The 57,671-nt window shown below is 32.3% G+C and carries 46 protein-coding genes and 1 other annotated feature (1 of these 47 cut by a window edge); of the genes, 42 read left to right on the top strand and 4 right to left on the bottom strand.

Going from position 1 to position 57,671, the window contains the following annotated elements; translation table 11 throughout:
- From HMPREF2685_RS06560 to HMPREF2685_RS06485, 16 genes are all read left to right on the top strand, one after another.
- Positions 1-1,000: part of an LPXTG cell wall anchor domain-containing protein coding region (locus tag HMPREF2685_RS06560; RefSeq protein ID WP_261710341.1), annotated on the top strand (this coding region is incomplete at its 5' end). 1,797 nt of the annotated region lie to the left of the window's left edge; the window shows 1,000 of its 2,797 annotated nt.
- Between the two features lie 146 nt (positions 1,001-1,146).
- Positions 1,147-1,656, top strand: coding sequence for a dihydrofolate reductase (locus HMPREF2685_RS06555; protein WP_070465998.1), 510 nt, complete (start codon positions 1,147-1,149; stop codon positions 1,654-1,656).
- Between the two features lie 208 nt (positions 1,657-1,864).
- A complete protein-coding gene (clpX, locus tag HMPREF2685_RS06550; protein ID WP_003001797.1) occupies positions 1,865-3,097 on the top strand; it encodes an ATP-dependent Clp protease ATP-binding subunit ClpX in 1,233 nt (410 codons plus the stop codon).
- An 11-nt stretch (positions 3,098-3,108) separates the two neighbouring features.
- The gene (gene yihA, locus HMPREF2685_RS06545; protein WP_003016353.1) at positions 3,109-3,711 is read left to right on the top strand and encodes a ribosome biogenesis GTP-binding protein YihA/YsxC; all 603 of its coding nucleotides are present in this window, start codon (positions 3,109-3,111) and stop codon (positions 3,709-3,711) included.
- 149 nt (positions 3,712-3,860) lie between these two features.
- On the top strand, positions 3,861-4,565 hold the full coding sequence (locus HMPREF2685_RS06540) for a glucosaminidase domain-containing protein (RefSeq protein WP_021153281.1): 705 nt from the start codon (positions 3,861-3,863) through the stop codon (positions 4,563-4,565).
- A 167-nt stretch (positions 4,566-4,732) separates the two neighbouring features.
- Positions 4,733-5,530 (top strand): formate/nitrite transporter family protein, encoded by a 798-nt coding sequence (locus HMPREF2685_RS06535; RefSeq protein WP_070465995.1) that lies wholly within the window; start codon positions 4,733-4,735, stop codon positions 5,528-5,530.
- A gap of 61 nt (positions 5,531-5,591) precedes the next feature.
- Positions 5,592-5,726: a sequence feature (ribosomal protein L10 leader region), on the top strand.
- A 38-nt stretch (positions 5,727-5,764) separates the two neighbouring features.
- Positions 5,765-6,265, top strand: a complete 501-nt coding sequence (gene rplJ, locus HMPREF2685_RS06530; RefSeq protein WP_003001722.1) for a 50S ribosomal protein L10 — start codon at positions 5,765-5,767, stop codon at positions 6,263-6,265.
- Positions 6,266-6,340: 75 nt separating this feature from the next.
- Positions 6,341-6,709 (top strand): 50S ribosomal protein L7/L12, encoded by a 369-nt coding sequence (rplL, locus tag HMPREF2685_RS06525; RefSeq protein ID WP_045759484.1) that lies wholly within the window; start codon positions 6,341-6,343, stop codon positions 6,707-6,709.
- A gap of 159 nt (positions 6,710-6,868) precedes the next feature.
- A complete protein-coding gene (locus tag HMPREF2685_RS06520) occupies positions 6,869-7,912 on the top strand; it encodes a hypothetical protein (RefSeq protein ID WP_070465993.1) in 1,044 nt (347 codons plus the stop codon).
- 197 nt (positions 7,913-8,109) lie between these two features.
- Positions 8,110-11,718, top strand: a complete 3,609-nt coding sequence (locus HMPREF2685_RS06515; protein ID WP_070465991.1) for a type IIG restriction enzyme/methyltransferase — start codon at positions 8,110-8,112, stop codon at positions 11,716-11,718.
- A 14-nt stretch (positions 11,719-11,732) separates the two neighbouring features.
- Positions 11,733-12,779, top strand: coding sequence for a hypothetical protein (locus tag HMPREF2685_RS06510; RefSeq protein ID WP_070465989.1), 1,047 nt, complete (start codon positions 11,733-11,735; stop codon positions 12,777-12,779).
- Positions 12,780-13,259: 480 nt separating this feature from the next.
- Positions 13,260-13,616 carry a hypothetical protein gene (locus HMPREF2685_RS06505; RefSeq protein ID WP_070465988.1) on the top strand — a complete coding sequence of 119 codons (357 nt, stop codon included), beginning with the start codon at positions 13,260-13,262 and terminating at the stop codon, positions 13,614-13,616.
- The gene (locus HMPREF2685_RS06500) at positions 13,603-14,877 is read left to right on the top strand and encodes an FtsK/SpoIIIE domain-containing protein (protein WP_070465986.1); all 1,275 of its coding nucleotides are present in this window, start codon (positions 13,603-13,605) and stop codon (positions 14,875-14,877) included. Before HMPREF2685_RS06505 ends, HMPREF2685_RS06500 begins: the two co-directional genes overlap by 14 nt.
- Positions 14,878-15,202: 325 nt before the next feature.
- Positions 15,203-15,886 carry a rolling circle replication-associated protein gene (locus HMPREF2685_RS06495; RefSeq protein ID WP_186821442.1) on the top strand — a complete coding sequence of 228 codons (684 nt, stop codon included), beginning with the start codon at positions 15,203-15,205 and terminating at the stop codon, positions 15,884-15,886.
- Complete coding sequence (locus tag HMPREF2685_RS06490) at positions 15,870-16,097, top strand: DUF3173 family protein (RefSeq protein ID WP_186821452.1); 228 nt, start codon at positions 15,870-15,872, stop codon at positions 16,095-16,097. Before HMPREF2685_RS06495 ends, HMPREF2685_RS06490 begins: the two co-directional genes overlap by 17 nt.
- Before the next feature lie 18 nt (positions 16,098-16,115).
- The gene (locus HMPREF2685_RS06485; RefSeq protein ID WP_070465983.1) at positions 16,116-17,294 is read left to right on the top strand and encodes a tyrosine-type recombinase/integrase; all 1,179 of its coding nucleotides are present in this window, start codon (positions 16,116-16,118) and stop codon (positions 17,292-17,294) included.
- A 267-nt stretch (positions 17,295-17,561) separates the two neighbouring features.
- On the opposite strand, the gene HMPREF2685_RS06480 is transcribed toward HMPREF2685_RS06485, so the two are convergent.
- Together HMPREF2685_RS06480 and HMPREF2685_RS06475 are read right to left on the bottom strand one after the other, a co-directional pair.
- Positions 17,562-17,861, bottom strand: a complete 300-nt coding sequence (locus HMPREF2685_RS06480; RefSeq protein WP_070465982.1) for a tryptophanyl-tRNA synthetase — start codon at positions 17,859-17,861, stop codon at positions 17,562-17,564.
- Positions 17,862-18,012: 151 nt separating this feature from the next.
- Positions 18,013-18,978, bottom strand: coding sequence for a phage integrase N-terminal SAM-like domain-containing protein (locus tag HMPREF2685_RS06475; RefSeq protein WP_003004844.1), 966 nt, complete (start codon positions 18,976-18,978; stop codon positions 18,013-18,015).
- Between the two features lie 879 nt (positions 18,979-19,857).
- Here HMPREF2685_RS06475 and HMPREF2685_RS06470 point away from each other — a divergent pair.
- The 8 genes from HMPREF2685_RS06470 (at position 19,858) to HMPREF2685_RS06435 (ending at position 31,324) form a co-directional block, all read left to right on the top strand.
- Positions 19,858-21,165, top strand: coding sequence for a hypothetical protein (locus tag HMPREF2685_RS06470; RefSeq protein ID WP_070465980.1), 1,308 nt, complete (start codon positions 19,858-19,860; stop codon positions 21,163-21,165).
- A gap of 17 nt (positions 21,166-21,182) precedes the next feature.
- Positions 21,183-22,133 (top strand): helix-turn-helix transcriptional regulator, encoded by a 951-nt coding sequence (locus tag HMPREF2685_RS06465; RefSeq protein ID WP_070465978.1) that lies wholly within the window; start codon positions 21,183-21,185, stop codon positions 22,131-22,133.
- A 70-nt stretch (positions 22,134-22,203) separates the two neighbouring features.
- Positions 22,204-22,455, top strand: coding sequence for a hypothetical protein (locus HMPREF2685_RS06460; RefSeq protein WP_070465976.1), 252 nt, complete (start codon positions 22,204-22,206; stop codon positions 22,453-22,455).
- Entirely contained in the window at positions 22,449-25,082 is a 2,634-nt protein-coding gene (locus HMPREF2685_RS06455) for an AAA family ATPase (protein ID WP_070465974.1), read from the top strand. Before HMPREF2685_RS06460 ends, HMPREF2685_RS06455 begins: the two co-directional genes overlap by 7 nt.
- Positions 25,083-25,102: 20 nt before the next feature.
- Positions 25,103-25,636, top strand: coding sequence for a hypothetical protein (locus HMPREF2685_RS06450; RefSeq protein ID WP_070465972.1), 534 nt, complete (start codon positions 25,103-25,105; stop codon positions 25,634-25,636).
- Between the two features lie 87 nt (positions 25,637-25,723).
- Positions 25,724-29,707 (top strand): ATP-dependent helicase, encoded by a 3,984-nt coding sequence (locus HMPREF2685_RS06445; RefSeq protein ID WP_070465970.1) that lies wholly within the window; start codon positions 25,724-25,726, stop codon positions 29,705-29,707.
- 34 nt (positions 29,708-29,741) lie between these two features.
- Positions 29,742-30,434, top strand: a complete 693-nt coding sequence (locus HMPREF2685_RS06440; RefSeq protein ID WP_070465968.1) for an HAD family hydrolase — start codon at positions 29,742-29,744, stop codon at positions 30,432-30,434.
- 470 nt (positions 30,435-30,904) lie between these two features.
- The gene (locus tag HMPREF2685_RS06435) at positions 30,905-31,324 is read left to right on the top strand and encodes a hypothetical protein (RefSeq protein WP_070465966.1); all 420 of its coding nucleotides are present in this window, start codon (positions 30,905-30,907) and stop codon (positions 31,322-31,324) included.
- A gap of 69 nt (positions 31,325-31,393) precedes the next feature.
- Here the strand turns inward: HMPREF2685_RS06435 and HMPREF2685_RS06430 are convergent, their stop codons facing one another.
- The gene (locus HMPREF2685_RS06430; RefSeq protein WP_048779593.1) at positions 31,394-31,720 is read right to left on the bottom strand and encodes a helix-turn-helix domain-containing protein; all 327 of its coding nucleotides are present in this window, start codon (positions 31,718-31,720) and stop codon (positions 31,394-31,396) included.
- A gap of 160 nt (positions 31,721-31,880) precedes the next feature.
- Here HMPREF2685_RS06430 and HMPREF2685_RS06425 point away from each other — a divergent pair, with 160 nt between their 5' ends.
- From HMPREF2685_RS06425 to HMPREF2685_RS06390, 8 genes are all read left to right on the top strand, one after another.
- Positions 31,881-35,729, top strand: a complete 3,849-nt coding sequence (locus HMPREF2685_RS06425; protein ID WP_070465964.1) for an SEC10/PgrA surface exclusion domain-containing protein — start codon at positions 31,881-31,883, stop codon at positions 35,727-35,729.
- Positions 35,730-35,834: 105 nt separating this feature from the next.
- A complete protein-coding gene (locus HMPREF2685_RS06420; protein WP_070465962.1) occupies positions 35,835-37,040 on the top strand; it encodes a hypothetical protein in 1,206 nt (401 codons plus the stop codon).
- A 4-nt stretch (positions 37,041-37,044) separates the two neighbouring features.
- Positions 37,045-37,710, top strand: a complete 666-nt coding sequence (locus HMPREF2685_RS06415) for a hypothetical protein (RefSeq protein ID WP_070465960.1) — start codon at positions 37,045-37,047, stop codon at positions 37,708-37,710.
- Between the two features lie 14 nt (positions 37,711-37,724).
- Complete coding sequence (locus tag HMPREF2685_RS06410; protein ID WP_070465959.1) at positions 37,725-38,474, top strand: hypothetical protein; 750 nt, start codon at positions 37,725-37,727, stop codon at positions 38,472-38,474.
- A gap of 219 nt (positions 38,475-38,693) precedes the next feature.
- Positions 38,694-41,480, top strand: coding sequence for a DNA methyltransferase (locus tag HMPREF2685_RS06405; protein WP_070465957.1), 2,787 nt, complete (start codon positions 38,694-38,696; stop codon positions 41,478-41,480).
- Between the two features lie 77 nt (positions 41,481-41,557).
- Positions 41,558-42,169 (top strand): hypothetical protein, encoded by a 612-nt coding sequence (locus HMPREF2685_RS06400; RefSeq protein ID WP_070465955.1) that lies wholly within the window; start codon positions 41,558-41,560, stop codon positions 42,167-42,169.
- A 33-nt stretch (positions 42,170-42,202) separates the two neighbouring features.
- Complete coding sequence (locus HMPREF2685_RS06395; protein WP_070465953.1) at positions 42,203-43,111, top strand: hypothetical protein; 909 nt, start codon at positions 42,203-42,205, stop codon at positions 43,109-43,111.
- Between the two features lie 173 nt (positions 43,112-43,284).
- The gene (locus HMPREF2685_RS06390; protein WP_070465951.1) at positions 43,285-44,481 is read left to right on the top strand and encodes a protein kinase family protein; all 1,197 of its coding nucleotides are present in this window, start codon (positions 43,285-43,287) and stop codon (positions 44,479-44,481) included.
- Positions 44,482-44,823: 342 nt separating this feature from the next.
- Here the strand turns inward: HMPREF2685_RS06390 and HMPREF2685_RS06385 are convergent, their stop codons facing one another.
- On the bottom strand, positions 44,824-45,795 hold the full coding sequence (locus HMPREF2685_RS06385; protein WP_070465949.1) for a response regulator transcription factor: 972 nt from the start codon (positions 45,793-45,795) through the stop codon (positions 44,824-44,826).
- Between the two features lie 223 nt (positions 45,796-46,018).
- Here HMPREF2685_RS06385 and ptcA point away from each other — a divergent pair, with 223 nt between their 5' ends.
- From ptcA to HMPREF2685_RS06335, 10 genes are all read left to right on the top strand, one after another.
- Positions 46,019-47,032 (top strand): putrescine carbamoyltransferase, encoded by a 1,014-nt coding sequence (gene ptcA / locus HMPREF2685_RS06380; protein ID WP_070465947.1) that lies wholly within the window; start codon positions 46,019-46,021, stop codon positions 47,030-47,032.
- A 63-nt stretch (positions 47,033-47,095) separates the two neighbouring features.
- Complete coding sequence (locus HMPREF2685_RS06375; RefSeq protein WP_003011838.1) at positions 47,096-48,454, top strand: APC family permease; 1,359 nt, start codon at positions 47,096-47,098, stop codon at positions 48,452-48,454.
- 39 nt (positions 48,455-48,493) lie between these two features.
- Positions 48,494-49,606, top strand: coding sequence for an agmatine deiminase (gene aguA, locus HMPREF2685_RS06370; protein ID WP_070465945.1), 1,113 nt, complete (start codon positions 48,494-48,496; stop codon positions 49,604-49,606).
- Between the two features lie 102 nt (positions 49,607-49,708).
- Positions 49,709-50,512 carry a glycoside hydrolase family 2 protein gene (locus HMPREF2685_RS06365; RefSeq protein WP_070465944.1) on the top strand — a complete coding sequence of 268 codons (804 nt, stop codon included), beginning with the start codon at positions 49,709-49,711 and terminating at the stop codon, positions 50,510-50,512.
- A gap of 614 nt (positions 50,513-51,126) precedes the next feature.
- Complete coding sequence (locus tag HMPREF2685_RS10865; RefSeq protein ID WP_261710335.1) at positions 51,127-51,753, top strand: hypothetical protein; 627 nt, start codon at positions 51,127-51,129, stop codon at positions 51,751-51,753.
- 358 nt (positions 51,754-52,111) lie between these two features.
- Complete coding sequence (locus tag HMPREF2685_RS06355; RefSeq protein ID WP_070465943.1) at positions 52,112-53,035, top strand: hypothetical protein; 924 nt, start codon at positions 52,112-52,114, stop codon at positions 53,033-53,035.
- Positions 53,036-53,304: 269 nt separating this feature from the next.
- On the top strand, positions 53,305-55,236 hold the full coding sequence (locus HMPREF2685_RS06350; protein ID WP_070465942.1) for a DnaB-like helicase C-terminal domain-containing protein: 1,932 nt from the start codon (positions 53,305-53,307) through the stop codon (positions 55,234-55,236).
- Between the two features lie 93 nt (positions 55,237-55,329).
- On the top strand, positions 55,330-55,581 hold the full coding sequence (locus HMPREF2685_RS06345; protein WP_070465940.1) for a DUF3173 family protein: 252 nt from the start codon (positions 55,330-55,332) through the stop codon (positions 55,579-55,581).
- Positions 55,574-56,785, top strand: a complete 1,212-nt coding sequence (locus HMPREF2685_RS06340) for a tyrosine-type recombinase/integrase (protein ID WP_070465938.1) — start codon at positions 55,574-55,576, stop codon at positions 56,783-56,785. Before HMPREF2685_RS06345 ends, HMPREF2685_RS06340 begins: the two co-directional genes overlap by 8 nt.
- Before the next feature lie 214 nt (positions 56,786-56,999).
- Positions 57,000-57,443 carry a hypothetical protein gene (locus HMPREF2685_RS06335; RefSeq protein WP_045759483.1) on the top strand — a complete coding sequence of 148 codons (444 nt, stop codon included), beginning with the start codon at positions 57,000-57,002 and terminating at the stop codon, positions 57,441-57,443.
- Positions 57,444-57,671: the final 228 nt, after the last annotated feature.

Raw genomic sequence — 57,671 nt, 5'->3', positions numbered from 1 at the left:
CGTACCAGAGAAATCATTCACAGGAACTGGTACAGGCGTAACAGTGAAACGTGTTGATAAGAACGGTACACCAATTACAGCTACTTACACACCGACAGTAACACCAGTTGCTCCAACGGGTGAACCAGTTACTTCAATTGGTAAGAAGGGTGCTACTCAAACAGGTAAACCAAGCTTCACAGAAGGGGATAGCCGTGTACCAATGAATGATAAGGTTCCAGCAACCTTTGAAAATGGTTCAACTACGAAGACAATTCCAGGTGTTGGTACTTACACAGTGGCAGCAGATGGAACTGTAACCTTCACTCCAGAACCTGAATTTACTGGTACTGCGCCAGCAGTGACAGTGGTTCGTGAAGATGTGAACGGAACAAAAGCTTCTGCAACTTACACACCAACTGTTCTTCCAATCACTAAATTTGTTGATAAAGAAGGTAAGGAAATCCCAGGATACCCTACAGTTGATGGAGAAGAGCCAAAAGCTGAAATTCCAGGTTACCGCTTTGTGGAAACGAAGAAATTGCCTAATGGTGATACTGAACACGTCTATGAAAAAGTTACAACTTCATACGTAGACGAAAATGGTGATCCTATCCCAGGTAACCCAACAGAAGATGGGGAACAACCGAAGAAAGATATCCCAGGTTATGACTTCGTGAAGAATATTGTAGATAAAGATGGAAATACTCAACATATCTACAAGAAGACTGTGACACCAACTCCAACACCGGATCCAACTCCGACACCAGAGCCACAGCCACAGCCACAGCCTACTCCACAGCCGCAACCACAACCTACTCCACAACCAAAACCAGAAGAGCCAACGATTCCTGTCGTTCCAGAAACGAAAGAAGAAGTGAAGTATATCGATCCACAAAATCCTACTGCACAACTTCCAAATACAGGAACAAAAGAATCTTCTACTGCTGGTCTTGCAATCTTTAGTGCTTTAGCAGGTCTCTCATTGTTCGGATTTGCAAAACGCAAAAAAGAAGACTAAGCTAACTTGTGGCTAAGAAAAACCGCGAAAATCTCGCGGTTTTTTCTGTTTGTATTTGAAAAAATATCCTTCAAACTAGATAGTTGAAATCAGTCTTTTATAAGAAAATTTGATAAAATAGAAGTATCAGTGTAAAGGATGAGAGAATGAAAAAGATTATTGGTATCTGGGCTCAAACTGAAAACGGCATTATTGGAAAGGACCAAGTCATGCCTTGGCATCTGCCAGCTGAGCTTCAGCATTTCAAGGAAACGACCATGGGACAAGCAATTCTTATGGGAAGAGTGACCTTTGAGGGTATGAAAAAACGGGTTCTACCAGGTCGGACTAGCATTATCTTAACGCAAGATCAGGCTTATGATTCTGAAAATGATGCTGTACTCGTCATGCATAGCAAAGAAGAAGTCTTAGAGTGGTATCAGAACCAAGAGAAGAATCTTTACATTATTGGGGGCAGTCAGATTTTAAGGCTCTTTTCTGACCAGTTAGAAGAGTTGATCCAGACTATAATTCATGCAACGATTGATGGAGATACATTGGCACCAAAATTTGATGAGAACCGTTATGAAAAGGTCCATCAAGTTCCCCATCTGAAAGATGAGAAAAATCCATATGATTTTACGGTCAACTATTATAAGAGAAAGGATTTAGACTAATGGAGCGAAGTGTCTTTGGTTTTTTTACAGCTGTCCTGTGTGTTATCTGTTTGATTTGCGCCTTACAAACCTTTCGTAAAAAACGGTTCGGCCTCGCTATTTTATTCTTACTAAATGCTTTTACCAATCTTGTGAATTCTATTCACGCCTTTTACATGACCTTATTTTAAACTAAATACAAACAGAAAATGACAGAAAGAGGAAATACATGCCAACGAATCAAAACAATGATATGATGGTTTATTGCTCATTTTGCGGAAAGAGTCAAGATGAAGTCCAAAAAATCATTGCAGGAAACAATGCGTTTATCTGTAATGAATGTGTTGAGTTAGCACAAGAAATTATCCGTGAGGAGCTAGCAGAAGAAGTTCTTGCAGACCTTAGCGAAGTTCCAAAACCAATCGAATTGCTCAATATCTTGAACCACTATGTGATCGGTCAAGATCGTGCCAAACGTGCCCTTGCTGTAGCAGTATACAACCACTACAAACGCATCAACTTCCACGATACGCGCGAAGACGAGACAGATGTTGAATTGCAAAAATCAAACATCCTCATGATTGGCCCTACTGGTTCAGGTAAGACTTTCTTGGCCCAAACCTTAGCACGTAGTCTGAATGTCCCATTTGCCATTGCAGATGCAACAGCCTTGACAGAAGCTGGTTATGTGGGAGAAGACGTTGAAAACATTCTCTTAAAACTTCTTCAGGCAGCTGATTTCAATATTGAACGTGCTGAACGAGGCATTATCTACGTCGATGAAATCGATAAGATCGCTAAGAAAAGTGAAAATGTCTCTATCACACGTGACGTTTCTGGTGAAGGAGTGCAACAAGCTCTCTTGAAGATCATCGAAGGAACTGTCGCTAGTGTCCCACCTCAAGGTGGACGCAAACACCCACAACAAGAGATGATTCAAGTGGATACCAAGAATATTCTCTTCATCGTAGGTGGAGCTTTTGACGGGATCGAAGAAATTGTTAAGCAACGTCTCGGTGAAAAAGTCATCGGTTTTGGTAAGAACAATAAAGCCATTGATGAATCAAGCTCTTACATGCAAGAAATCGTTGCAGAAGATATTCAAAAATTCGGGATTATCCCAGAATTGATCGGACGTCTTCCAGTCTTTGCTGCTCTTGAGCAATTGACAGTTGACGACCTTGTCCGTATCTTGAAAGAGCCACGCAATGCCTTGGTAAAACAATACCAAACCTTGCTCTCTTATGATAACGTTGAATTGGAATTTGATGATGAGGCCCTTCAAGAGATTGCCAATAAAGCCATCGAAAGAAAAACAGGAGCTCGTGGACTCCGTTCGATTATCGAAGAAACTATGATGGATGTCATGTTTGAAATTCCAAGTCAAGAAGATGTCAAACTTGTCCGAATTACAAAAGAAGCTGTAGATGGAACTGAAAAACCAATTCTTGAAACAGCCTAGAAAGATAAAATATGGAAATTAACACACATAATGCGGATATCCTCTTAAGCGCTGCAAATAAGAGTCATTATCCTCAAGATGAGATTCCAGAAGTTGCACTTGCCGGTCGATCCAATGTCGGCAAGTCTTCTTTTATTAATACTCTCTTAAATCGAAAAAACCTGGCCAGAACATCTGGAAAACCAGGAAAAACTCAATTGCTCAATTTCTTCAATATCGATGATAAACTCCGTTTGGTAGACGTACCTGGTTATGGCTATGCACGTGTTTCAAAAAAAGAGCGCGAGAAGTGGGGGCGGATGATTGAAGAATACCTCACTAGTCGCGAAAACTTAAAAGCAGTCGTTAGCCTAGTCGATTTTCGCCACGAACCTTCAGCAGATGATGTTCAGATGTATGAGTTCTTAAAATATTATGAGATTCCTGTGATCTTAGTTGCTACCAAGGCAGATAAGATTCCACGTGGAAAATGGAACAAACATGAATCCATCATCAAGAAAAAACTAGATTTCGATCCTGCTGACACCTTTATTGTCTTTTCTTCTGTAACCAGGGAGGGACTAGAGAAGTCATGGGATGCTATTTTAGAAAATGCGTTTTACGAAATAAATTGAAATGACATGAAAATGTCATTTTTGTTTTGGATTTATCTCGCAATTGTAATACAAGTGTAATATAAGTGCCTTTGTTTTCTTCTATTTATATGGTATAATCTCTATAAAGATAAAAGATGATAAAAAATTAATTGGAGATAAATTGTATTATGAAAAAGAAAATACGGAATAAAACGAAATTATTTGGTTTGTTCGTTTCTGTATTAGCAGTGGGGACATTTGCTGCTGCTATGAGCGAGCACGTCACATCAGTTGGCGCTAATGATGGAACTTACCAAGCTTATTCAGACCCTACTGAAGCTTTCATCTCACAAATTGGTGAGTCAGCTCGTCAGCTCGGTCAAGAGAACGACCTTTATGCTTCCGTTATGATCGCACAAGCTATCCTTGAAAGTGGATCAGGTCAGTCTGGCTTGTCTTCTTATCCGCATTACAACCTTTTCGGTATTAAAGGAAGTTATGCTGGTCAATCTGCAGTAATGCAAACTTGGGAAGATGATGGTGCTGGAAATGCCTATACGATTAATGACGCTTTTCGTTCTTACCCATCTTACTATGAATCATTGCAAGACTATGTAGCTGTTTTGAAACAAGGACATTTTGCAGGTGCTTGGAAGAGCAACACCTCTAGTTACCAAGATGCAACAGCAGCTTTGACAGGGGTTTATGCGACAGACACAAGCTACTATGCAAAACTTAATAACATCATTGAAACCTATAATTTGACTCAATACGATTCACCAAATGTTCAAGGTGGTATTACAGGTTCGGTATACAATCCATATCGTCAACAGTTCACTTCACAAGAAATCTTGAATTTGGATATCGCTTGGGCGAACCGTTTAAATTATTAAAAGTAAAACAGGCAGATGCCTGTTTTTTTATTTGTTTTTAGCACACAGTGATATTCGATATAAAACGTATATGATGAAAAGTTAAGAATTCTTCCTGAAAACCTTTTCAAACTTTTCTCTCTATGATATAATGATTTTGTTCACAAACATTATATAAGGAGAATAGTATGTCTGAATCTAATTTTATTCAAAAAGTTGGAGCGGCGTGTAATAAGAAGGAAGATCTCTATCAGAAATCTAAAACGCGCTATGCAGTCCGTTCTATTTTTGCTGGTGGATTTCTTACTTTAAGTACGGCGGTCGGAGCAGTTGCTGCAGACTTGTTGAATACCTTCTTACCGGGATCGGGTCGTTTTCTATTTCCATTCATCTTTGCCTGGGGCTTGGTTTACCTTTTATTCTTAAATGCGGAATTAACCACCTCAAATATGATGTATTTGACGGCGGGTACCTATCTAAAGAAAATTAACTGGAAGAAAGCGTTGGAGATTCTTCTTTATTGTACCTTCTTTAATTTAATTGGTGCTTTAATCGTCGCTTTTCTTTTCAATCAAACAACTGCCTTTGCACATATCGATCCAAAAGGTTTCCTAGCCACGGTAGCAGAAAATAAACTCCAACGCAGCAATCAAGTGGTTTTCTTTGAAGGAATTATTGCCAATATCTTTGTAAATATTGCTATTCTTTCTTATCTATACTTCAAGGATGAAACAGCGAAAGTGCTCTTAGCCCTCTCAGCCATCTATATGTTTGTCTTTATGACCAATGAACACTTAGCTGCAAACTTTGCTTCCTTCTCATTATTAAGCTTTAATTCAGTTTCTAGCCAATTGCCACATTTTGAGTTTTTAAATATTTTACGTCATTATAGCGTCACCTTCTTTGCCAACTGGGTAGGAGGAGGAGTCCTCATGGGACTAGCCTATGCTTGGTTGAATAATATTAAGAGTCTTTATAACGATTAAAAAATATAAAAAAAGTTTGCAAAAGTACTTGCATTCTTTTTTTATATATGATAAACTAATCTACGGTTTGAAAAAACTGCCTAAGACAGTAGGGGAGCTCGACTCATAAAGATCCTACCGAGGACAAAACGTATCAATTAAAAGAAGCGTATTGTACTTTCGTGTCTAGGTTTGGGCGCGTTTTTCTTTTGGAAAAATTCCCCAAGCAAAATAATTACGGAGGTGAACACACTAATGAGTGAAGCAATTATTGCTAAAAAAGCGGAACTTGTTGACGTGGTAGCTGAAAAAATGAAAGCTGCTGCATCAATCGTCGTTGTAGATTCTCGCGGTTTGACAGTTGAGCAAGATACAGTTCTCCGTCGCAACCTTCGCGGAAGCGAAGTTGAGTTTAAAGTTATCAAAAACTCAATCTTGCGTCGTGCAGCTGAAAAAGCTGGTCTTGAAGATCTTGCATCTGTATTCGTTGGACCTTCTGCAGTAGCATTTTCTAACGAAGATGTTATCGCACCTGCGAAAATCTTGAACGATTTTGCAAAAGACGCTGAAGCACTTGAAATTAAAGGTGGTGCAATCGAAGGCGCTGTCGCATCTAAAGAAGAGATTCTTGCACTTGCAACTCTTCCAAACCGCGAAGGACTTCTTTCTATGCTCCTTTCTGTACTTCAAGCGCCAGTGCGCAACGTTGCTCTTGCAGTCAAAGCGGTTGCAGACAACAAAGAAGACGCAGCTTAATCTTAAGCTACGCAGCGTAGCCTAGCTACAAAAAAATAAAAACATAAAATTAAAACTTATTTGGAGGAAATAACAATGGCATTGAACATTGAAAACATTATTGCTGAAATTAAAGAAGCTTCAATCCTTGAATTGAACGACCTTGTAAAAGCTATCGAAGAAGAATTTGGTGTAACTGCAGCTGCTCCTGTAGCTGTTGCTGCAGCTGGTGCTGCTGACGCAGGTGCTGCTAAAGATTCATTCGATATCGAATTGACATCTGCAGGCGACAAGAAAGTCGGCGTTATCAAAGTTGTACGTGAAATCACTGGTCTTGGTCTTAAAGAAGCTAAAGAACTTGTTGATGGTGCACCTGGCGTTATCAAAGAAGGTGTTGCTGCAGCTGAAGCTGAAGAACTTAAAGCTAAATTGGAAGAAGCTGGAGCTTCAGTTACTCTTAAATAATCATTTACTGATTATTTAGGGCTGAAAGCCGAGTTTAATAGCCTTTTCGTTATTTGTTGAGGCGACAATATAGGAGTTGTTTCTTTTGAAACCTCCCCATAAACACCCCCACAAATTTTTGTGGGGGTGTTTGTTAATTCTATTAAGGGATATATAGTTATGGTAAAAGTTTCTTTTTATAATACAGTTTCTAATTATAATAAAAATGGAATTGTTAAACCAATAAAGGTTACAATGCAAGATTTTATTAGATATCTTTCAATTGCCGGAGGTATTCAAAATAATGGTTCTTCTTCTAATACATATAAATTTTATGAATATATGGTTAGAATGGCTCTAGAAGATGTTGGCGGAACTTTCAAAATTACTAGTGATTATTCAAATTCAGAACAATCTATAAAAGCAGCTGTATCCTATTTTATAGGTATGCTGTCGTCATACGCAATTGCTGAGAAACATTATAACATTTCTCATTTATTTCATCTAAAAGATTCAAAAATTTCTTATTATCAAAATCAGAATTCAAATAAAGTTCCAGACTTTTTTGGATTAAGTAATGGGCCTAAGCCCTTAGCTTATTTAATTGAAGCTAAAGGTACATGGAAAACAAAACTGGATTCTGGGACTATTGAAAAAGGAGAAGAGCAAGTCAAATCAATTCGCAAGGTGGAATTTGAAGTATCTCCCGGTATGATAAGAACATTTAAGGATAAGAATTTGAATAAACATGTAACAGGTTCTTATTTCGAAAATGATGAATTACATTTTTGTGATATTGATCCTGATTATCAAGGTGATTTGGTTTGTCATTTTAATGCTAACGTTGCAATTTTGAGGTACTACAAGAATTTACTATCATTATTATCAACAAATTCCGAGTATATAGAAGTTGGAACTGAAGAAGGATTAGAATTTTCTTTTATAAATTTTGAAGATTATAAGATTGGAATAAGTAATAGTGTATTAAAGGCTATTGTAGATTCTTTTGGTGAAAAAAATTTAACTGTAAAAACATTTCTAAATGATAGAAATTTAATCTTTGAAAGATTATCTGATGATAAATATTTGTCCGTTATTAAAGAAAGTAATCTTTATAATACAATTTCTGAGATTACAAATAATAATTATCATACTGTTTATGAAAAGTTTGATAATACCTCAGTTTCTTTTGGAAGAGATGGTATAATTGTTATTAAGTCCTAGTATTCTTCTTGTTTATTTTTTTAAATATTTAAGTGATAGTGTAAAAACTGTCATTTGTATATCTTCTCTAGACACCACCACAAATTTTTATGGGGGTGTTTATTTTGCTTAAATTTGATGTATAATTATATTATATTCTAAACTGTTTAATGAATCATATCTAAATTGTTAGATGGATATTTTTTATAGGAGTTATTATGGCGATAAATGAGTTAAGTTTAAAAGGTTCTATGAACCGATCTGTTCAGGCTATTATGCCATTAGATGAAGATAAGGAAGCCTTTGGGAAGAAGTTAGTTACTTATCTTACTCATCTATATGATAATCAAAGAGAATCCGAGGAATATCAAAAAAATTTATTAAAATCTTTTCTTGAAGAGCTTTTACCACATAATTTTATTAATACTTCAAATAGAATAGATTTAGCTATTTATAACGGGAAAGATTCAAATTCTACTTTAGGCGTTATTTTTGAACATAAAAGTTTAACGAATAAATCAGAGATGATGTCTAAAGAGAAAATAAATTCCAAAGCTTTTCAGGAGATTGTAGCTTATTATTTAAGGGAAAGATTATTTGAACATAATCTAGAGATAAAAAAATGTATTGTTACAAACGGTCTATCATGGTTTGTGATTGAAGCAAAAGAAATCGAAAAACATTTTATAAAAAATAAGAAGTTAGTAGATCTTGTAACTAAATTCAAAAATAATCAATTATCTAATCATACGACTGATTTTCTTTATAAAGAAGTAATTTCTCCAGCAATTGATTTGGCGATTGATAAAGGTATTGAAATAGCTCATTTTAATATTAAAGATGCGTTAATTAAAAATAGTAAGTCTTTTGAGATAAAGAAAAATAATTTGACTCAACTTTATCGTTTCTTTACTGCTGAAAATCTTTTAAATAAGGAAATATTTACAGATTCAAATAAGTTAAATAAGAATTTCTATGATGAACTTCTATACTTAATGGGACTTGAAGAATCTAAAGTAGGAACTTCAAAAATTATTTCTCGATTGAAACCGTCCAAACGGCAACAATACTCATTTGTTGAAAATATTATTGATAAATTAGAAGTTAAAGATGTTCCAAAAGATAGACAAGAAGATATTGCAATTCAACTAACTGTTATTTGGATGAATAGAATTCTCTTTTTAAAACTTTTAGAATCTCAGTTAGTTCTATTTAATAAAGATGAATCATATCGCTTTTTAACATATGATAAGTTACCGAGTTTCGAAGAAATTTATACATTGTTCTTTGCTGTTCTAGCTAAAAAAATAACTGATAGAAATGAACGGGTTCAAAAAAAATTCGGCTATATTCCCTATTTAAATTCATCACTTTTTGAAGAAAATGAATTAGAAGTTTCTCGTGATGGTATTGGTATTGATCGTTTGCCAGAAGGTGATATTGAGATTTTTTCGAAAACATCGCTTAAAGGTTCTAATAATAAAAGAAAAAGTGGGAAAATAAATTTCATTCAGTATTTATTTGAATTTTTGGATTCCTATGATTTCTCTACTAGTATTTCTCACCACGAAAAATCAAAAAATGACCTTATTAATGCTTCAGTACTTGGTTTGATTTTTGAAAAAATTAATGGCTATCGAGATGGGTCATTCTATACACCAGGGAACATTACCATGTATATGTCTCGAAGAGCTGTTCGAATGGCAGTAGTTGATAAAGTAAATGAGACAATGTCATGGAACTGTGAAAGCATAGAGGATATGAAACTAAAAGTTCGCTCTATGGAAATCGCTAAAAAGATTAGTGATACAATTGATCAGATTAAAATTTGTGATCCTGCAGTAGGTTCAGGCCATTTTTTAGTATCTGTTTTAAATGAAATTATTGCTCTAAAAAGTGATTTAAATGTTCTTTTTGATTCTGAGGGAAATTATATCGGTAATATTATTCAATGTTATGTTATTAATGATGAGTTAATTATTCAAGATATGTCTGGTAATAATTTTGTGTATCAGGTGGGAAATGATTTAGCAGAAAGAATTCAAAAATCTATATTTACTCAAAAAAGACAAATTTTAGAAAATACTTTATTTGGTGTAGATATAAATCCAAGCTCAGTAAATATTTGCCGTTTGCGTCTATGGATTGAACTATTAAAATCTTCGTATTACTATATAGATGAAGAGATTAATCAACCAGTTTTAACAACTTTACCTAATATTGATATTAATATTAAGGTTGGGGACAGTCTACTTCATAAATTTGATTTTAATTATGAGTTTGACTTACGTAGAAATGATTTCAAAGAATATCTAGATTTAGTTCGCGAATATAAGGATACAAATAATAAGGCAACAAAGGCAAGTATATGGGATAAAATTGAAAGACTAAAATATTCTTTTGATGATTTAGCTTCAAGTCCAGAATTAAAAAAACTACATAAACTGATCTCCGAAAAAAATAAAGCAGGTGCAATTAGTCTTTTTGAAGAAGAAAATAATAATAATAAGGAATATTTGTTATTAAGTAAGCAACTTGAAAAAGCTAAAAAAGAATTTGAAGAACGTCTGAAAAATCCTCTTTATGCAGGTGGCATGGAGTGGCGAATGGAATTCCCGGAGATTTTAGGAGAAAATGGTGAATTTATTGGATTCGACTTAGTTATTGGGAATCCTCCCTATATTTTTGCTCGGAATCAATCTTTTACCGAAGAGATGAAAGCTTACTATTTAAGAACTTACCAAGTAAGTGAATATCAAGCTAATACATACACTATTTTCATGGAATTAGCTTATCAGTTATTGCGCAAAGGTGGTTCATTTTCATATATTATTCCGAATAATTTTTTGACCATTCAAAACAACTCAAAAATTCGCAAGTTTATTACAGAACAAACGAGTGATGTTGTTTTGATAAACTCCCTAGATAAAATTTTTACAGATGCGAGCGTGGATAACTGTATAATTTTCTTTAAGAAAAATAGTCCAAACTGGATTGAAGTAGCGGAATTGCATCACGGTGATTTCAATACTGTTGGGCGTGTTGAACCAGAATTTTTTGGAGAAATACCAATTTTTTCAATTTCAATGGTAAAATATAGACAAGCGATTGATATTTACTGGAAGGTTAATGAATATCCTGTTCTTGATAGACAAGAGATTGCAACAGTTAAAGCTGGTATTATGGCATACGAGACTGGTAAAGGGAAGCCTAGAATGACTACCCAAGATAAGTTAGATCGTATTTATCACTCATATAATAAGGAAGACGAAAGTTACAGACGATATATTGATGGAGAAAATGTTTCCCGTTATAAATTGACTTGGAATGGAGAGTTTATCAAGTACGGGGAAAATTTGGCAGCTATGAGAGATCCTAAACTATTTGATAGACCTAGAATACTTGTTCGTCAAATTCCTAGTAAGAATGTTTACTCGATTGAAGCAGTTTATACAGATTCTGATGTCATTAACGACAGAAACTCAATGATAATTACTGAAATTAACGTAAATCCTTTATATCTGTTGGGAATACTGAATTCCCGTTTAATATCTTTATGGTTTTTCATGAGATACGATAAATTTCAAAGAAGATTATTCCCTCAATTTAAAGTTAATGAACTTGGTGAATTCCCAATACCAAATTCGACAAAAGAACAACAAGATTCAATAGCGATACTGGTAGAGCAATTGATGGATGAAATGAAGAAAGAAACACCAGATTCTGAGTTGGTTAGCAAGCTTAATCTTGATATTGATAATCTAGTTATGGACTTATTTGATTTAACAGAAGAGGAAAAGAAAATTGTTTCTGAATTTACTTTATAAAAAATGGAGCTAACATGAGTTATTTTGAGAAAGAATTAATTAAAAGAGTTTCATTAAGATTCCGGAATCTAAGAGGTTCAAGGAAAATTGGAACAATTTCGTCTGGTCAGGTGTCTACAATAAAAAGAATAGAATCTGGGAAGAATACAAATAGTGGTAATTTTATTCCAGATAGTTTATTGTACGATTACTCCCAAATATTTAATATAAAAAAAAGTACATTAATTTTTGGTACAGATAGTGAAATTGAGAATCTTTTAGAAATTACATTTGATAACTATTTTCATGAAATATTATCAAAAAAGAAAATTAATGATGGATTAGAAAATTTTTATAAATCTTTTATCGATTATTTATGTATTTTTGGTGAGTTTTCAACTTGGTATAACTTAAAATTAGATCAAAAATGTTCTTTATTATTTATTATCCCATGGTACCTGATTAAGAGGAAGTTAGTAAATTCATTTAAAAATCGTGTAATTAACAACATATTTAAAGATGAAAATTCAAAATTTCTTTTTAAAGAAATAGATGAACAATTTACACAGTGGTTAAATTATGAATTGGCTAATGTATTCTTTCCTGAGGTAATTAATAAGTTAAAAAAAGAAACTATTTTTAAACTTGGATTTATGATTAATTTTCTAACTAAAGAGATTATAGAGCCTGAAATACCGATCTTAGAGAATGATTCAATACCTTTTAAATATTTAAGATTGAAAAAAAATTTGGACTACATGACAAGTGTCATGCTTAAAACAGATAAAGGAGTAAGATTTAAAAGAAAATATAGTCCTCCTAAAAATAATGAAGTTCGTAAAAAAGAACTAGTTCCTGAACAGAAAATTTTAAATAGAAATGATTTTTTAAATTATGTCAGAAGTGATAGAGGTAAACTTGCTGGTCATGTCCCTGGTCTTTTAACAGTAAATAGCAGAGCGTCAAAGTATATGCAGTTAGAATTAAATGATTTAATGCTTAATCATGTGAAAGAGTATACTGCATATCAAAATAAACTATTAAATTTAATTGAAATTTCGGAATTAGAAGATTTTTTATGAGTTAAAGAAAAAAAGTATAAAGATTTTATATTTCAGACTGAAGAAAAAGTCCATTTTGGACAATTTTCTTCAGTCTTTTTCTTTTACTAGAGAAAGTAAAAGACTCTTAAAAATAGTGTACATCAGAATTTCTAAGAGTTTTCACTATATGGCCCCCTATCTATAAAATGGTAATTTTTCTATTTCTGGTAGGGTTTATCTACATTCTGGAATATTTTATTTTTCTTTTTTTATTTAAATAATTGATTCAAACGAGTGATAACAATGAAATTTAAAAGACAGTCTATAATTATGTCTACGATTTTAGTATTAAAATATGGACTAAAGTTTAGACTAAATCATTATTTTTTTAACTTATAATTAATTTATCAGATCACAGCAATGATTTGATAAAAATTGAAAATAGAGTTGCAAATCTGTTTTCAACTGAATTAAGAAGTTGCTGATTCTTTAATTCAAAATTAGAAAGAGGTAGAAATAATGACTTTAAAAAATCTAAGAAGTTTTTTAAAATTCGATAAATCATTTTTTGAAAAAAAAGAGTTTGTTTATTTAAATTGTAGAGTTACACAAGATAATCATTTAAAAGTAACGTTACTTATTGTTCAAGATAATACTGAATACCAAAACAATCAAAACAATCTCGGTGAGCAGGTAATAATTACAGTATTAAATAAAGGCATCGATGACTTTGCTTCTTTTAAACCACTTCAAACAGCGTGCAAAGTTGTAAATATTAGCAAAGCTACGGTTTATGGTGAATATCAAAATCAATTATCAATTACTGCAGATGTAATTCCAGATTCACAAGGTAATAAACAACATGAAAAGAGTTAGCATAAATTGGGTATTTCCCTTCTGGGCAAGTCGCATAGTATTTTTAATATATATAGTATTGGTTCTCGCTATTGATTTATATTTGCTCCCATCGATATATTTTAGATTAAGTATAAATCAAATTTTGTTTATATTTTCTTTAGAATTTTTATCAGCTGCTTTATTCATTTTTGGCATGATTAATAGAGAAAAGTATTTAAAACAACAAAAGTTATATAAATTTATTGAATTAAATCAATTATATATTACATATATTTCTGAAACTAATCAAAAAAAATATATTGAAACCTTAGAAATGGAATGGATTGATAATAAAAAAGACACAGGTACATTTACCATTCGAGTTTACAATATAGGTGGACTTCTAAGTCATAAAGTTAATGAACTTGGAAGTAAACTAGAAGCATTTCTTGGGAATAAATTGATTTTTAATACAAAGCAGTTAACATACACCGACTATACTTTTGAATTAATAAAAGATGAACGTTTAAAAGCAACAGATTTAAACTTAAAAAAAGGTAGAAATTCAACAGTAATTCAACTCACAAAAAAAATATCATACGATATTAGCAAAGTTCCACATGGGTTAACAGTTGGAACAACAGGCTCAGGAAAAAGTATGTTTTTAAACTATAAAATTTTACAATATGCATCGATGGGTGCTGATATTTATATCTGTGACCCCAAAAATGCAGATTTAAGTTTATTGAGGTATGTTAAAGGCTTTCCAGAAGAGAATGTCGCTATTACATCTAATCAAATTTGTAAAATATTGAGAATGGTAAATTCTCAAATGATGAATAGATACGACAAATATTTTTCTAGTCAAGAATCCTTTGGGAAAGACTTTTCAGATTTTGGTTTAAAACCAATCGTAGTTTTTATTGATGAACTTACAGCTTTTGTAAAAGTATCTGATAAAAAAATTGCTGAAGAAGCCATGTCTTACATCTATAACATAGTAATGATGGGGCGCCAAGTTGGTATATTAACCGAGGTCTCATTGCAGCGCCCTGATACCAGTGTTCTAGATGGTGCTATTAGAGATCAGTTAGGTTGTAGAGTTGCACTTGGAAATCTATCAGAAGATGGATACAAAATGGTTTTTGGTTCAAATTTTAAGAATTATAATTCAATAGAAATTAAGGGAGGAGGATATGTTCAAATTGATGGAAAAATGAGTCAACCAAATTATTTTGAAACACCGTTTTTTGATAAAAATTTTGACTTCCTAAAACAATTAGAAAAATATTATTCATAGAGCACTTTCGAAAGTAAAGAATAAGGGTGCTCAGCTCAGAGAGCTAGAGCAAGTGGAACGTCCCTTTTCTTTACTTTAAGAAATGTGCCCAGCAATAGAAGCTTGCTTCTATTGCTTTTAACTTGATAAACGTCAAACATTAGAACAATCACGAAAGCGAGGAGAAAAAATAAATAATCCAAAAGTAAATTCAGGAAGTATCGTTAAATCTTATAGATATGGTAATACACTTGAACTAACAACTTCGAATGGATTACACAAGCAAACTATAAAAGTACTTCCGAATAGAAAATATGTCGTTTTAGATACTGGAGAAATATTTGATATGGATACGAGCGGAGTTACACGAAGTGATAATATCAAATCTACTCGTATAACGATGAGAAAATTAAGGAGACTTATTGCTCATAATTTTAGGGGACATAAGAATGAACTTTGGATAACATTGACTTACGCTAAATATACTAATGAAATCACAATTGTATATAGAGATTTTAAATTATTTATTAGGGATTTAAGAAAACAGTATCCAGATTTAGAATATATTAATGTTATTGAGCCACAAGCTAGTGGGAGTTGGCATTGTCATCTTCTCATAAAATCACCTAAAAGAAACTCTCTTTATATTCCAAATAAGATTATTGAAGAGTGCTGGAAAAAAGGTTTCACCAAAACTAAAAGACTTAAAAATAGTGATAAGGTAGGAAATTATGTTGTTGCATATTTAACTAATCTAGAGATAAATGATAATCAAAATACAAAAAAATATATCAAAGGTGCACGGCTATATTTATATCCAAAAGGAGTGAGAATTTATAGGTGTTCCAGAGGAATTAAAAAACCAATAGAACTTACGGCAACTAAAAAAGAAGTTATGACTATTAATGGGCTAGATGTTGATTTAGAAGCAAAATATTCTAAAAAAACAACCCATACAATAAGTACAGGAGATGAAATAAGTTATATTACCGAATTTTACGATATAGGAGATAATAATGAGAACTGTTAATCACAAAGATATTATGAAGCTGGGTTTTTCAAAAACAGCTTCGAAAGAAATTATTAGACAAGCAAAATTAATTGCTGTAAAACAATTTAATGAATCTATGAATTCTTCAAATAATATGATAAACTTAAGAAGGTCGCCTTTCGATAACAAAAGACTTGATCTTGCACCTAGTTTTATAGTGGAAGAATTACTCGGTTTTCAATTTACTTAAAGAAAGGAATTGAAAACAATGTCAAAAAAATATAAAGGTGTTTTTAGAGATAGTAAAGGGAGGATTTACTGTCAAACTGAATTCAAAACATCAGCTAGTGGCAAACGTCAAAGGTTTAAAAGATATCGAAATATATGGGGAAAATCTTTTTCAACCGAAAAAGAGGCATATGATGAGTTGTGTCGGGCAAGAGTTGAATTTTACGATAAGTTTGATTATAGCGATTATAATCTCAGCTTCGAACAATATATGCTTGATGTATTTTTACCTTATTACAAACAAACTGTTCAGGATAGCACGTATAGAACTGCAGTCACTCAATTTGAAACATTTATTGATAGATTTGGAAAATTAAAATTACGAGATATAAAACCTCGTGACTGTGAAAAGTTTCGCTTAGAACTTATTGATAAGTATTCTGCGAATTATGCAAAATGTGTCTGGATACGTTTTAAGCAATGCTTAGGGTATGCGGAGAGAATGGAATATATTAAAACTTTTCCGTGTAAATGTTTGGATAATCCAAAAGGTAAAAGACCAGATACAAAATTCTGGACTTTTGAAGAGTTTAAGAAAGTTATTTCTACTTTTGATTTAACTGATTATGAAGATCTTCACCGTTTTACTACCACTTGGTTATACTATATGACTGGCGTTCGTGTTAGTGAAGGTTTTTCTTTACTTTGGTCTGATTTTGATAAAGAGAATAAACGTATCTTTGTTCACTCAACTTTAGAGGCTTTAAAAGGTGGCATCTATAAACGTAAAGAGCAGACAAAGACAGAAGCAGGAATAAGATATATAGATTTAGATGATGAAACAATAAAAGTGCTTGAACGTTGGCGCTCAATTCAGGTTTCTAATTCTGATCAAGATTATATTCTATCCAAGTTTGGTGAACCAATGGTAAAAAGCACTTTGACAAGAATGTTGAAACGTCATGCGAAGTTAGCTGGTGTTCCAGAAATAACAGGTAAAGGATTGCGTCATTCTCACGATTCCTTTATGATTAATGTTCTAAAAAAAGATGTTTTAGAAGTATCTCAGCGTTCTGGAAGAATTGATAAAGCAACAACTCTAAACACATATAGTCATTACTATAATGCTAACAATACAACCCTAGGTAATGAAATTACTCTACTTCTGAAACAAGAGGGTGTAGGAGCAACACCCCCATATACACCCCCACAAAAATAAAATAATTAGAATTTAGCTTTATACTTGGAGTTTTGGGTATCACGCTCAAATTACTCTTAAATAATCGAGTAACGCAATTTGAATGCGAAAGCCTAGTATATTAAGGTTGAGAATTGCTTAAGGTGATTTAAATCTTAAATAGGGGTGTTATTCCCCACCAAATCCCCGCCAAGTTAGATCTTGGCGGGGATTTTTTTCTACAACAAAATAGACTATATAATTCCTTTGTTAGTTTTCCTTATGCAGAAAATATAGTGCTATTTTAACCTAAATCCAATCATCACCTTCAACTGGTGCATAAGCCCACCAGACCCATGCTAAACCAAGATCGGTAGCTTGAATCATATTATTTTGCTTAGTAATTAAATTATGATGAAGTGCAAAATCAATGTATTCATCTAATTGATTTCTTTTATCAGCATAACCTTCTTCAATTAATTTTGAGATTGATTCAGGTAAACTCACGTAATCTAAAAAACTAGTAAAGTAGGGATCTGTTATTAGTTTTTCACGAATTTCAAAATTTGAGCCTTTGAATTCTCTTTGCAAAAGATTTTTAATTGACATTCTTTTACTCCTTTAAATTTATATTATGTCTGAAAAATGTGTTAAAACTGTTAGCTATACAACAGTCTATATTTTGAGTATGCCATAAAAACGTCGAAAAACTGTTTTTTTCCGTTTTTTTTCTTCATTTTTTAGTCGAAAATGAAATACTTTAAAGAATATAGTTGGTCACTGTAACGGATAGACGCCAGTGGGAAAGATGGAAGACCGAGACAGCCATCAAGGCTAAACGATTATATTTTGTAGGCAGGGCTGAATTTAAGGCTTTTTTATAGTTTGATCCACGAATTTTATAAGGTTCATCTCTTAGTTCATTAATGAAGTTTTTCTTTTGTTTCTCAAATTTCTTTAATGATTTATCCCTTAAATTTTGGTGACCAACCTCCCAACGTTCTATTAAAAAATTTTTTAAATTCACCTTGAAATTTGGATTATCTTGGAGTTTCTTCAAGTAGAAGTAATAACACTCTCTTGCATGTTGAGCTCGCATCCCATGTAGATTGATTAAATTATTCATTTCCACATCTGTAAAGATATAATCATCCTCTTGTTTATTTTTAAAAGTATCGAGGACTACTGGAACATCTTGAGGAAGAATAAGTTGAGGTTGAAATTTTCCTCCCTTCCCACGCTGAACTAAAACATAGTAATTTCCATTATTATCTTTTCGAATATCTTTTCCTTTTAATTTTTTTAATTCGGATCTACGAATCCCAACTGCCCTCTGAAAATTAACCAGCCGAGAGAAGCGAGAGTCTGTTTCTTGATGTTTACCTTGTGAGTTTTTTGATTTTACACGTCCTCTGATAATTTTGTCACTGGAACGCTTGTCTTTTCTAATTCTATTCATATTGATATCAACTGCTTTGCAGATAGGTGCTAAATAAGTATGAATTGTAGCAACAGAGTATTGTTTTGGATCATCATTTAGATCTAGTTGATATAGTTGAATCGCTTCTTCAGTAATATCTGATTTTTTCCTAATGTTGTGTTCTTTAGCCCACTTTGTGAAGCGAGTAATTGCTCTTTTATAGCTTGTCCTCGTTCGATTGTTTGTGATATTTTTTGAAGCTGCAATAAATAAATCGTGCTTGAGGGAATTTCTTTTTCTTGGCATTATACATTCCTTTCTATCTAAAATAGTACATATTATTGGTAAACTGCCTCCCACCCTTTTTTTAAAAGCTGGGTATGCTTTTGATACTTCCCATCGAGGCTAACTCTTGAAGTTTAATGTTTGCGATAGATTTTCAGTACTCACCGTGGTCTATGTTTGGAAGGATCATAAAGATGTCATTGCTTGTTCGAGCTTATAAAACTTTTCTATTTTACTTTTTTTAATTACATTATTTATTTACTTTGCTAAACTAGTTATTTTTTTAGTTTTTACTTTCTTTTTTACCTTTTTTATTTTACCTTAAACACGTTTTTTCTTTACTTTTTTATCTACTAAATGGTTATTCTTTACTTCATGTTATTCAGTAGAGAATAACCATTTAGATTTTCTTTCTTTTTTTCTTAGTTTTTTCCTTTGCAATGACTAGCATATGAGAAATAAGTACGTTAACCGTGCCCAGTAACAAACTTTCTCACCATATGACTAATGGCTCTACTTACTCAATTTAATTTACAATAATAGTATGCCATTTTTTTATAAAAATAAAAAAAAGAAAAACCCACTCGTTTTGAACGGCAACCCAAAATATAGACAGTAAAAATTAAACTTTTGGGGTCAGTACATCCATAGGTGGATAGTTTTTTTCATAACATATTCTAGATATTCAATATTAAATTTAAGATGGTATAATCCATGCATTCTATGTTTTCATCTTGTAGATTCAAAAGTTCGTTTAGGTGATGTATAATATAACAAATTGCTTTTCTGATATTTTCTTTTATAAAATTCTTAAGTGTGGACATAATTTGTCCACTAAATGTGTTAAAATATAATTATTAAATAAAATAATATCAAAATCAAACATAGGAGAATTATATTATGGATAAGCAAATAAAAGTAGAAGAAAAATTAACAAAAGAAGAAAGAGATATTTTAGAAAGAAATTTAGAGATATTTTTTGCGGCAATAGTCAAGAGCCCTGATACAAAGGGTTTCGATATAGAAGACATAGAAAATAAAGAGCGTTTTTTAAAAAGGTTTAGTCCTTGGCATCAAGAGAAAGGTCAAGAGCTAATTCAAAAATTTGTAGATATTGTGAATAATGATCAATCTACTGAAGATTTTTCTTGGTTAGATATTTTAGATGCTGATGAGAGATGGAAAGAATTTGAAGATGATAAGTTAAAAAAAGAAATAAAAGAAAATAAAAATAAATTTACGAATATGAGGTATCAAATACCAGAACATTGTCATGGAGATATTGACAAAGCTATAATTTTTCATTGTATGGAAAATCCAAGAGGTTATGTCAGTGATAGTTTATGGGGAAAGAAAAAAGAATCTGCGCTATTTCTAAAAGATTATTATAAAAAAACAGCTGATAATAGGGAGGAAAATAATAGAAATGAAAGCGTTGAGGAGATTATAAAGGAACGATATAAATTAGAGCATAGATATAAATTAGAAAAGATTGATTTTAAGTTTGAAAAATTTGTAAAAAAAGTTATTTTTAGTGAGGAGAGTGCGCTAGAAAGTGATTTCAATCATATGTTTAACATCTTTAACAAAGAAGATTTTGAAAAAAAATATAGTTTTCAGAAGAGTAGCAAAGATTTAATTGAGTTTTATTTTTTAAAAAACTTCTATTACCAACTAATACAGGACAATAGAGTGCCAAATATTAAGGAGTTAGAGGGAAAGAGAGAGCAAGTTGAAACGTTTAGTAAACAATTCTGTAATTTGGAAATCTATCCTTTTTCTGCATCTAATCCATCATTAAAATCAGGAGAAATTGGTGACAAGTTTATTAATTATTCAGATTTATCGCGATTAGGAATCTATATCATATTAAGACGAGTATATATATATCTAATAAATAAAAAAGAAAATGAGAAGGAGCAAAACCCCGTATTTATTCTTCGTAAGTATGAGACGGCATGGGAAAACTTGTTTAAAAGAATATTTGAAGAAGTAAAAGAAAAAAATCAAAGTTTTGATAACGAGTTAGTTCTAAGTTTGCTAGAAAAAGGTTTCTTTTATTGTCAAACAGGACGACAAGGAGGGGGAATAACAGATGGTAATGTAATCTCAGTTCCTAATCTTAAAAGAATTTCTGATGAGTTAAAGGAAACCAAAAAGAAAGACTTTGATAGTATTAAATCGTTGCTTACTAAAGTGGAAAACTAATTAAATGGTGACTAATGATGAACTCTCAAGAGCGACTACTAACAATTTTTCTTCGTTTACAAGCAGGTGAAAGACTGTCAAAAGCAAGATTATCTACAGAGTTTGGTGTTGATCCCAAATCAATTCAAAGAGATATAAGTAGATTGAAAGGAACACTCGAAGAAAAATCTCATTTAGGTTTAGAGATTGTATTCGATTCTTTAGATAATACTTACCGTTTGATTGGCAAAACAATCTTTAATAAAAAGGATATTTTAGTAATCTCAAAAATCCTTTTGGAGAATCGTGCACTAAACAAATCAGAACTTAATTCATTACTCGAAGGCCTTCTAGCTTTACTCTCAATTGAAGAAAAAAAAGAGGTAATTTCCATTATTAGCAGTGAGCGTTTTAACTATAAGTCACTGACTAATGATAGGGACAGAATTGACACGATTTGGAAATTATCGGAAGCTATTCGTAGGGAACGAATGCTCGAAATAGAATATAAAGCCCCTTTAAAAGATGCCAAAAGCCATATTATTTTTCCTGTTTCTATCTATTATGATGCCCACTATTTTTATCTGGTTGCCTACCATTTGAAACACGAGAATTATACAACGTTTCGAGTTGATAGAATTGAGAGACTTAGTGAATCACATGTAAAGAAACCAGAGATTTCTTATGGACGGAAGTATCGTGATGGGGATGTACGAAATCAAAAGGTGGACGCTTTCGAGGGAGACATAATTAATGTAAAATTACGTTATACAGGGATCCCGGAAATTGTCTTTGATCAATTTCCAAATCACGAAATTATTTCATGTGATAAGGGAGATATGATCGTTCAAATTGAAACTCAGGATACACCAGGACTTAAGAGATGGATTTTGGGACAAGAAGATGAAATCACAGTATTATATCCTCAAAGTTTAGCTGATAGTATACAAAATTCCCTAGAAAAAATGTTAAAAAATTATAAAAAATAAAAAGACATGGACATATTTTGTCCATGTCTTTTTTTATAATTAAGTTACGAATTATAAAGGAGGTTAAGAGATGGGTAGCAAAAGAATTGAAGAGGATTTCGAAATTAAATGGTTAGAGAGTTTTAAAGAAGTGTCAGATTATCACCGTAACTTTTACGGTGGACAAATTATCTCATTATCTTTATCAGATCTAAAAAAATTGGTAGAAGGTAAATTCCTTGCTTGGTCCTCTGGATTTGATGAATATTCAGAGGTATTGTATTTGAACGAAGATGCCAAAAAGGTGCTTAATAAAATTGTAAAAGGAGAAAGTTCATGCTAGAAAAAAATATTGTTAAATACAAAGTCAGTAGGCAATTAAAACTTGCGTTGGAACAATTAAATCATCGGATTATTAAAAAAGACTATAAGGTGATCGAAACACAGGATATTCTATTTTGTATATTAGACATTTGCGATACGGGGATGGGTTATGCTTTAGGATATTACTCTTTGACAAAAAGTAAGTTGTTAAAAGAGTATTCTAAAGGAAAATTTATTGGAAGTGAACAACGTTGTACTCTTGAAACCGATGAGTTAAAAGATTTTTCTAAAAGGAGAATGATGCATGAATGGATTACTTCATCACCTGTAGAAATTATTCAAGAGCCTTCTTCTACGTATTATCTTTCTGAGTGCGATGAATTTCCGATTTCTGAATATTTGAAGTTGATTTTTGATTTTGCTGAAGAGATGCGTTTACAGAATTCTCCTGATGGTGTAATCGATTCTTATTGGCTTTTATCAGGAATTTCTCAAGAGCAGGAAACTAATGCGCATCAACTGATTTACAAACAATATTTGTCGACTGGTAGAAGTAGTTATTCTGAAGATGGCCTATTAGATGTCTTTACGAATTCGTGGTTTAGATTTCGAGATTTATCTGATGGGAAGGCTGAAAGAGAGAGAGCTAGTAAAGAAAGAAGAGCAGCGCATATCTCCTCAAAATTATCAAATCCAGACTATTCTATATTAAATGATATTGCAACAGATATAACTTTAAAAGCCCGAAATGGGGAGCTAATGGAGGTTGTTGGACGTGATGATGAAATTCGAAAGGTAGAGATTGCTCTCACACGTAGAGATAAAAATAATGTTGTTTTATTAGGTGATGGTGGTGTAGGAAAGTCTGCAATTGTTGATGGAATTGCGATGCGTATTGCTAGAGATGAAGTTTTGTCTCTAAAGGGTAAGAAAATACTTCAGTTTAGTTTAAATGACTTAAGTGCAACATTTGGAGTATTTTCAAGCGAGTGTATTAAAAGATTCATAGAAGAGATGAAACGGGAAAAAGACGTTATCTTATTTATTGATGAAGTTCATATGCTAGGAAGAGCAAAACACCTAACAGATTTGTTAAAACCTTTAATGGCACGTGGTGATTTCCGAATTATTGGAGCAACAACCCCTATGGAATGGAGTGCATATGTTTCAGGTGATACAGCTTTCGTACGACGGTTTGAAAAAGTAATTGTAGAGGAACCAAGTATCGAAGATACGATTAAAATTGTTGAGACGGTAGCACCAGCATATGAAAATTTTCATCATGCAAATTTTGAGAATGACACAATTGAGTTAGCAGTTAAATTAGCTAAAAAGTATCTCAAAAGGGAAAAACTTCCAGATTCTGCATTTACAATCATCGATAACGCTGGAGCCCTGGTTCGTATTGAAGCGAATCAAGAAGTCACTCTAATTAGAGACTACCAAAATGAAGTCGACGAATTAAAGAAAGAGTTGGAAATTGCACAAGGAATTGAATACAACGAGGTGGCTGTTGAAGAAATACGAAGAAAACTTAATCTTAAACTAACTGAATTCCAGGGAGCACGTAATAATTTAACTTCTACTCACTATGATCTTAAAATTACAAAAGATGATATAAAAAATGCTGTGGAACATAAAACTAATCTTAAGGTCAAAAATCAAGATATGAAGGTTGGAAAAGACGCAGATAACCAAGAGTTGCTCCGTCTTTCTAATTTAAAAAATATTTTGGCTGAGAAAGTTATTGAGCAATCAGATGCTACAAATTCTATAGCGGAAGCTGTCATTCGTTCTAAAACAGGGTTTAGAAATCCTAAACGACCAATTGGAGTCTTTTTATTCCTAGGTACTAGCGGTGTTGGTAAGACAGAAACAGCAAAAGTCTTGTCTGAGGAATTAACCGGATCTGTAGATGACCTCATTCGACTAGACATGTCAGAATATCAACAAGAACACGAAGTATCAAAATTAATAGGCGCTCCCCCAGGTTATGTAGGATTTGGTAAAGGTGGAATTTTAACAAATGCTGTTAAAAGTAATCCAAAATCAGTTGTGCTACTTGATGAAATTGAAAAAGCTCATCCTAAAGTCTATGATTTGATGTTACAAGTTTTTGATGACGGTATTCTAACGGACGGTATGGGACAAAAAGTTGATTTTACAAATACGATCATTATTTTAACCTCTAACTTAGGTTTAAATGCAATTAAAAAGGATAAACGAGTTGGATTCACAATGGTTGAAACGAATGAAATTTGTGAACAGATTATTCGGGAACAAACGATGGAAGCAGTCCATAATTTTTTCCGTCCAGAACTTTTAAATCGTATTGATGAAATTGTGACCTTTAAACCTTTTTCGGAATCAACAATTCTTCGAATTACAAGATTGTTACTTGAAAAAGAAGTAGAGATGATTAAGGAAAGTGGATATGAACTTGAGTGTACAGAAAAAGCAGTAGAATTGCTTGCTACAAGAACCTACGATCCTGAGAATGGTGCTAGACCAATTCGGAGAGGTATTACTAAACTGATTGAAACTCCTTTGTCAGAGTTAATTATCAATAATCGTCTTAATAAGGGAGATAAGGTGATTATAGATTCTGATGGGGTTGAATTAGTTTTTGAAGTTTTAAGTCAATAATAAATGGAAGGAGAATGAGTATGGGACTTTCTTATGCACCACAGTATACATGGACGGAGCATTTTGTTCAAAGAGCTCAGGAACGATTCCAGGTGAGTACGGATTTACTTCCTAAATGGGTGGGGCGACAAATTGGCAGTTTAACAGTTTATGATTCGTCCGTTGAACAACAACCAGAAGCTAAAAAGTACATTTCAGATTATGGTGTCATCTTTGTATGTAATACAATTGAACAAAAATTTATTACTTGTTATGAAGCAAATGATATCATTATGGAGGGAAATAAGGTTACCATTCATGAGTATAATGTTGACTCATTTAAGGAAGAAGTTGGAAATTTAGCAAGAAAGTATTACCTAAAGGATGCAAAGGAAATGTTGCTAAGTGTAGAGAGTCATTTGTATAAATTCCAAGAAATCTCTCAAAAAGTAATGTCTGGAAGACTGACTAGGCAAAATTACAATCTTATTGGAAACTTGATTGATGAATTTCATGCTATAAAATCTGCAATAAGAGTCATTGAAACAAGGAGAAGTGATTTTAAAATGCAATAGTCTTTCTATTTGTAAACGAATACAAATAGATTTATTACTATGTTATAATTATTTTAAAAGCGATGATTAGTAAGTAAGGAGAAGAAAATGGTAATGAAGAATTTTAAGGATATATATGAACAAGAATATCAAAAGTTGAATTCACAACAAAAAAGAGCAGTTGATACTGTAGAAGGGCCTGTGATGGTTATTGCTGGCCCTGGTACAGGTAAAACTCAGATTCTTTCTCGTCGAGTTGCCAATATTTTAACAAATTATCATACAAATCCAGAAGAGATTGTCTGTTTAACATATACAGAGGCAGGTGCATCTGAAATGTTGGATCGTTTGGAAGGATTGATTGGGGAAGAAGGACGTAACGTTAGAGTATCGACTATCCACTCTTTTTGTAGCGAATTGATACTAGAAAACTCTGATTTATTTGGTGAAGAGCCTAAAGTAATTACTACTGCAGCTAAGTATGAAATTCTCAAAGATATTATAGATGAGCATGTTACGGAAGAGAGTCCTTTTTATAAAAACTCTGGAGAACGTTATTCTTTTAAAGAGCAACTATTAGACCTTTTTACAAAAATGAAACGTGAGAATCTAAATAAGGATGACTTCGAAAAAGAGATAGATGAATACTTTAAAATGATTGATTTATCTATACCTGGAGATGAGTTGTATAGTAAATTCAAGTATGCTAGAAAGTATAAAGATAAGAAAGCTGGAGATTATAAAGAAGAACCATTAAAAAAATTACAAGAAAACATGAAAAAGTTACTTGCTGGAGTTGAAATTATTGAAAAATACAGCAATGACATTAGTGACCATAATTATTTTGACTTTGATGATATGATTCTATGGACCATTGAAAAGTTGAAGGAAGAAGATACTTTCCAAAGAAATGTCTCTGATGATATAAAATATTTGTTTGTAGATGAATTTCAGGATACTTCAGTTGTTCAGAATGAACTCGTAGATTTGTTAGTAAAAGGGAAAAAGAATCCAAATATTTTTGTTGTTGGAGACGATGATCAAAGTATTTATCGTTTTCAAGGAGTAAGTGCAAATAATATTCGAGATTTTAATAAAAAGTATCGACCTACGAAAATAGTTCTTGAGGAGAATTATCGTTCTTCTCAGGCTATTATTGATGCTTCAAGACAACTAATCAGTCATAATCCAAGAGTAGAAAAAGTTCTTGTTGCAGCTGGCGATAATAAAGATTATGATTATCAATTGCCAATCTTGAAATCGTATCCAAATGCAAAAGATGAAATGTTTGGTGTACTGAGTGAGATTAAAGAGTTGATTCAGTTGGGTGTATCTCCTCAGGAAATTGGAGTCATCTATGGAAGAAATTCCTATGGAGAAGAGTTTGCGAAGATTCTTCGTGATAATGGTATTTTCGTTCAAATGAAAGAAAATCAGGATTTATTCAAAGAACCTATCTTCAAAAAAATAGTAGCTATTTTAAAATATCTTTGTCAACCATCAAGAGATATCAGAGCACTTCGCAATATCGTATATTTTGATTTTTTTGAGGTGGAACTCTCAGTAATCGCAAAAATACGGAATCTCAGGAAGGATGAAAAAATTTCTATTCCTTCCATAGCAGAAATTGATAAAAAACTAGAAATGATTCGAAAGAAAGTTAGTAGATCAGAGAATTACTTATCTCCTATGTATGTCCTAGGTGATATATTGAAAACTCTAGGAATTGACGAATATATTATGAAATCAAAAGAAAAATATCATTTGGTTTCAGTTCTAAATGAACTTTATAAGTTAATGTCAACAGAATGTCTGCTCCACCCTAAATTGACTGTAAAAGGATTTTTGAATCAATTATCGTCCTTACAAGAAATGAAGATTAGTCTACCAATTGAAGAAATTTCGGGTTCTCCAAGTAACTGTGTTCAATTAATGACGGCCCATGGTTCTAAAGGTCTAGAGTTTGAACATGTATTTATGATGAAATGTAATGATGGAAATAAAGGTGGAAAATGGCCAGGAGGTGAAAATAATTCGGGTAGATTCTCTTATCCACCAAGTTTAAATGGAAAAGTTGAGAATGAATCTCAACTAAAAGAAGAGGAGAATCGTCGCCTATTTTATGTTGCAATGACTCGAGCAAAGAAGGTTCTCCATCTCTCCTATTCTGATGATTCGGCTAAAACCCACTTTATTAATGAATTTGAGAATTGTATTGATCCAGTGGAAGTGACAGAATCTTTCGAGGAATGTCAGTCTATAGACGAAATAGTAATACCAAAGTTTTCTGACGATATTCTAAGTGAAATTTTATGTGAATTAAGTTTAAGTGTTAGTACATTAAATGCTTTTCTTAAATGTCCTTTGAGTTTTTATTTCAATAAGGGATTAAAATTACCATCTGAAACAAACGAAGCTATGGTATTTGGTAGCATCATTCACGAATTATTAGAAAAAATATATATTTCTATAGATGATTCGCAAAGTTCAGAACTAACAGTAAAAACAGTTCTTTCTTTAGAAGAATCTTTAGAATTATTTGAGACAATCTTTGATGAAAAATCTTATCAATTATCTTCAGATAGAATAAAGAAGGATGCTTATGCTAGAGGAAGAAATATTATTGAAAATCTCTATAAGAAAGATGGCTATCTCAAAGATGGTGTAATTGCAGTCGAGCAGCATATTAAAGGAATCAAGCTAGGTGATATTTCGAACACCAAAGTTGATCTATCAGAAGTATCTGATATTGAGTTAAATGGAAAAATTGATAAAATTGAGTGCGAAGAAGGTGTTATACGATTAATTGACTACAAAACAGGAAAAGCCAAAAATGCTGTAGATAAATTAGTGCAACCGGGTGAAAAAGAACCTCTTGGTGGGGATTACTGGCGCCAGGCTGTATTCTATTATGTCCTCCTCACAAATGCCGGTATCGATATTTCTGACAAAGAAATACTGGTTAAATATGTTTTTGTTGAGGATTCAACTAATGAGGATGGCTTCTCTGAAACTAATGATATACGAATTACTCAAAAGGAAGTAGATATAGTACTCAGTCAAATTAAAGATACTGTTATGAGGTTAAAACAAGGCGATTTCAATTGTGGCTGTGGATTGGTGAAAAAAGATGGAGAGAATTTTGCTTGCGACTACTGCCTCAAAGCATTAGCAAACGTAGCTCCTAAATTTGATAATACCAAAGCCTTAGAGGTTGCGACCTATCAACAAGTTCGATCCAACTATAAGAGTTTAAGTGTTAGCAAGTTAAATCATTTCTTAGACTGTCCGAAGAGTATCTATTTTGATGATATTTTACAGTTATCTCAACCAGCTGGATTATCAGCAGGATCAAAAGAAAATTCTGCAAAAGTAACAGCTAAACATGCCCCAACTGGTCCCGTGTTTGGTACTGTAATTCATGAAACTATGGAACGAATTTATAAAGAAGATTTACAATTAGAGGAAGCAATTAAATATTACGATAATTCATTGAGCCTTCATCAAGAGGAAATCATCGATACAATGTCCGTAGAAGAATTAAAAGAATATGGTCATCGCTTACTGACTAATCTTTTTGAACATTATATTCCGAGCAGCTTAAAAGGGGAGCATGTTTACTTAGAGAAAGAACTTCGTGTTAAATTGGGGGATAAATACTTAATCAATGGGATTATAGATAAGTTAGAATTTGACAATGATCTTATTCGAGTAGTAGATTATAAGACGGGTTCTGCTCAGAGAGGTGTTGAAGAACTAGCAGTTGGACATGATTATTGGCGTCAAGCAGTATTCTATAATCTTTTATTAGAAAATTCTTCAGAAATAGAAACTACAGGTAAGAAAATTGAAACTCAGTATATTTTTCTAGATGATGATGGCGCAAAGGAAGGCTACTCAACCCATACTGTAAAAGTTACAAAACAGGATCTAGATTTAGTTTTCGCTCAAATTCATGAATTCTGGGATAAAGTAAATGTAGCTGATTTCACTGCTGGTTGTGGTAAAGACGATTGTGATTATTGTAGATTAGGAGAATTTGTAGATTTTCAGTTGTTGAAAGAAAATGTAAAAGTACAATCAAATAACTAAAATTTATATGAATTTAAGAAGTTTAGGAGAATAAATGAATCAAGAGATTGTTGCAATTTTTGATATTGATGGGACGATTTTTAGAGACTCCCTTCTTCTTCATCATATGGAGAAGTGTATCGCTTATGATGTTTTTCCGATATCAGTAGAGATGGAATTGAAACCTCATAAAAATGCTTGGCAAAATCGAGAACTAGATTATGATGATTATTTGTATACAGCATCTAAACTGTATACAAAATATATCTCAAATAAAGAAATTCTTGATGTTGAGTTTGTAGCCAAAAAAGTGATTGAAAAAGAAAGTAAAAAACTCTATCGTTTTACTCGCGATCGTATTAAATGGCATAAAAAACAAGGACATAAGATTATTTTTATTTCTGGTTCTCCCGATTTTCTAGTAGAAAAAATGGCGGAGAAATTGGGTGCTGATTTATGGTTTGCATCCCAATACTTAAATGATGGAAATAAGTATAGTGGTGAAGTAGTTCCTATGTGGGATTCAGAGTCTAAGAAGAAAATTTTAGAAGGGTTACCTTTTGATTTAGAGAATTCTTATTCTTATGGAGATACAACAGGTGACTTTACAATGCTTCAAATGACTGGGCATCCTACGGCTATAAATCCAAATCAAAAGTTATTGGATAAACTAAGAAAAGAGAGAGTAGATTGTAATGTTGTTGTTGAACGCAAAGATGTTATTTATTCTATAACCGACATTAGTTAAATATAAATCTAAAATTACATACGGAGGATAATAATATGGAAATTGATCGTTACTGTAATGATTGCTTAGGATACTATAGCTATGATGTTGATGAAACAGATAATTTTCAAAAATGTCGTTGGTGTGGTTCCGAAGACACAGAGGAAATATAAAGTTATTCTTGATAGATAAAAAAATATTGTAAAACCTCCATCAGATTATGAACTGCAACCCAAAAACTAGGCGGTAAAAATTAAACTTTTGGAGTCAGTACCTTTTTTGAAAAATTCTATCTTTACTTTTACAAAAAAATGGCATAATAATAATGAAGATAAAAAAAGGCAGTGATGAACTGTCTTTTTTTATTCCTAAAAAAGGAGGTAGCAGATGCTCAAGCTAAATCATTTAATAATAATATTAAAGAGAGTGAGGCCACCGTGAAAATTCATAGATGAAAAAACTTTTTTAAAAAATTTTCGGAGGTAAAGTTAATGAAAAATTACAAAAAACATGTGATTCTTGTAACCAAACAATATCTTACAGAGTTAATTAATCACAATGAAGAAGTTAATATTAGAATGTTTTATTCAACATTTGATGACGATCAGTATATTTCAATCTTGAATGATCAAGATCAAGAAGTGTCATTCAATTTTGTAAATGATAGTATTGAAATTGAATTAATTGATCCATTGTGTGAGAAAATTTTGATTACATTTGATACTGTAGAACAGACAGCCAAAGTTCATCAAGTAATTAAATTTCTCTTAGATTTGTTTTTTAAATTCAATTGGCATGAATCAGTTTCAGCGTTATCAGTTGCAGATTTCTGGGAATTGATCAAGAATTACGAGAAAGATAACCTCGATATGACATTTGGTTACCCAAGAATCGCATGTTCTAATAGCTAATAGCAATGTTTTTATGCACAAAAAAAGTGGGAAAGGAATCGTTTTTATACTTATCCTTTTCCACTCTTTTTATTTTGTCTCGTTAATAATTGTGTTAATAGCTGAAATGACTTTATTTTGTTTATACTCTGGTAAAGATTTGATAGTGTCAATAAGCTGTGCTAAGTCAGTACTTTCTTCTTTAAGTGTTAAATCAAAAAAAGTTTGTAGATCAACATTTAACGCTTCTATAATTTTCTCAAGCGTACTAATTTTAATATTGGGCTCTAAATTTTCTAACTTATACGCGTAATTGGTACCAAGATCTGCTTTTTCTTCTAATTGTTCCTGAGTCATTCCTGACTGGGTCCGCAGAATCCGTATTCGTTTGCTTATATACTTTTGTAATTCTGACATTGCTCACCTCTTAAGACTATTTTACAGCCTTATAAGGTTAGGTTCTAGTTCTCAAAAGGTTGTATACAACTTTACAAAGTTGCTAAAATATAGTATAATTCGGGTGTTTATAATTATATAGTGATAATTTGCTCAATAATCTATCATAAAGGTGGGAATTATGAAAAAGAAAACGATCAAAGCAACTGTATCCGCTGTATCAATTGCTACAGCTTTTGCGGGAATTTCTGTTGTACAAGCGGATGAAGTAACTGCAACTCAGCCAAATGAGTCAACATTAAGTGTTGAATCGACGACTCCTTCATCTACAAATATAAAACAAGTAGACGGAGTATTTGTTAATAATGGGGTTGCAACCGTAACGAAAACGCCAACTTCTGAAGTTGTAGAAGAAGCAAGAATAATCAAGGAAGAAACGGATCAATCGGTTTCAAATCAAAAAAGTGCATTAGAAAACGCTAAGTCTTCGGAAGCAACTGCTGCAACAAAAGTAACAGAGGCAAATGTCGACTTAAAGAATGCTGAGGCAAATAAAGAATCAGCTACGCCTGAAAAAATTGAAAAAACGAAGAATGAAATATTAGAAGTAAAAGCTGATATTGAGAAAAAGGAAACATCAGAAAAAGATGCATCTGATAAAGTTCTAGAAGCTGAGAAAGAACGAAATCAGCAATCAGATGTTATTAAAAAAGATCAAGATAAAATCTCAGAGCAAGAAAAGAAAGTTTCGACAGCTGAGGAAGTAGTAGCAGCTGCACAAAAAAATCTTGATGGTACTGGAGCATCGGAAATCATTGCTGAAAGAGAAAAAGCAAAGAGTGATGTAGCTGAAAAAGAATCAGCAGAATCAGCAGCGAAAAAGGCTTTGGAAAATGCCATTAACGAAGATAAAAATAAGGCTGAAGAACTCAGTAAAGCTTCTGCTGATGAAAAAACGCAACTTAGTGCTAGCCAAGTTTCTGCTAAACAATTAGCAGATACTAAAAAGGTTGCAGAGGAAGCAGCAAAAGCATTAGTGAAGGCTCAAAAAGAGAAAGAAACTGCCCAGAAAGTATTAGATGGTACTGGCGTTGAAGAAATTGTAGCAGAACGTGATGCTGCTAAGGAACATTTAGATGCTAAAACAGCAACTGAAAATACAGCCAAACAGGAACTCGATCGTGCTAAAGAAGCAGATAATAAAAAAGCGACCGCACTAAAAAATGCAAAGTCTGTTGAAGCGGATCAAATAAAGAAAAGCCAAGAAACAGCAGCAAACTTGTCATCTGTTGAGGAAAAACTAAAACAAGCACATGAGAATCTAAAGAAAGCTCAAGAAAATAAGGTTTCTGCTCAAAGTAATCTTGATGCTTCTGAATCACAACTTACCCAAACAATCGCAAATCGTGATAGCAAAGCAAATGATTTAGCAAATAAACAAAATAGTAAGATTAGTGCAGAAGAAGAGCTCAAAAAAGCTAAAGAAAATGATGCTACGAAAGCTTCGGAAATTTCAGCTTTAACTACTAAGAAAAGCCAAGAAGAGGCAAAAGTAAATGAAACTTCAAATGAGCTAGCGAGTGCTACATCAGCAGCTCAGGAAGCAAAAGAGAATAAAGAGAAGGCTGATCAAGCAGTTGAAACGCTCAATAAACAAATTGCAGCAATTAAAAATCTCACTATTCCTCAATTGCCACAGGATGTCATTGATGCATACAAGGCTTATCTAGCCGATGACACAGATGCAAATAAAAATGCCTTAAACGACGTTATTCAAAAATGGTTCAAAGATAGTAAGTATGATTTTGGAACTGCATTAACAGAATATTCCCCTGAACACCAAAATATATTCATAAAGGAATGGTCAAACAAGGATATTGTTTTGCCGATCGATGATTCAGTCGTAGATTTAGACAATTTAACTGACAAACAAATTGAAGCTTTGAGCCAATATTATGCACTTCTTGCAAATAATCTTCAAGATCAAGTTTGGGGTAGTCACCATTATATTGTCACTGATGAATCTGTTCAGGGTGTCAAAAACATTGCCAAAGCCTATGCTGAAGAAAATAAACCATATAGCACAAGTCACAGCGATACTGCTCTAGCGAAAGATGGATTAGATTCCATCGTATGGACTGGGGAAAACATGAGTTTTGATAATACTTTGCTGGGCTATGGTGCGTATTATTCAGAAGCTAAAGAAACTCGTAAAGCCACAATGTCTCAATTGTATCGCGAGGTATATGATGCTGTAATTAGTTTTATGACAAATGATGTTCATGCTTATTTTGGACACATGAAACTCATGATTGGGCAGAAAGCTCCTACAAATATTCGGGCAATTGGAGCTGCAAATAGTTTCACACCAAGCGGTGTTGGACGTATGCACTTTATTGAATTCAAAGGTCAAGATGCACATCTTGAATATGTTAAAGATGAACAAACTGGTGAATATCATTTCGTAACTGTTGACGACTATTATGATAAAGGGATTGCCAAACCTCTAGCTACTCCATTTGATACTTCAAAAATGGAAGATGAATTAACAGCTGCTAAAGCCCAACAGACTGCAGCAAATACAACAAATGATTCTGCACAGAATCGTTTGAAAAAAGCTAAATCTGAAAATGATTCAAGTACAAAAGCTCTCAAAGAAACGACAGCAAAATTAGATGCTTGGAAAGCTACTCCTGACCAAACACCTGCAGCTACTACTAAATTGGAAATCGCTACACAAAATTATAATGAAGCACAAATCCAATTTAATAAGGCTCAAGAAGCACTCGATCAATTAAATGCTGATATTCAAAGCAAGCGTCAAGCTTTAGCAAATGCAAAAGATAATTTAGACCAGGCTACAACAGCAGAAGTAAAAGCTAAATCTGATCTTGAAAAAGCAAAAGTAGAAAATCAAAATGCAAATCAAAATCTGAAACAAACTCAAAAACTAGTAGCTGAATTGATGTCAGTTCCTGATCAAACTCCAGGTGCACAGAAGAAATACGACAATGCGAAACAACAAAAAGAAGAAGCTGAAACAAGATATATCAAAGCTCAAACTGCTCTGGATAACTTAAATGCAGACCTTCAAGTTAAGCAAAAAGCATTAGAAAATGCAAAAGAGGAGCTTGAGAAAGCAAAAGCAACAGATAAGACTGCAAGAAACAATTTAGATGAAGTAACTAAAATTCATGAAAAACATTTGGCAGCCTTAAATACTACACGTCAAACGATTGCAAGATTAAACTCAATCTCAGATAAGACACCTCTTGCACAAAAGAATTTAGATGAGGCTTCTCGACAATTGATTACTGCCAAGACTCGTTATGCAAAAGCACAATCAGCGGTTGAAAATCTAAATGCAGATATTCAAACAAAACAAAAAGTTTTAGCAGATGCGCGTGCAGAATTGGATAAAGAACTTAAAGTTCTTTCAGATCTGAAAGCTGAAAAAGCTACGGATGAAGCAGAACTCAGAAACCGTCAGAATAAAGTTGAAGAGTTAAAAGCTAAAGAAAGTCAAATTAAGGATGAAATTTCTAAATTAAAGACTCACTTAGTTGCTTTAGAAATACTTTTGGATCGTCTTGAAAATGCCGATACATATTTGAAGAAAGCAAAAGAAGCTTATGACAATGCAGTTGAAGAGCATCGTTTAGCACTTGAGAATGTAGAAAGAGAGGAAGCTAAACTTAAATCACTTCTACAAGATCAATTGGATGCAACTGCACAATATGAGGCTGTACAGCTTGCTTACCAAAACGCTCACAAACAACTGACGCAATATACGAAGTTATCAAGTGAAACTAAATCAATTGGAAATCAAAATGAAGATCATAAAATTTTTGATCTTAAAAATGAGGTTGGTTCTCAATCTGATCACTATAGCTATCGAGGTTCAGTAACCGGATATAACCCTCAACGTTCGTTACCAAGTACTGGTTCTCAAAATGGATTAGTATTACTTGGCTTAGGAGCGATGCTTATGGGACTATCTGGAATAAAATTGCGCAGAAAAAGTGAGTAAGATAAAAAGTCATCTATAAATAGATTTATAGGCTGGAGGAAATAGAACCTTTTAAAGGTGATCTCCCTCAGCCTTTTACTTTAATAATAAAATTAGGAGTATAAGATGGATAAAGAACAATGGATTGAAATATTTAAAGAGATTAACGACCGTGTACCAACAGAAGAAGAGATTCAAGCTGGTGTTCAATCAGGAGAAATAATAGTATCGGATTTATCAGCTATTTCTAAGTTTAATGAAAGTGAAAGCAATGCTACGCTACAAGTTCAGCCGCAAGTAGAGTTGAACGAATACGTTTCACAAAATGTTGCGGAAATACAAAATGATCAAAATGCTATATTTTGTAATTCATGTGGTGCAAAGAATTTTGGAAATACTAAGCAATGTAGTGGTTGTGGGAAATATTTTGAACAGGCTGATCAAAATAAAATTAAGTCTTACATTAAGATATCAAGATTGTACAAATATTTAAAGTATTGTTACGATACGCAAAGATGGGGAATTATAATTTATTTAACTATAGTAATATTTTTTGAATCAATCACGAGTTTTGGACTGGGTGGACTAATAGCTTTATTATTTACAGAATTTTTATTATCAAATATCGGTCAATCCTTAGTTTGTTGGATTGTGGGAGCGAAGAGGATAGATAGAAGTGATTATCAAGAAAAAGTTCAACAACCTGTCAATGAGATTATTCATAAGGCGCGTCAAAAAGGTTTAAACTTACCAGATAATATTGAGATTCGCATGATTCATAATGATGTGCCTGCTGCCTACGCAATAGGTATGAACAAAATTATCGTTACCGATAGCTTACTGGAAAATCCATATTTTTTAGAACCAAAAATTATGTTTGAGCTCCATCGAATCCATAATATGGCTCCAAATCTTTTACCTGTAGTGGTTGGTTCAAATTTCATTTTAATTTTTGTCTTACTAATTTTATTAATAACAACACTATTTGGAGGCTTTAAAAAAAATTATGGAGACAGCAGAAACTCATTTTGGTCAGGAAGTTCAGAAGCAAAAGAAGGAGCTATTCTATTTTATGGTTCGATAATATTAATAGTTGCATTAATAAGTTTCTTTTACATGTTTGTAAAATCAATTGTAAAACGTGATGCATATCTTTCAGACCAGTATATGGCTGCGATTGGATTTGGAGAAATTCATTGTTATTATATCGATACTGTATCTGAGGAAGATGGATCTTTGGCCAAAGGATTTTGTGAGTTAGGATATCCGTCCAAAGATAAACGTATTAGTATTTTACAAAATAATTATCATGTAAGATATACAGGGGTGTGAGATTATGAATAAAGAAGAATGGCTATCTCAATTTGAAGAAAAATTTAAACGCAAACCAAGTCCAGTGGAATTTTTTACTGCAAAGAAAAATAATGAGTTTGAAGTAGAAAATATAAATGCTGAAACGACTCCTATTTCAGAAGGTGTCGTTAATAGTATCGGAGAACCAGAAGAAAAGATGAATGATGAAGTTGAAGTTGAAGTAAAAAGAGAAACTTCAGAAAATATTATCCCTGATGGAGATTATGTATCACCAAACAATAATCATCACAGTGAAGAATATGTCCCACCATGCAATAGTGAGGTCAGGGAAGAATATAACTTTTGTGCTAAATGTGGTACCAAAAACTTCAAAACAAGTGAATACTGTGTTTCCTGCGGCTCAAAAATTAACAGTAATAATCTTCAAAAATCCCTTTTATCTGATATCTCAGAAAAATTTTTTGAAGTTAGTTCTAAAGCTGGAAAGAAAACAAAGGAATTAACTCAATCAATTCAAACAAATACTCAACTGTATAAAGAGAATAAAAAACGTGAAAAATTAATTTTGACATTAGGGAATGCTTATTATGAAAGTAAAAAAAATACTATAGATGATCCGTTTTCAGAGTTAATTAACGAGATAAAAGAAATCGATATCTTGATTCAAAATATGAAGAATTCGGAATAAATAGGATTAATAATATGAAAAAATTATTGAAGATAGTAATAACGATTTTAGGATTATTTTTTTCATTTCAGATATCTAATGTTTACGCAGAAGAAACAGGACCTCTTGTTGTACAAGGGATTGCCCAAGAGGGTTATAAGTTAGAAGTAGTCGTTCTTGTAGTAAAAGCAGATACCGAAGAGGTTGTTAAAACATTAAAAATTAATCCTGAAAATAATTGGATGCAAGAAACAAGTGTTCCAGAGGGTGAATATAGAATAAGAACATATATTGAAAATTTAAGTCCTAGAGCCACGACAAAACAAAAAGCTACTTATATGGTAAAAAGGGTCACCAAAAATCCCTCAAAGGCAGAAATACCTTGCTTTGTTGTTATGGAGGGGGATGAAAAATTTTTATCTGCATATTATGGATTGGTTGATTTTCAAAGAAAAGACGGTAGTTTCCTTAAAGGGAATTTTAGCGAAGATGAAATGAATCAATACTATCAAGAAGCAATAGGATCTCAGACTGGAATGCTAGGTTCTAGTCAAAGTAGTAAAAATGATATTGATAAAGACATTAAAAAAGATAGTGATAAAAATGATTCAATAAAACCAAAAAGTAGCAAAGAAAGTGTAAATAAAGCAGGTGGAAAAGAATCTATTAATAACATAAAAACGAATAGAAATAAAATAGAATTTCCTCTCTTCATTATTGTGATGTTTTCTATTGTTTTCATTTTCCTATTGATAATTATTAAAAGAAGTAATATTAAACGTTAGTCTATATTTCTTATGGATCTTTGTGATTTTATTTATTATATAAAGTTGAAACTTCGTAAAAAAAGAAGCCCTGCAAGAAACTTCATAATAGAAGCTTTCTTGTGAGGCTTTATTTTTATATTTACAGAAAGAACAGAAGATTTAATTAATATTTGGTAGCATTAAGTAATAACTAAATATGGTATAATAACGTTATAAATTAAGGAAGTATTTTTTGATATGAATATAACTGAACAAAAGAAAAAAGCGAAGGAATTTATTAAACGATGGGAGAATCGCGGAAATGAACGCCAGGACAGTCAATCATTTTGGCTTGATTTGCTTCAATCTGTGTATGGTGTAGAAAACCCTACAGAATACATTACATTTGAAGACAAGGTTAAGATGGACCACACAAGTTTTATCGACGGGTTTATTGATACTACTAAGGTGTTAATTGAGCAGAAGGGGGCAGATAAGGACTTAAACCAGGCAATTAGACAATCAGATAACACCTTATTAACACCTTTTCAACAAGCTAAACGATATTCAGCCAATCTTCCATACTCTAAACGTCCTCGTTGGATTGTAACTTGTAATTTCAAAGAGTTTTATGTCTATGACATGGAGCAACCAAATGGTGAACCAAAGGTCATTAAACTTGTTGATTTAGATAAGGAAGCCTATCGCTTAGAATTTTTGATTGATAAAACAAATGAACATCTAGAACGTGAGATGAAGGTTTCTATTGAAGCTGGAGCGATCGTGGGAGAGATTTACGAGGCCCTTCTTAAGCAGTATATTAATCCAGAGAGTCCAGATAGTCTTCATGCCATCAACCAACTTGTTGTTCGTTTGGTGTTTTGTCTTTACGCTGAAGATGCGGGTATTTTCGGTCATCACATGATGTTCCATGATTACCTTGCTCGTTTCAGTAGTCGTGATTTCCGTAGAGGGCTTATAGATCTTTTCTCAATCTTGGATACGCCGATTGAGGAACGTGACCCATACTTAGATGATGAACTACTGGCTTTCCCTTACGTTAATGGGGGGATGTTTGCTGAGAATAAGTTGGAAATCCCAAACTTTACGGAGGAGCTTCGTGAGCTAATTCTAGAGCATGCATCATCTAGCTTTGACTGGTCAGAAATCAGTCCAACCATCTTTGGAGCGGTATTTGAATCAACCCTTAACCCAGAAACACGTCGAAGTGGTGGAATGCACTATACTTCGATTGAAAACATCCATAAAGTTATTGATCCTTTATTCTTAAATGAGCTAAAAGAAGAGTTAAATGAAATTCGTCAATTTAAACAGCCTAAGACGGTTGAACAAAAAGCAAAACAGTTCCAATCCAAACTAGCGAGTCTTCTTTTCTTCGACCCAGCTTGTGGTTCAGGAAACTTCCTGACAGAAACTTATATATCTCTCAGACGTTTAGAAAATGAAGCTATTAAGCTTTATATGGGGGATGCAGTAGCATTAGACTTAGGGCAAGACCTTGTTAAAGTCAAACTAAACCAATTTTATGGTATTGAGATTAATGATTTTGCAGTTTCTGTTGCTAAAACAGCCCTTTGGATTGCAGAAAATCAAATGCTAGAAGAGACTAAAGATATTGTGTTTGCGAATATTGATTTCTTGCCACTTAAATCTTATACCAATATTGTTGAAGGAAATGCTTTAGAAATCGACTGGGAGACAGTTGTACCTAAAGAAAGACTAAGCTATATTATTGGGAATCCCCCATTTTTGGGAGCTAGAAATATGGCAGATACTCAAAAAAAAGCTGTTCAAGCTATTTTTTCAACTCTTAGTAAGAATGATGTACAAATGCTAGATTACGTAACCTGTTGGTTTAAAAAAGCTGCAGAATTTATTGTTGATACTGAAATAAGAGTTGCTTTGGTATCGACAAACTCAATAGTTCAAGGCTCACAAGTTCCTATTCTTTGGAAGCTACTTTTAGAGGAATATAAAATACAGATTAATTTTGCTTATCAGACTTTTAAGTGGACAAGCGATTCGTTGCATCAAGCAGCAGTTCACTGTGTCATTATTGGGTTCTCTCAAGTTAGAACTACCGAAAAAAAATTATTCATAAATTCTAGTTTTATTAAAGTTGATAATATAAGCCCCTATTTAACTGATACAAGTAATATATTGATTGAAAGTAGAAATAAACCAATCAACAATGTCCCTCAAATGAAGTTCGGCAATCAACCACGGGATGGTGGAAATTTTATTTTTTCTGATGATGAATACCAGGAACTTATTAAAAACAACCCACAATTGTCGAAGTGGTTTAGACCGTATATTGGAGCCAATGAATTTATCAATAATATAAAACGTTGGTGTATTTGGTTAAAGCATGCTTCACCAGTAGAAATTCGAAACAATAAATTTATATATGATCGTGTTAATGCTGTAAGGGAGTTTAGAGAATCATCAAATGCCAAAACAACTCAAGGTTATGCTAAAGTACCTCATCTTTTCGCTCAACTAACACAACCTGATGCTTCACCATACATTATCATCCCATCTGTAACATCTGAAAGACGTCGTTATATTCCGATAGGTTTCATGTCTCCAAATGATATCTCAAGTAATGCAGTTCAAATTATTCCTAATGCTTCTCTCTACGATTTTGGTATCCTAACTTCAAACGTACATATGGCCTGGATGCGTACGGTTGCTGGGCGTCTTAAATCTGATTATCGTTATTCCGCTAAGATAGTTTATAACAACTTTCCTTGGCCGGATATAACTGAATCTCAAAAAGAAAAGATTTCTAAAACAGCTCAAGCTATTCTTGATGCACGTGCACTGTATCCGGATAGCTCGTTAGCTGATCTTTATGATGAATTAACTATGCCTGTTGAGTTAAGAAAAGCTCACCAAAAAAATGACAGAGCTGTTATGGAAGTCTATGGTATGACAAAAATAGTCGATGGAAAGAAGACTTGGTTAACTGAAAGTGAAACAGTTGCAAGATTGTTTGAGATGTATGAAGAGAAAGTGAACTAAAAAAATAATTTTAGTTTAAACAATGTGAATCTAGTTAATGTTTACTAGAAATTTCAAATTTAGTAAGGTTGAAAATTATGAAAACTCCCAAATTGTATTCTGATTTGTTGAAAAAGAAGCAACTAACTACTGAAATGATTGCTGAATGTATTTATTCCGTTAATAAACGAGCAAAAAATTATCGTGATAAAGTTAGAGAATATAGAAAATCACCGTATCATTCGCATATACAAGATAACATTGACAATGCAATGGCAAAGAAGGTTGAATACTACGGGATGAAAGAGGAATTATTAAAGTCGTTTACTCCAACGGTTATCCATAAACAATTTGTGAAAAATACGAAACGTGTTTACAGTTATGAAGAAGATTATCAAAAACTCTTAGTCGAAAAAGAAGGTGATATTATTTGGAAAGGTAATTACTTTGACCACGAGCAAAATACAAAAATTCACTTTTTTGATTACCATACTGAAAATAATCTTTATTTCTTTTATTATGAGATCGGTGGATTTAGCTTCCATAAACCAATTAATGAAGTAGAAGCAATCAAGTCAGGCCTTAATATAGTTGAAATTGATGAAAATTTTAAAACCTATGGAAGAAATATTGAAGACTTACTTTCAGTTCCATTTGTTAGAAAGGTTTTAAACTTGTTAAACAGTGGTGATTATACTATTGTTGAGTAGTGAAGAGTATTATTTACAATGAGGTAGTAGATTATGATTGAAATCACATATATTTATAAGGACCATAAAGGGAAGATAAATAACGGAACTTTTAATATTGGTATTTTAGAATTTGCTAAGCATATTATTTTAGCTGGTTGTGGGCACATGGTTGATAAGAATAGTTGTCGAAAAGCTGTAGGTGCATTAATTTTTTTTGAAGACTATTTTCCAAATATTAGTAATACACCGTGTAATTGTTTTCTTGAACCTACTGATACGTGGGCTTATGATCCAACAGCGAAAGCACATTTTTCTAATTTAGTAGGAAAAGCCATGGCAGATATTTGTTTCAAACATATATCTGGCGGGAAAATTACTTTTAATTATGAAGCTGTTATGAAACAGAAAGGTTTACCCATTAAAGGATCTAGGCCAGATCTTTATGGTATCACTAATAATGATAAATACTTTGCCATTGAAGCAAAAGGATATACGAGTCAAACAGGTAAAAAAAGCGATCATAAGCGCCAGGCTAATTCAGGTCCGTTGTATAAAGATTATTCAATAGCATCTGTTACTGAAAAGATATATAAAAAAATATGTGTAGACTATATTGATCCCATATCTAATGGAGAAAATAACATTGATAAAGAAGGGCTTATTAATTTTTATTATGATAAAATTTCCGGAGAGTTCTCATTATTTGACGAAAATATACAAGAATTTGAGATTAATGGTAGTGAGTATATTGTTATTATTGAGTTTGAATTTAAAAGTCAAATGATGTGTCTTGCGATTAGCAAAGACATCGTTTACTCAAATGAAAGAAAAGTGATTCTTTCAAGATTCGAAAGAATAGTTGAGAATGATTTTTATATTGACGGAGATGGAATAGGTATCTTTAAATTACAGAGTATAAATGATGACTTAAAACTACTAAATAGAAATCTATTAAATTAATGTTTTAACAAATAAATATCATACATTTTAATTTCTCAAATTAAATAAATGTGGTAGCTAACATCTCTGTAGTTTATTTCTATGTTATTTATTATCAGCATATAAACACTTAATTATTATAGGAGAAGTATATTTTATATTGTAAGACTACTTTATAGGGAGAGAAGAGAAAAATGATTTCTGTAAATGATAATGCAAAACTATTAAATAGTATAGTAGGTATTGAAAGGGATTATTTGAATTACTTTGGTAAAGAGTTTGCTATTGATTATGAACATCTTTACAATAATATTTTTGATGATAGACTGAGTCAGTTATGTTCTAGTATACACTATCAGTTAGTGAAGGGATTAAGAATATTAAATGATAGTATAAATGGTGAGAGACATTTCTGGGCTGGACCAAGTAGAGATTTGATAAAATCAATTTCATTATCAAACAGATTTGTTAACAACCTTAAGAATTCTGGTGAGAAAGTTAAAATTGTTGAATACTATGATAAAGTATTAAAAAAATGTAATAGTTTTCTATCGTCATCTGGTGGAAGCTCAGTACCAGATGATATGTCGGAAGTTGAATTATACTATGAGTTACCAATTTTTGAAATATCTGATATTGTCGAGATCCCGAATAAAACTATACAACGGTTCCAATTGAAAACAGTTGGTGATGGTTCTTATGCTACTGTCTTTAGTTTCTATGATGAAAATTACAACAAAACTTTTGCATTAAAGCGTGCCAAAAAAAATATTTTATTAAAGGATTTAGAGCGATTTTATTTAGAATTTGATACAATGAAGCAGTTACATTCTCCGTATGTACTCGAAGTTTACTCTATTGATAAAACTAAAAATGAGTATGTTATGGAGTATGCTGACACTTCACTTTTTAAATATATAAAGACTCATAATCAGAAATTGACTTTTACCGAGAGAATGAACCTAGGTTATCAAATAATAAAAGGATTTGAGTATCTAGCTAAAAAAGAGATACTTCATAGAGATATATCACCTAATAATATTTTGATTAAAGAGTATGATGATGTAAAAATTATTAAAATTGCTGATTTGGGGAATGTAAAGTTAAGTAATAGCATGTTAACATCTCTAGATACAGAAATAAGAGGTGCATTTAATGATTATTCAGGCCTCCAACGAGTTGGGTTTAGTAATTATAATTTTCATTTTGAAGGTTTTGCTTTGTCAAAATTATTATACTTTGTCTTAACTGGAAGATATAAAGACTTTACAAAATTTGAATATAGTAATTTAGAGGAATTTATTAATAAGGGAACAAATCCAATTTTGAATCAAAGATTTAGCGATATAAATGAATTAAAGAAGTCGTTTTTAAAAATTAAACCAAAATAAAACCGATCTATTAAATAGGATGGTTGACTACTCTATTTTATGGTATTAATTGATGTCAATTTTATCCAAATCAGTGGATTTCGTTCCGTTTTTATGGAACTTTCAAAGATAAAATTGTTGATATAAAGAGATTTGTGAGGATTGAGATACCTTGCGTTCGATGTTAATAATCTCTAAACTTTAATATTCGATTATGTGTATTTGAAGCATTTCGTTATATACGAGATGCTTTTTTATATTATCGAATATATAATTGATAATTAGAACAACTAAATAGACATCTGAAAGAAATTAAATCAGATGTCTTCTATTCTGTCTTTGGAAGTAGGGGCTATGACACAATTATTGCTCAGGATGTTCGTTTTCAAAGGAATTATATACTTCGAAAAGTTGATTTCGTTTAGTGATCTCAAGTTTTATAAAAATATTGTGTACATGTGTCTTCACAGTTCCAACTGAAAGAAACAATTGATCCGCAATTTCCTGATTGTTTTTGTGTTCAAGAAGTAGAGGAAGAATTTCTTTTTCACGTTCAGTTAAATGAAGTTTTTCAGAGAATAGATCTAGTGTACTGGGGTTGTCATTTTTTTGTGATTTATCAAATGAACTTAATTGTTCTTCTACATTCGAAATAGCTTTCCAATCAGAAAGAATATATTTGATTATTAAATAACAAACAGCAATAGTAAACATGTCTTCACACATATTTCTATTTTGAATTCGCAGATTCAACAAGTCATACGAATCTATATTAAAAATTACAAATAAATCTTCTAAGATAATTAGAATGCCAAATAGTACTCCGATATTTGAAATAGTTTTTAAGTAATTTTTATTTCGACTACTAATATTCAAAGATTTTAGATTTCGTCTCGCATATATACCAGTATAAATCAAAAGAAGCTGATTGGGTAAATAGTACATAAAAACTCTTAATGGAGAATTGTTTAGAATTGGGAAAGCCATCCATATGAAAGTAATAGAAATAAAGCAATAGTGCGTTAATAAAGGTGTTTCTTTCCTCAGTCTAGCAACTATCCAAAACTGACAAATATTATTAACAAGATATATGACAGTTTTAACAAATGGAACTCCCAGAAAGTGTTGGTTATATGTGTTTCCGAAATCTTTAATTATTTCTGTCATTGATAGGATCAGATTGTCAAAAATAAAAAAAACAAGATATAAACCGACTACAAAAAATAAGTATTTTTTATCCTTTTCAGAGTTTAAAGAATAGGTCAATACAATACCAAGGGTCAAAGTATACAGTATAATTAAAAATACATTGTATATATAAACTATTTCAATCATATTTAGCCTCCATTTATTCTGTGAAACTAATTAAAACTCTAAACTTTATTTAAAAGCAATAAAATAGGGAGTTTATATTTAAAATAGCATTACATTTTTAAAAGCATAAATACTGGGTTTAGTACTTAAACTTTTAAAAAAGAGGGTTTACACCTTTAAGTTTATCGCAAACTAGAAAATTTTGCAATATCATTAGAGCATAACAACACAGGAGGTCTCAATTATGAGCAATAAAATTGATTATATTACAACAGAAGAGTTCTCTAAAGAGCAACTTTTAGAAATGGCTGAGCTATCTCTTAAGATTAAAGCTTGTATTAAAAATGGGTATTACCCACCTTTGTTGAAAAATAAAACTCTAGGTATGATTTTTCAACAATCATCTACAAGAACACGGATTTCTTTTGAAACCGCTATGACTCAACTTGGAGGGCACGCACAATATTTGGCACCTGGTCAAATTCAACTAGGAGGACACGAAACACTAGAAGATACAGCAACCGTGATTTCTCGCTTAACAGATATTATAATGGCACGTGTTGAGCGTCATAAGAGTGTAGTTGATTTAGCAAAATTTTCTCAAGTACCAGTAATTAATGGTATGAGTGATTATAATCATCCTACACAAGAATTGGGAGATCTGATTACGATTATTGAAAACTTGCCGAAAGGAAAAAAATTAGAAGATTGTAAAGTAGTATTTGTAGGGGATGCAACTCAAGTATGCTTTTCTTTAGGATTAATAACATTGAAAATGGGTATGGAATTTGTTCACTTCGGTCCGAAGGGATTCCAATTAAATGATATGCATAAGTCAAAATATGATGAAATTTGTAAACTATCAGGTGGTAAATATTTGGTAACTGATGATATAGATTCAATTACTGGTGCAGATTTCTTATACACTGATGTATGGTATGGCCTATATGAAGCGGAATTATCAGAAGAAGAACGTATGAAGATTTTCTATCCTAAATATCATGTTGATTCAGAGATGATGGCAAAAGCAGGAGAAAATTGTAAGTTCATGCACTGTTTACCTGCTACACGTGGCGAAGAAGTGTCTGATGAAGTGATGGATGGCCCAAATTCAGTTTGTTTTGATGAGGCGGAAAATCGTTTAACTTCAATGCGAGGTATCTTAGTTTATCTACTTCGTGATTTTGAAAAACGACATCCATATGACCTTGAAAAACAATCTATAGCTAAAGCAGAACTGGAATCATTTTTAAAATAAAAAGGTTCAATTTACTTTAAATTGACGATGTTATAACTCTCCTCTTAAAGGAAGGAGAAAAAAATGGAAGAAAAGAAAAAATTTAGTTTGTTTACTACAGTATTAACTGTAATATGTGTAGTATTTGTTGCAGAAGCTGCAGCTCCAGTTGCAGCGATTGGGAATTCTCAATTCTTTTGGTGGTTATTTTTATTAATTGCCTTTTTGTTACCATACGGATTGATTTCAGCTGAATTAGGTACTACTTATATAGGTGATGGTGGAATCTATGATTGGGTGACGAAGGCGTTTGGACACCGATGGGGCTCAAGGACCTCCTGGTATTATTGGATTAATTTTCCATTGTGGTTAGCATCACTAGCTGTTATGACACCTGGCTTGTTGACAACGATTACAGGAGTTGAGTTTTCGACGTTCTGGACATTATTAATTGAACTTGTATTTATTTGGTTAATTATATGGATAAGCTTTTATCCTGCAAGTGATAGCGTATGGATTCTCAATGGTGCGGCAATTATAAAAATGATATTAGCTCTATTAGTAGGAGTCTTGGGATTATATATTGCCTTTACAAAAGGAATGGCTAATAAAATTACGTTGGATTCACTTTTACCATCATTTGATTTAAACAGTCTATCATTTATTTCTGTTATTATTTTTAATCTACTTGGCTTTGAGGTTATTTGTACGTGTGCGGATGATATGGAGAATCCCAAAAAACAAATACCACAATCTATAATTGTTGCAGGTTTAGTTATAGCTGCTATTTATATATTTTCTGCATTTGGTATTGGTGTAGCGATTCCTGTTGATAAAATTTCTACTAGTAGTGGTATGATGGATAGCTTTAAACTTTTGACCGGATCAGAAAATGGATGGTTTATAATTTTAATGGCATTTCTATTCTTACTAACTCTTTTTGGAAATATGATTTCATGGTCATTAGGAGTAAATAACACGGCATGTTATGCTGCTGAAAATGGAGATATGCCAAAGTTTTTTGCAAAACGTAGTAAAAAGAATAACATGCCAATTGGATCGGCTTTAGCAAATGGTTTTGTTGCAACATTTGTAGTAGTAATTGCACCAATATTGCCAAATCAGGATCTGTTTTGGGCGTTCTTCTCATTGAACCTTGTTATGTTTTTACTTTCTTATATACCAGTTTTTCCAGCATTTTATAAGTTAAGAAAAATAGATCCAGAAACTCCTCGACCTTTTAAAGTAGGAGGAAGTGATTTTATTTTAAAAATTATGGTTGTAATTCCAATTGTTATGATTTTGATTTCGCTTTTATTTACAGCGTTCCCATTATCTTTTGATGAAGTAACATTGGCTGATAAATTACCTGTAACTATCGGTTCATTAGTTTGTCTTATCTTAGGTGAAGTTATTATTCGTGTGAAAAAAATCAAAAAATGATAGTAACTAAATACCAATACAATAAAAGGAGGACTTGAGATGTCTAAACGTATTGTGGGGACAACCCCTAAAGTAGATGGATTTCGAATGCCAGGAGAATTCGAAGAACAAGAACAAATTTGGATGTTATGGCCATGGCGAAATGATAATTGGCGTTTAGGAGCCAAACCTGCTCAAAAAGCATTTTTAGATGTTGCCAAAGCCATTAGTGAATTTGAACCAGTTTCACTTTGTGTACCACCTCTTCAATTTGAAAATGCTATCGCTCGTGTATCTGCTCTTAATTGCGAAAATATCAGAGTAATTGAGATGACAAATGATGATTCGTGGATTCGCGACTGTGGTCCTACATTTCTTATAAATGATAAAGGTGAACGTCGTGCAGTAGATTGGGAATTTAATGCTTGGGGAGGTCTAGTCGATGGACTCTATTTCCCTTGGGATCAAGATGCGCTTGTTGCAAGAAAAGTTTGTGAATTAACAAATACTGATTCTTATAAAACAGAGGATTTCGTTTTAGAAGGTGGATCAATTCACGTTGATGGTGAAGGTACAGTGATGGTTACTGAAATGTGTCTTCTTCATCCAAGTCGAAACCCACATTTGTCAAAAGAAGAAATTGAACAAAAATTAAAAGATTATTTGAATTGTGAAAAAGTAATTTGGGTGAAAGATGGTATTGACCCATATGAAACGAATGGTCATATTGATGATGTAGCATGTTTTGTAAAACCTGGAGAAGTTGCATGTATTTACACTGAAGATGAAAGCCATCCTTTCTACAAGGAAGCAAAAGCTGCGTTTGAATTCCTAAGTGAACAAACAGATGCAAAAGGCAGAAAATTAAAAGTACATAAAATGTGCGTTACTAAGAAGCCGTGCTATCTAAAAGATGCAGATTCGATTGATTTTTCAGAAGGGGCTATTCCAAGAGAGGAAGGAGAAGTTGCAATTGCATCATATTTGAATTTCTTAATAGTGAATGGGGGAATTATTCTCCCTCAATATGGTGATGAGAATGATGCATTAGCGGTTAAACAAGTGCAAGCAATGTTCCCTGATCGTAAAGTTGTTGGAGTTGAAACTACAGAGATTGCATATGGTGGTGGTAATATTCACTGTATTACACAGCAACAACCAGCAACTAAATAACATATGCAGAGTCTGGTAAAGCAGACTCTGTTTTTTCTAATATATCGCATTAAGTAGACGGAGGAATGTGAAAATAAATTGCTTTACAAAGAGGTATTAGAGATGAAAAATATTAAAGTGGAATATAGCTGGTTGAAAAATTCTGCTATAACAGGAGTCAATCAATTACCTGAACATTCTGAGCATTATTATTTTGATAAATATGTAGGTATAAATCAACTAGACTATTTTCAAATAGATAAGATACACTTAAACAATAATTGGACTTACATGAAATCAGATTTCAATGAAAAAAATGGTGATGACGAATCTACATTGGTAACTTTGTTTAATCATTTTAAAGGTGAAGATAAATTAATTACTAAAAATATTATCTTGAAAATGCAAAGCTTAAATCTGCCCGTGTATATTTGGATGAATGGGTGCTTTGTTGGATTTTCAAAGGGACTTGAACAGACTATAGAGTTTGAAATTACAAATCTACTACGTTTGGAGGAAAATGAACTTATAATTAAGGTATGCTCTATTGAAGAAGAAAAACAAAACAATAATGTGATGCTAGATTCAACGTTAGATTCAATCTTAGACAAAATTTCGGAGAGTATTATTTATAGTACTCCTAAACTACATGTATATGATTTTAATGCTGTATTAGGAAATAGTCAAAATTTAAATAAATCGACATTAACCATTAATTGCTTATTAAATGGATATTCTAATAGCGCTATAATTAGCGTTTATATATATGATAAAGAAAAAAATATTGTTTTTAAGGAGAATATAGATTATACTAATAAACTTGAAAAAAAATATGATTTAGATATAAATTATTTAGAGATTTCTTTTGTAGAGTTGTTGATAGTTGATGATGGAACAATAGTAGAAACAGCTATAACAAAAGTTTAATAATTTATTTTGTGTTTATATAAACAAGGGGTTAGACTTTAGTAATAGTTAAATAATCCAAAAATTATAGTAGTATTAAGTTTCTTGATAGTGTTAGAAACAAAATGAAAACTCTCTATCTTAATTAAATTCATAAAATTACTTTGAAGTCAAAAAAGAAAAATCTGTGTGATGTTGGAAGCAAGTGATCTCGAAACAACCTAAAATAAAACTTTGACAAAATAAGCCTTAAGGAAGTTTGTAAAGAATCAGATTTCTTAAAACGTTAATAAATAAGCTAATACTAACTTATATAGACATTCAAGATGACTTTCTTGAATGTCATTTTTATTTTAATATACTTTAGTTAAATCTAAAATTGTGTTATTTTATATTTGATGTAGATTAGTTATTATATGTCAGTTCTATTTTCGGGACCTAAATATCTCAAAAGTGATTACTTAATATGTAAAAGTGAGTTATAATTTATATATCGAACTGAAAGGGAATTGCGATGTGGAAAAAGCAAATTGAAAATCCAATAATTATTAAGAGACAAAAGCATGATAAAATGAAAAGTCTTAAGGAATATACTATTTCGTTAAAATTTTATATTTAGAAGGGTTTGGAGAAAGATGAAATTTATAAATGGGATGAAGGATTTGTCACAAGCGATAGTAGACAAAACGGTTGATGTGAGTCAAAAAAGTTTTAAGTGGGTTAAAGATAATCGTGTAGAAATTATAGAATATGCAGCTATTACTATCTTAAAAAGTGTTGTTGAAGTTTTAAATGAAGATAGGAATAGGAAAGAAATATATGAGAATGAGTATGATTATAATGAAAGTTTTGAATCTAATATAAATGAGTCAAGCTATATAAGTACTATAAATGATGAGCAGGTTGTGTTGAAGGAACCACAAATTAAAAATAATAAAAATTATCCTCAAAACAGAAAATCTCCAGACTGTCATTTTTGCCATAGTAAAAATGGTAAAATCTTCGTTCGAGGAGGAACGGATGAACAAAAGCAGCAATTTAGAGAGATGCATCGATTTGTAGGACAATATGTTTGTACTGAATGTGGAAACGACTTTGATGAAGATGATATTGATTGGGAATTTAGCGATCCAGAAACTGGTTTCTATTATTGTAATTTCTGCAGTAATTCACTTGAGCAGGCTGGAATTGATGCAATGGATCCCGATGGTTTTGGATACGATGATTATGGAAATTGGGATTCTGACCGTTTAGGGTTATAACCTGTCTAAGGTTATTAGAAAAAATTAATAAAAATTTTTTTAATTTGGTCAAAAAAATTTTTTATCCTATATGGAAGATCTTATAATGTGTATTAAAATCCTTTAAATATCACTGTTTCCGCTATTTTAAAGGGCAATTTGTAAAGTGTCCTTTTTAAATTTTAGTAGAAAATTGAGCAATTTTTGGTAAAAAAAGCGACTTTTTTTGATTTTTCTTTTTTTTACTTTCATCAAAAAATGGCAGACTATAAGTATGAAAAGAAAATTTATTGAGTGCAAGAGAGTTGTAGCTATCAAGCTACAACTCTTTTTTTTGCTCTCAAAAGTCTTTTCAAATAAATAAAAAAGAGGTTATATAATGCCTGTAGATAAAAATGAGAAAATCGAGAAGATTTTAAATGCACCAACTTTGAATTTGCTAACTTCTGTTAATTCGAAAACAGTTGACAAAGTAAGGGATCCGATCACTAATCAAACTTCGATTCATTTAGAGACTGGTACGATTCATATTGAAAACTTTGACGCTAACAAAGATTATTTCAAGCTCCGAGTATTGAAGATGTTGGATTTATTGATTCTTCTTGTTGGGAAGAAGAACCAATATAGACTAAGTGAAGAAGAGGCTGTTAATTGCTTGGTTGAATTTTCAATTGAACAGTATGCAGAACTTATGGGGAAATCTAAACCAGCAAGTATCTCAACGAAAAAGAATGTACGTCGTATCATTGAAGAGGCATTAAGCTTGCTAAACGATCTTTCTATTAGTACTGCAGAAAAGAGAAAATCGGAAATCAAAGAATTCAAAGATATGAAACTGATTGAGGAATTCAAATGCAAAAAAGGAGTTTATACAGTTCAATTGACTGAAAAATTCGTTAGATATTTAATTACTTCTTATGTGACAAATTTCCCTCTCAGACTTTTTAAAATTGATGAACGTAGTAAAAATGTTTATTCTTTAGCAAAGAAACTAGTCTATCATCAAAGTATCAATAATAATAGAAAGAAAAAAATTCATGAAGTCATATCAGTTGAATCTCTATTGAATGTATGTCCTAAAATTCCAGCAATAGAAGAAGTTAGATTGAAAAAAGGTGGATGGCGTTCAAGAATTGAGGATAGCTTAACTAATTCACTTGATAAACTAGCCGATGATAAAATCCTAGTTAGTTGGGAATACTGTAATCCAAATTGTGAACGTTTATCAGATAAACAGATAAAGATGGATTCTTTTTTTGAATTTAAAAAATATAGGGTTCATTTTAAGGTTTCAGGGATTTAAATTCACTGATTTATCGATTTGCTACGTTTAAATCAGGATTTATGTATGGGGTATGTTGAATTAAAAGATGGGGTATGTTGAATTTGCTAAAAAAATTTTGATCCTTGGTATCACTGATATTATTAGTATTTCTGATTTTCAATACTAATAATATTAATAAGCAGCATATGCCTTCAATTTTCGTATTGAAGGCAATGCTATAATTTTTCCTGTAAAGAAAAAAATCCGGATTTAATTTTTTTACAGGAAATGAAAAAAGGAGTACAAATATGTTTGAAGAAGAAAAATCTTATTTGAAAGCATACATTGAACAAATCTCTGAACAAAGTCGTAAAGGTGGTAAGGGAGCATATATTTGCCCCGTCTGCCACAGTGGTGAAGGTCGAAATAGAACTGGAGCTTTTCATATTTACGCTGAAACTCAGTGGAAATGTTTCTCTTGTGATAGAGGTGGAGATATCTTTGATCTTATCGGCTATGTAGATGGAATTGATAAATTTAAGGATCAATTGAAGTGTGTCAGAGAGTTGTTTAATCTATCAACTGAATGTGATGAATTCAAGGACCAGAGGACTGAATGTTTGAATTCCAATGTTATCTTTCCTTTAAAGGAAGAAGGGAAAAAAGATAATTTTTTAAGCTTCTATAATGAGGCCACAAAGCATCTTTGTGAAACTGACTATTTTCTTAAACGAGGGTTGAGTTTTTCAACAGTCAAACGGTTTAAAGTTGGTTATGTAAAAAAATGGAAGCATCCCCATGTGACTAATCCTAAAGTTCCTGAAACACCTCGGTTAATTATTCCTTTAAGTGAAAGTTGTTATTTTGCTCGTGATACAAGAGATACTGTACCCGAACCTCAATTGAACTATACTAAACAGAAAGTGGGAGGGAGCGATATTTTTAATAAAAGCGAACTCTTCAAAAAATCTACGGATCCAATTTTTATTGTAGAAGGCGAAATAGATGCCATGAGCATCGTTGAAGTTGGTGGAAAGGCAGTAGGACTCGGGAGCATTGGAAATATAAATAAACTAATTAATCTTGTTTCTGATCTAAAAATTGATCGTACATTCATTCTCTCATTAGATCAAGACGAAAAGGGGAGAGAGGCTGAACTAAAATTAGCAGAGCAATTTAGAAATAAGAAAATTAAATTTATTTCTTTCAAATTAACTATTGATGATGTAAAAGATCCTAACGATATGTTAGTGAAAAATAAAGGAGTATTTAACAAAATGGTAGAAAATGCAATCAATCAAACAAAAAGTGAAAAAGAGCGGTATCTTGAATATTCAACAGCTAATCATCTTTCGAAGTTTTTTAATGGTATTACGAATGGTTCTAATAATACATGTATTAAAACAAATTTTGAAGGTTTAGATGATCTGTTAGAAGGTGGCCTTTACGAAGGATTATATTGTGTTGGTGCAATTTCCTCCCTTGGAAAGACAACATTTGTAACTCAGATTGCTGATCAAATTGCAGCACAGGGAACAGATGTTTTGATTTTTAGTATTGAAATGTCTAGGTGGGAATTAATTAGTAAAAGTATTAGTCGTCACACTGTTATCGAATCAATTACCTCTAATAGTGATATCAGAAATGCAAAAACAGCACGAGGAATTACTGAGGGGAGTAGATATTCAGGTTACAGCACCCCAGAGATTGATTTGATTAAAAAAGCTAGAGAAAATTACTTTCAATACTGCAAAAATATTTACATTGTCGAAGGTACAGGACCTATTGGTGTGGAACTAATTCGGAGAACTGTTAAAGATCATATCAAATATACTGGAAAAGTACCCGTGGTCATTATTGATTACTTACAAATTCTATATCCGGTGGATGTACGATTAACTGAAAAACAAAATACAGATAGATCGGTAATAGAATTGAAAAGGATCAGCCGAGAGTTTAAAACACCAGTTATTGCTATTTCTTCTTTTAATAGGGAAAACTACAAATCTACTGTAAGTATGCAGTCGTTCAAGGAGAGCGGAGCAATCGAGTATTCTAGCGATGTTTTGATTGGACTACAACTTAAGGGGACTGGACCAGCAAATTTTGATGTTAATGAAGCTAAATCGAGAAATCCTAGAGAAATTGAGCTAGTGGTTTTAAAAAATCGTAATGGAAGAACTGGCATTAAGATGGAATTTGACTATTATGCTATGTACAATTATTTTAGAGAAAAGTAGTTTAAGGCTTTTGGTTAATGATCTAATTTGTTGAACTATTCTAAACCTTATCAAATGATGGAAATCTCTGTAATTAAGAATTAGAAGGAATAGATGATGCAAACAATAAATCATACAGAATTAATGAAATTAGGTTTCCCTGAACATACGGCACGGGATATTATAAGGCAAGCAAAGTTAATTGCTGTTCGTCAATTTGAAGAATCTAGAGCTTTATCAAATAATGTGGTAAAATTAAGTAAATCACCTTTTGACAATTCTCGTCTTAATTTAGCTCCTACGTATATTGTAGAAGAATTACTCGGCTTTAAGTTGCTTTCTGAAAGAAAGGAACAAAATGAGTAAAAAATATAAATGCGTAAGTCGAAATAAGAAAGGAAAAATTTATTATGAGGTTGAATTCAGTGTAGATCCATCTACGGGTGACCGAAAGAGGTTTAGGGTTAAATCTTATAAAGATCAATTTGGAATTGATTTTAAAACAGAAAAGCAAGCCTTTGACGAAGTCTGTAGGATAAGAACTGAATACAATGCTAAAATAGCAAGTGCCAATGCAAAAAGACCACAATTAGATATTCCATTTTCAAAATTTATGGAAGATGTTTATTTGCCTTATTATAAGAAAACTGTTCAGTCCGTAACCTATCAAACAGCTTATCCTCAATATAAGACTTTTATTGAAGTTTTTGCTGACAAGAAATTATCTGAAATCAATATTCGGGAATGCGAAGATTTTAGATTATCTTTAATGGAAGACTACTCTCCAAACTACGCAAAAGGACTTTGGTGTAAACTGAAGAAGTGCTTAAATTATGCAGAACGCTTGGAATACATCGAGAATAATCCTTGTCGAAAGTTAGACAATCCTAAAGGAGAAAAACCGAAAACTGAATTTTGGACTGTAGAGGAACTTGATAAGGTATTAAAAACTTTTGATCAGACAGTTTATGAAGAGAGGCAGTTTTATACGGCTATCTGGCTTTATTTTATGACGGGGATGCGAGTCTCTGAGGGTCTTAGTTTAAAGTGGTCAGACATAGATCTTAAAAATAAGGTTATTCATATTCAGTCTACCCTCGAATATCAAGGTAATGGGAAATACGTTCGAAAAGAGCAGACAAAAACTAGGGCAGGAATGCGTTTCTTAGAAATAGATGACGAAACTGTTAAAGTGTTGCAAAATTGGAGAACTGTACAAGTGTATAATAGAGAAGATAATTTCGTATTAGCACGGTTTAACTCTCCAATGAACAAATCTACCTTAAGTCGTATGTTAAAAAGGCATGCACTAGCGGCTAAGGTTCCGGTTATTACTGGGAAAGGTCTACGTCATAGTCATGATTCATTTATGATAAACGTTCTAAAAAAAGATGTTTTGTATGTCTCGGCTCGTTCAGGAAGAACGGACAAAGCTACAACACTAAACACCTATTCTCATTTCTATGATAGACAGATTGTTACTGGCGGTGCTGAAATAACAGAGGTGTTAGGAGAGCTGGGACTAACTGCAAATCCCGCCACAATCCCGCCAAGTAAAGAAACCGAGTGAAAATTAGCTGTATGAGAACAACTAAAGCAACGACGCTTCAGTTACTCTTAAGTAATAGAGTTTCCAATCAAAATGAAAACCGAGGTTTAGGCCTCGGTTTTTTTATGCATTCTTTCTTTTATGATTTTTACAAGCCCTGTATCATCAAATATTTCATTGAGATACAACAAGATTGTTGCTATAATAGGGATATTCTATGAACTAAGGAGAAGGTATGAAAATTTTCAAACAGATTCTTTTGGCTTTAGGTGCTGTTTTTGCAGCAGTCCTCTTGGTAGCCTGTGGTCTAAACAGTGATAATGGGACTTATGTATTCGAACCCTCAACAGAAGAAGTGAGGGAGATGCTACCAAGTCAACTTGCTTATATCATTTCAGATGATTATAAATTTAAGGTTTCGATAATCATTAAGGACAAAACAGGCCTCATAAAGGTTCAGATAAAATCAAATGTTCAAAATACCAATCTACCCTATGATTTTAAGGTTGATCAAAAAACTAAAACAATTATATTGGAAAGTGAATATAGTAAGACTAAAATTACTTATCAAATTTCTGGTGGGGTATTAACAATTAAAGATGTAAGTGATTCTGGCATGAGTAATTCCGACACCTATATAAATTTCATAAAATACGCGAAATTTAAAAAGATCAAATAAAAGAAATGGTAGGTACGGATCCTGCATTTTTAATCGTTTAATATTAGTTGATAAATATATTACAAGAGTATTACATTTGTAATATTTCATTGCCGTGTGTCTGAATTGTTGATATAATAGGGTGAATCTAACTAAAAAGGAGAAGTTATGAAAAACTTTAAACGTATTCTTTTGGCTGTAGTAGCTGTTTTTGCAGCTGTCCTCTTGGTGGCATGTGGTGCCAAAAGT

This window comes from Streptococcus sp. HMSC074F05 (assembly GCF_001808725.1).
Lineage (GTDB): Bacteria > Bacillota > Bacilli > Lactobacillales > Streptococcaceae > Streptococcus > Streptococcus parasanguinis_I.
Note: the sequence above shows the minus strand (reverse complement) of the source record. Positions and strands in the feature narration are given on the sequence as shown.

Excerpts from the sequence above, each read along its gene's own strand:
- HMPREF2685_RS06555 (WP_070465998.1), top strand. The coding sequence starts at position 1,147 with ATGAAAAAGATTATTGGTATCTGGGCTCAAACTGAAAACGGCATTATT.
- clpX (WP_003001797.1), top strand. The coding sequence starts at position 1,865 with ATGCCAACGAATCAAAACAATGATATGATGGTTTATTGCTCATTTTGC.
- yihA (WP_003016353.1), top strand. The coding sequence starts at position 3,109 with ATGGAAATTAACACACATAATGCGGATATCCTCTTAAGCGCTGCAAAT.
- HMPREF2685_RS06540 (WP_021153281.1), top strand. The coding sequence starts at position 3,861 with ATGAAAAAGAAAATACGGAATAAAACGAAATTATTTGGTTTGTTCGTT.
- HMPREF2685_RS06535 (WP_070465995.1), top strand. The coding sequence starts at position 4,733 with ATGTCTGAATCTAATTTTATTCAAAAAGTTGGAGCGGCGTGTAATAAG.
- rplJ (WP_003001722.1), top strand. The coding sequence starts at position 5,765 with ATGAGTGAAGCAATTATTGCTAAAAAAGCGGAACTTGTTGACGTGGTA.
- rplL (WP_045759484.1), top strand. The coding sequence starts at position 6,341 with ATGGCATTGAACATTGAAAACATTATTGCTGAAATTAAAGAAGCTTCA.
- HMPREF2685_RS06520 (WP_070465993.1), top strand. The coding sequence starts at position 6,869 with ATGGTAAAAGTTTCTTTTTATAATACAGTTTCTAATTATAATAAAAAT.
- HMPREF2685_RS06515 (WP_070465991.1), top strand. The coding sequence starts at position 8,110 with ATGGCGATAAATGAGTTAAGTTTAAAAGGTTCTATGAACCGATCTGTT.
- HMPREF2685_RS06510 (WP_070465989.1), top strand. The coding sequence starts at position 11,733 with ATGAGTTATTTTGAGAAAGAATTAATTAAAAGAGTTTCATTAAGATTC.
- HMPREF2685_RS06505 (WP_070465988.1), top strand. The coding sequence starts at position 13,260 with ATGACTTTAAAAAATCTAAGAAGTTTTTTAAAATTCGATAAATCATTT.
- HMPREF2685_RS06500 (WP_070465986.1), top strand. The coding sequence starts at position 13,603 with ATGAAAAGAGTTAGCATAAATTGGGTATTTCCCTTCTGGGCAAGTCGC.
- HMPREF2685_RS06495 (WP_186821442.1), top strand. The coding sequence starts at position 15,203 with ATGGATACGAGCGGAGTTACACGAAGTGATAATATCAAATCTACTCGT.
- HMPREF2685_RS06485 (WP_070465983.1), top strand. The coding sequence starts at position 16,116 with ATGTCAAAAAAATATAAAGGTGTTTTTAGAGATAGTAAAGGGAGGATT.
- HMPREF2685_RS06480 (WP_070465982.1), bottom strand. The coding sequence starts at position 17,861 with ATGTCAATTAAAAATCTTTTGCAAAGAGAATTCAAAGGCTCAAATTTT.
- HMPREF2685_RS06475 (WP_003004844.1), bottom strand. The coding sequence starts at position 18,978 with ATGCCAAGAAAAAGAAATTCCCTCAAGCACGATTTATTTATTGCAGCT.
- HMPREF2685_RS06470 (WP_070465980.1), top strand. The coding sequence starts at position 19,858 with ATGGATAAGCAAATAAAAGTAGAAGAAAAATTAACAAAAGAAGAAAGA.
- HMPREF2685_RS06465 (WP_070465978.1), top strand. The coding sequence starts at position 21,183 with ATGAACTCTCAAGAGCGACTACTAACAATTTTTCTTCGTTTACAAGCA.
- HMPREF2685_RS06460 (WP_070465976.1), top strand. The coding sequence starts at position 22,204 with ATGGGTAGCAAAAGAATTGAAGAGGATTTCGAAATTAAATGGTTAGAG.
- HMPREF2685_RS06455 (WP_070465974.1), top strand. The coding sequence starts at position 22,449 with ATGCTAGAAAAAAATATTGTTAAATACAAAGTCAGTAGGCAATTAAAA.
- HMPREF2685_RS06450 (WP_070465972.1), top strand. The coding sequence starts at position 25,103 with ATGGGACTTTCTTATGCACCACAGTATACATGGACGGAGCATTTTGTT.
- HMPREF2685_RS06445 (WP_070465970.1), top strand. The coding sequence starts at position 25,724 with ATGGTAATGAAGAATTTTAAGGATATATATGAACAAGAATATCAAAAG.
- HMPREF2685_RS06440 (WP_070465968.1), top strand. The coding sequence starts at position 29,742 with ATGAATCAAGAGATTGTTGCAATTTTTGATATTGATGGGACGATTTTT.
- HMPREF2685_RS06435 (WP_070465966.1), top strand. The coding sequence starts at position 30,905 with ATGAAAAATTACAAAAAACATGTGATTCTTGTAACCAAACAATATCTT.
- HMPREF2685_RS06430 (WP_048779593.1), bottom strand. The coding sequence starts at position 31,720 with ATGTCAGAATTACAAAAGTATATAAGCAAACGAATACGGATTCTGCGG.
- HMPREF2685_RS06425 (WP_070465964.1), top strand. The coding sequence starts at position 31,881 with ATGAAAAAGAAAACGATCAAAGCAACTGTATCCGCTGTATCAATTGCT.
- HMPREF2685_RS06420 (WP_070465962.1), top strand. The coding sequence starts at position 35,835 with ATGGATAAAGAACAATGGATTGAAATATTTAAAGAGATTAACGACCGT.
- HMPREF2685_RS06415 (WP_070465960.1), top strand. The coding sequence starts at position 37,045 with ATGAATAAAGAAGAATGGCTATCTCAATTTGAAGAAAAATTTAAACGC.
- HMPREF2685_RS06410 (WP_070465959.1), top strand. The coding sequence starts at position 37,725 with ATGAAAAAATTATTGAAGATAGTAATAACGATTTTAGGATTATTTTTT.
- HMPREF2685_RS06405 (WP_070465957.1), top strand. The coding sequence starts at position 38,694 with ATGAATATAACTGAACAAAAGAAAAAAGCGAAGGAATTTATTAAACGA.
- HMPREF2685_RS06400 (WP_070465955.1), top strand. The coding sequence starts at position 41,558 with ATGAAAACTCCCAAATTGTATTCTGATTTGTTGAAAAAGAAGCAACTA.
- HMPREF2685_RS06395 (WP_070465953.1), top strand. The coding sequence starts at position 42,203 with ATGATTGAAATCACATATATTTATAAGGACCATAAAGGGAAGATAAAT.
- HMPREF2685_RS06390 (WP_070465951.1), top strand. The coding sequence starts at position 43,285 with ATGATTTCTGTAAATGATAATGCAAAACTATTAAATAGTATAGTAGGT.
- HMPREF2685_RS06385 (WP_070465949.1), bottom strand. The coding sequence starts at position 45,795 with ATGATTGAAATAGTTTATATATACAATGTATTTTTAATTATACTGTAT.
- ptcA (WP_070465947.1), top strand. The coding sequence starts at position 46,019 with ATGAGCAATAAAATTGATTATATTACAACAGAAGAGTTCTCTAAAGAG.
- HMPREF2685_RS06375 (WP_003011838.1), top strand. The coding sequence starts at position 47,096 with ATGGAAGAAAAGAAAAAATTTAGTTTGTTTACTACAGTATTAACTGTA.
- aguA (WP_070465945.1), top strand. The coding sequence starts at position 48,494 with ATGTCTAAACGTATTGTGGGGACAACCCCTAAAGTAGATGGATTTCGA.
- HMPREF2685_RS06365 (WP_070465944.1), top strand. The coding sequence starts at position 49,709 with ATGAAAAATATTAAAGTGGAATATAGCTGGTTGAAAAATTCTGCTATA.
- HMPREF2685_RS10865 (WP_261710335.1), top strand. The coding sequence starts at position 51,127 with ATGAAATTTATAAATGGGATGAAGGATTTGTCACAAGCGATAGTAGAC.
- HMPREF2685_RS06355 (WP_070465943.1), top strand. The coding sequence starts at position 52,112 with ATGCCTGTAGATAAAAATGAGAAAATCGAGAAGATTTTAAATGCACCA.
- HMPREF2685_RS06350 (WP_070465942.1), top strand. The coding sequence starts at position 53,305 with ATGTTTGAAGAAGAAAAATCTTATTTGAAAGCATACATTGAACAAATC.
- HMPREF2685_RS06345 (WP_070465940.1), top strand. The coding sequence starts at position 55,330 with ATGATGCAAACAATAAATCATACAGAATTAATGAAATTAGGTTTCCCT.
- HMPREF2685_RS06340 (WP_070465938.1), top strand. The coding sequence starts at position 55,574 with ATGAGTAAAAAATATAAATGCGTAAGTCGAAATAAGAAAGGAAAAATT.
- HMPREF2685_RS06335 (WP_045759483.1), top strand. The coding sequence starts at position 57,000 with ATGAAAATTTTCAAACAGATTCTTTTGGCTTTAGGTGCTGTTTTTGCA.